The 57,671-nt window shown below is 59.3% G+C and carries 47 protein-coding genes, 1 tRNA gene and 1 pseudogene (1 of these 49 running past the window's edge); 31 read left to right on the plus strand and 18 right to left on the minus strand.

Going from position 1 to position 57,671, the window contains the following annotated elements:
* Window positions 1-314: 314 nt before the first annotated feature.
* Window positions 315-782 carry a Dna2/Cas4 domain-containing protein gene (locus K8U03_17910; protein MCE9606767.1) on the minus strand — a complete coding sequence of 156 codons (468 nt, stop codon included), beginning with the start codon at window positions 780-782 and terminating at the stop codon, window positions 315-317.
* Window positions 783-1,591: 809 nt separating this feature from the next.
* Window positions 1,592-1,665, minus strand: a tRNA-Met gene (locus K8U03_17915).
* 313 nt (window positions 1,666-1,978) lie between these two features.
* Here K8U03_17915 and K8U03_17920 point away from each other — a divergent pair.
* The 3 genes from K8U03_17920 to K8U03_17930 all read left to right on the plus strand — a co-directional run bounded on the left by K8U03_17920 (window position 1,979) and on the right by K8U03_17930 (window position 6,408).
* Window positions 1,979-3,277 carry a homoserine dehydrogenase gene (locus tag K8U03_17920; GenBank protein ID MCE9606768.1) on the plus strand — a complete coding sequence of 433 codons (1,299 nt, stop codon included), beginning with the start codon at window positions 1,979-1,981 and terminating at the stop codon, window positions 3,275-3,277.
* An 88-nt stretch (window positions 3,278-3,365) separates the two neighbouring features.
* On the plus strand, window positions 3,366-4,568 hold the full coding sequence (locus K8U03_17925; protein ID MCE9606769.1) for a cofactor-independent phosphoglycerate mutase: 1,203 nt from the start codon (window positions 3,366-3,368) through the stop codon (window positions 4,566-4,568).
* A gap of 52 nt (window positions 4,569-4,620) precedes the next feature.
* Complete coding sequence (locus K8U03_17930) at window positions 4,621-6,408, plus strand: aspartate kinase (GenBank protein ID MCE9606770.1); 1,788 nt, start codon at window positions 4,621-4,623, stop codon at window positions 6,406-6,408.
* Window positions 6,409-6,411: 3 nt separating this feature from the next.
* On the opposite strand, the gene K8U03_17935 is transcribed toward K8U03_17930, so the two are convergent.
* Window positions 6,412-7,545 (minus strand): cobalamin biosynthesis protein P47K, encoded by a 1,134-nt coding sequence (locus K8U03_17935; protein ID MCE9606771.1) that lies wholly within the window; start codon window positions 7,543-7,545, stop codon window positions 6,412-6,414.
* Window positions 7,546-7,741: 196 nt separating this feature from the next.
* On the opposite strand from K8U03_17935, the gene K8U03_17940 reads away from it, so the two are divergent.
* Both K8U03_17940 and surE read left to right on the plus strand, forming a co-directional pair.
* Window positions 7,742-8,962 (plus strand): DegT/DnrJ/EryC1/StrS family aminotransferase, encoded by a 1,221-nt coding sequence (locus K8U03_17940; GenBank protein MCE9606772.1) that lies wholly within the window; start codon window positions 7,742-7,744, stop codon window positions 8,960-8,962.
* The gene (gene surE, locus K8U03_17945; protein MCE9606773.1) at window positions 8,959-9,681 is read left to right on the plus strand and encodes a 5'/3'-nucleotidase SurE; all 723 of its coding nucleotides are present in this window, start codon (window positions 8,959-8,961) and stop codon (window positions 9,679-9,681) included. The genes K8U03_17940 and surE overlap by 4 nt, the downstream gene beginning before the upstream one ends.
* A gap of 62 nt (window positions 9,682-9,743) precedes the next feature.
* Here surE and K8U03_17950 read toward each other — a convergent pair whose 3' ends face one another.
* On the minus strand, window positions 9,744-10,037 hold the full coding sequence (locus K8U03_17950; GenBank protein ID MCE9606774.1) for a carbon storage regulator: 294 nt from the start codon (window positions 10,035-10,037) through the stop codon (window positions 9,744-9,746).
* Window positions 10,038-10,737: 700 nt separating this feature from the next.
* On the opposite strand from K8U03_17950, the gene K8U03_17955 reads away from it, so the two are divergent.
* On the plus strand, window positions 10,738-11,172 hold the full coding sequence (locus K8U03_17955) for an NUDIX hydrolase (GenBank protein MCE9606775.1): 435 nt from the start codon (window positions 10,738-10,740) through the stop codon (window positions 11,170-11,172).
* 64 nt (window positions 11,173-11,236) lie between these two features.
* Here the strand turns inward: K8U03_17955 and K8U03_17960 are convergent, their stop codons facing one another.
* A complete protein-coding gene (locus tag K8U03_17960) occupies window positions 11,237-12,286 on the minus strand; it encodes a Gfo/Idh/MocA family oxidoreductase (GenBank protein ID MCE9606776.1) in 1,050 nt (349 codons plus the stop codon).
* A 219-nt stretch (window positions 12,287-12,505) separates the two neighbouring features.
* Between K8U03_17960 and K8U03_17965 the strand changes: the two genes are divergently transcribed.
* The 6 genes from K8U03_17965 (at window position 12,506) to K8U03_17990 (ending at window position 18,659) form a co-directional block, all read left to right on the plus strand.
* On the plus strand, window positions 12,506-13,168 hold the full coding sequence (locus K8U03_17965; protein MCE9606777.1) for a tetratricopeptide repeat protein: 663 nt from the start codon (window positions 12,506-12,508) through the stop codon (window positions 13,166-13,168).
* Window positions 13,169-13,331: 163 nt separating this feature from the next.
* The gene (locus K8U03_17970) at window positions 13,332-13,958 is read left to right on the plus strand and encodes a hypothetical protein (GenBank protein MCE9606778.1); all 627 of its coding nucleotides are present in this window, start codon (window positions 13,332-13,334) and stop codon (window positions 13,956-13,958) included.
* Between the two features lie 178 nt (window positions 13,959-14,136).
* Window positions 14,137-15,711, plus strand: a complete 1,575-nt coding sequence (locus tag K8U03_17975; GenBank protein MCE9606779.1) for an alkaline phosphatase D family protein — start codon at window positions 14,137-14,139, stop codon at window positions 15,709-15,711.
* A gap of 32 nt (window positions 15,712-15,743) precedes the next feature.
* A complete protein-coding gene (locus K8U03_17980; GenBank protein ID MCE9606780.1) occupies window positions 15,744-17,036 on the plus strand; it encodes a hypothetical protein in 1,293 nt (430 codons plus the stop codon).
* Window positions 17,037-17,241: 205 nt separating this feature from the next.
* The gene (locus tag K8U03_17985) at window positions 17,242-18,027 is read left to right on the plus strand and encodes an MBL fold metallo-hydrolase (GenBank protein ID MCE9606781.1); all 786 of its coding nucleotides are present in this window, start codon (window positions 17,242-17,244) and stop codon (window positions 18,025-18,027) included.
* A gap of 311 nt (window positions 18,028-18,338) precedes the next feature.
* A complete protein-coding gene (locus tag K8U03_17990) occupies window positions 18,339-18,659 on the plus strand; it encodes a calmodulin-binding protein (protein ID MCE9606782.1) in 321 nt (106 codons plus the stop codon).
* A gap of 54 nt (window positions 18,660-18,713) precedes the next feature.
* On the opposite strand, the gene K8U03_17995 is transcribed toward K8U03_17990, so the two are convergent.
* Window positions 18,714-19,925: a M20 family metallopeptidase gene (locus tag K8U03_17995; protein MCE9606783.1), complete on the minus strand. Its 1,212-nt coding sequence runs from the start codon at window positions 19,923-19,925 to the stop codon at window positions 18,714-18,716.
* 534 nt (window positions 19,926-20,459) lie between these two features.
* Here K8U03_17995 and K8U03_18000 point away from each other — a divergent pair.
* The 17 genes and pseudogenes from K8U03_18000 to K8U03_18080 all read left to right on the plus strand — a co-directional run bounded on the left by K8U03_18000 (window position 20,460) and on the right by K8U03_18080 (window position 39,149).
* Complete coding sequence (locus K8U03_18000) at window positions 20,460-20,882, plus strand: NADH-quinone oxidoreductase subunit A (GenBank protein MCE9606784.1); 423 nt, start codon at window positions 20,460-20,462, stop codon at window positions 20,880-20,882.
* Window positions 20,873-21,346 (plus strand): annotated as a pseudogene (gene nuoB / locus K8U03_18005) (NADH-quinone oxidoreductase subunit NuoB). Before K8U03_18000 ends, nuoB begins: the two are co-directional and overlap by 10 nt.
* 184 nt (window positions 21,347-21,530) lie before the next feature.
* Window positions 21,531-22,034, plus strand: a complete 504-nt coding sequence (locus K8U03_18010) for an NADH-quinone oxidoreductase subunit C (GenBank protein ID MCE9606785.1) — start codon at window positions 21,531-21,533, stop codon at window positions 22,032-22,034.
* 5 nt (window positions 22,035-22,039) lie between these two features.
* A complete protein-coding gene (locus K8U03_18015; GenBank protein ID MCE9606786.1) occupies window positions 22,040-23,269 on the plus strand; it encodes an NADH-quinone oxidoreductase subunit D in 1,230 nt (409 codons plus the stop codon).
* 17 nt (window positions 23,270-23,286) lie between these two features.
* Entirely contained in the window at window positions 23,287-23,784 is a 498-nt protein-coding gene (locus K8U03_18020) for an NAD(P)H-dependent oxidoreductase subunit E (GenBank protein MCE9606787.1), read from the plus strand.
* A 56-nt stretch (window positions 23,785-23,840) separates the two neighbouring features.
* Window positions 23,841-25,196 (plus strand): NADH-quinone oxidoreductase subunit NuoF, encoded by a 1,356-nt coding sequence (nuoF, locus tag K8U03_18025; protein MCE9606788.1) that lies wholly within the window; start codon window positions 23,841-23,843, stop codon window positions 25,194-25,196.
* 25 nt (window positions 25,197-25,221) lie between these two features.
* Complete coding sequence (locus K8U03_18030) at window positions 25,222-25,611, plus strand: four helix bundle protein (GenBank protein ID MCE9606789.1); 390 nt, start codon at window positions 25,222-25,224, stop codon at window positions 25,609-25,611.
* 69 nt (window positions 25,612-25,680) lie between these two features.
* Window positions 25,681-27,321 (plus strand): (2Fe-2S)-binding protein, encoded by a 1,641-nt coding sequence (locus K8U03_18035; GenBank protein ID MCE9606790.1) that lies wholly within the window; start codon window positions 25,681-25,683, stop codon window positions 27,319-27,321.
* Window positions 27,322-27,410: 89 nt separating this feature from the next.
* Entirely contained in the window at window positions 27,411-28,652 is a 1,242-nt protein-coding gene (gene nuoH, locus K8U03_18040) for an NADH-quinone oxidoreductase subunit NuoH (protein ID MCE9606791.1), read from the plus strand.
* Between the two features lie 14 nt (window positions 28,653-28,666).
* On the plus strand, window positions 28,667-29,200 hold the full coding sequence (locus K8U03_18045) for an NADH-quinone oxidoreductase subunit I (protein MCE9606792.1): 534 nt from the start codon (window positions 28,667-28,669) through the stop codon (window positions 29,198-29,200).
* Complete coding sequence (locus tag K8U03_18050) at window positions 29,197-29,943, plus strand: NADH-quinone oxidoreductase subunit J (GenBank protein MCE9606793.1); 747 nt, start codon at window positions 29,197-29,199, stop codon at window positions 29,941-29,943. Before K8U03_18045 ends, K8U03_18050 begins: the two co-directional genes overlap by 4 nt.
* Window positions 29,936-30,397: an NADH-quinone oxidoreductase subunit NuoK gene (gene nuoK, locus K8U03_18055; GenBank protein MCE9606794.1), complete on the plus strand. Its 462-nt coding sequence runs from the start codon at window positions 29,936-29,938 to the stop codon at window positions 30,395-30,397. Before K8U03_18050 ends, nuoK begins: the two co-directional genes overlap by 8 nt.
* On the plus strand, window positions 30,390-32,486 hold the full coding sequence (gene nuoL, locus K8U03_18060; protein ID MCE9606795.1) for an NADH-quinone oxidoreductase subunit L: 2,097 nt from the start codon (window positions 30,390-30,392) through the stop codon (window positions 32,484-32,486). Before nuoK ends, nuoL begins: the two co-directional genes overlap by 8 nt.
* A 75-nt stretch (window positions 32,487-32,561) precedes the next feature.
* Window positions 32,562-34,367, plus strand: a complete 1,806-nt coding sequence (locus K8U03_18065) for an NADH-quinone oxidoreductase subunit M (GenBank protein ID MCE9606796.1) — start codon at window positions 32,562-32,564, stop codon at window positions 34,365-34,367.
* On the plus strand, window positions 34,357-35,940 hold the full coding sequence (locus tag K8U03_18070; GenBank protein ID MCE9606797.1) for an NADH-quinone oxidoreductase subunit N: 1,584 nt from the start codon (window positions 34,357-34,359) through the stop codon (window positions 35,938-35,940). The genes K8U03_18065 and K8U03_18070 overlap by 11 nt, the downstream gene beginning before the upstream one ends.
* Window positions 35,941-35,992: 52 nt before the next feature.
* Complete coding sequence (locus K8U03_18075) at window positions 35,993-37,438, plus strand: PAS domain-containing protein (protein MCE9606798.1); 1,446 nt, start codon at window positions 35,993-35,995, stop codon at window positions 37,436-37,438.
* A gap of 634 nt (window positions 37,439-38,072) precedes the next feature.
* The gene (locus K8U03_18080) at window positions 38,073-39,149 is read left to right on the plus strand and encodes an Mrp/NBP35 family ATP-binding protein (protein ID MCE9606799.1); all 1,077 of its coding nucleotides are present in this window, start codon (window positions 38,073-38,075) and stop codon (window positions 39,147-39,149) included.
* Window positions 39,150-39,159: 10 nt separating this feature from the next.
* Here the strand turns inward: K8U03_18080 and K8U03_18085 are convergent, their stop codons facing one another.
* From K8U03_18085 to K8U03_18100, 4 genes are all read right to left on the minus strand, one after another.
* Window positions 39,160-39,672, minus strand: a complete 513-nt coding sequence (locus K8U03_18085; protein ID MCE9606800.1) for a hypothetical protein — start codon at window positions 39,670-39,672, stop codon at window positions 39,160-39,162.
* A gap of 183 nt (window positions 39,673-39,855) precedes the next feature.
* The gene (gene trmB, locus K8U03_18090) at window positions 39,856-40,497 is read right to left on the minus strand and encodes a tRNA (guanosine(46)-N7)-methyltransferase TrmB (protein ID MCE9606801.1); all 642 of its coding nucleotides are present in this window, start codon (window positions 40,495-40,497) and stop codon (window positions 39,856-39,858) included.
* A 79-nt stretch (window positions 40,498-40,576) separates the two neighbouring features.
* Window positions 40,577-41,107: a beta-hydroxyacyl-ACP dehydratase gene (locus K8U03_18095; GenBank protein MCE9606802.1), complete on the minus strand. Its 531-nt coding sequence runs from the start codon at window positions 41,105-41,107 to the stop codon at window positions 40,577-40,579.
* Window positions 41,108-41,569: 462 nt separating this feature from the next.
* A complete protein-coding gene (locus tag K8U03_18100) occupies window positions 41,570-45,559 on the minus strand; it encodes a tetratricopeptide repeat protein (protein MCE9606803.1) in 3,990 nt (1,329 codons plus the stop codon).
* 401 nt (window positions 45,560-45,960) lie between these two features.
* Here K8U03_18100 and K8U03_18105 point away from each other — a divergent pair, with 401 nt between their 5' ends.
* Both K8U03_18105 and K8U03_18110 read left to right on the plus strand, forming a co-directional pair.
* Window positions 45,961-46,890 carry a hypothetical protein gene (locus tag K8U03_18105; GenBank protein MCE9606804.1) on the plus strand — a complete coding sequence of 310 codons (930 nt, stop codon included), beginning with the start codon at window positions 45,961-45,963 and terminating at the stop codon, window positions 46,888-46,890.
* Between the two features lie 144 nt (window positions 46,891-47,034).
* Window positions 47,035-48,330, plus strand: a complete 1,296-nt coding sequence (locus tag K8U03_18110) for a polysaccharide biosynthesis/export family protein (protein ID MCE9606805.1) — start codon at window positions 47,035-47,037, stop codon at window positions 48,328-48,330.
* Window positions 48,331-48,351: 21 nt separating this feature from the next.
* Here the strand turns inward: K8U03_18110 and K8U03_18115 are convergent, their stop codons facing one another.
* The 8 genes from K8U03_18115 to K8U03_18150 all read right to left on the minus strand — a co-directional run.
* Window positions 48,352-49,080, minus strand: a complete 729-nt coding sequence (locus K8U03_18115; GenBank protein MCE9606806.1) for a tetratricopeptide repeat protein — start codon at window positions 49,078-49,080, stop codon at window positions 48,352-48,354.
* A 481-nt stretch (window positions 49,081-49,561) separates the two neighbouring features.
* A complete protein-coding gene (locus K8U03_18120; protein MCE9606807.1) occupies window positions 49,562-49,759 on the minus strand; it encodes a cold shock domain-containing protein in 198 nt (65 codons plus the stop codon).
* A 240-nt stretch (window positions 49,760-49,999) separates the two neighbouring features.
* Window positions 50,000-50,284 carry an antibiotic biosynthesis monooxygenase gene (locus K8U03_18125; protein MCE9606808.1) on the minus strand — a complete coding sequence of 95 codons (285 nt, stop codon included), beginning with the start codon at window positions 50,282-50,284 and terminating at the stop codon, window positions 50,000-50,002.
* Window positions 50,285-50,431: 147 nt separating this feature from the next.
* Window positions 50,432-50,791: an RNA-binding protein gene (locus K8U03_18130; protein MCE9606809.1), complete on the minus strand. Its 360-nt coding sequence runs from the start codon at window positions 50,789-50,791 to the stop codon at window positions 50,432-50,434.
* 360 nt (window positions 50,792-51,151) lie between these two features.
* Window positions 51,152-51,937 carry a zinc-dependent peptidase gene (locus K8U03_18135; protein ID MCE9606810.1) on the minus strand — a complete coding sequence of 262 codons (786 nt, stop codon included), beginning with the start codon at window positions 51,935-51,937 and terminating at the stop codon, window positions 51,152-51,154.
* Window positions 51,938-52,015: 78 nt separating this feature from the next.
* Window positions 52,016-55,054: a hypothetical protein gene (locus tag K8U03_18140; GenBank protein ID MCE9606811.1), complete on the minus strand. Its 3,039-nt coding sequence runs from the start codon at window positions 55,052-55,054 to the stop codon at window positions 52,016-52,018.
* Between the two features lie 221 nt (window positions 55,055-55,275).
* Window positions 55,276-56,180, minus strand: a protein-coding gene (locus tag K8U03_18145) for an IS630 family transposase (GenBank protein ID MCE9606812.1) whose coding sequence is annotated in 2 segments (ribosomal slippage) — window positions 55,276-55,851 and window positions 55,854-56,180 — 903 coding nt in all. Because the reading frame shifts where the segments join, the coding sequence is not laid out codon by codon here.
* A 73-nt stretch (window positions 56,181-56,253) separates the two neighbouring features.
* Window positions 56,254-57,671, minus strand: the 3' portion of a protein-coding gene (locus K8U03_18150) for a phage terminase large subunit family protein (GenBank protein MCE9606813.1). The gene runs 106 nt beyond the window's last position; 1,418 of the gene's 1,524 nt are visible here — the last part of the coding sequence; its start codon lies beyond the right edge, outside the window — the gene reads right to left on this strand; it ends in the stop codon at window positions 56,254-56,256.

Below are 57,671 nucleotides of genomic sequence, written 5' to 3' on the forward strand. Positions count from 1 at the left end.
GAAACATCACGGCCGCCGGACCCTGCTTTACGAACGGCGCAAAGATCGATGACAACATCGCTTAACTCCGAGACGATGCCCCGAAGAAAAGTCTCGCAACCCCTCGTGAAAAAGCAACCCCGCTAGCTTCACAACCCTGGGGCTTACCCCCCCGTCAGACTCATTGCCTTCCGGTGCCGTATGCCTAATCGGATTCTTCGACGGTCTGCGCTTCGTTGGTTTGCGGCGTTCTTGATCCTCGCTCAGGGGGTGGTTCCCGCTCGGCTCTTGGCCGACCCGTCGGGGGGCGTCGTGGCGGCCGGTAGCGCGGCGATTCACGTCGCGCCCAACCACGTCGAAGTGACGCAGCAAAGCGATCGCGCGGTCATCAACTGGAACAGCTTCTCCGTCGGCGCCGGGCAAGCGGTGAACTTCCACTTGCCGGGGGCCAACTCGCGCGGGGAGCCGCGCTTGTAATCGACGGGCACAACCACGCCGTCGTCGGCTTCGATCAGATCCATCTTCGCGATCAGCCCATGGCGCTCGCTCGACAGCGTCACGCTTCGGGCATGGATCGCATCTTCGGGCGAAAGCTCTTCGGCCGGCGCGAGCTCACCCTTGCCGCTATCGACCTTCGTATGCCGGAGCGCACCTTCGACCGTTTCGCGATTGTGTTTGAAGACCCCTTCGACATGTTCGTAGAAGTAAAGCCGCGGACAATAGACGAACTCGTTGAGCATGCGGGCCGGAAGGTAGTCCCGAGCGTCCTCGTCGGGCATCGAGATCGGCAAAGCGGTCGACATGGGGATACCCATGGAATGTCGATCCCCTCGGAAGAGTGTGATGCCAGAACATAACGGTTGCCGGGCCGAACGCAAGTTTTGCGGCAGCAATCGCTGGGAAAGCGGCTCATCTCCGCCGCCGTATCGAGTGCGGAAGTAACCTAGCGGCAGGCTTGGACAGATCGAGTCACACGTGCCATTTGTTCAGTGATGTAAACACACGTGGCTATTCGCCTTTAATGCATGGCGAGGTGCGCAAGCTCCACGAGGAACGCATCAAGCGACCCGTGATTCTCGACGACGTCAAACCAACAACGAAAATGCGATACGAAGACGTTGCTGAACGAGCTGACCACGTTCAAGCGATGATCGATGGTTCGTCGAGGTCGAGCACTTGAGAGACTGTGAGCCGATCAAGCTCAAGCTTTGCCGTCATGAAGGCCAACGAGCTTATTGCTAGCGCCCGGCGGAAGTGGCCGCCATGGCTGAACTCAGCCGCGTGCGAGATGAACGGTCGGTCGGAGAGTGTCGTCATGAAATGGGTCGGCCACGCGGATAGCGCTAGGGTCCGCCAATATTTTCACCTACACGACGAGAAGTTCCACCGCCTTATGCAAGGCTTGGATCTTCTCGGCAAGTCCGTCGGATGTTCCGACGGAACAGTATTCAAAGGCGAGAGAAGAAGCAGGCCCACCGCCGAATCAGCTAGGTTCGCAATCGACACGATGGCCTGATTGCCCCACTGATTGACTCAGTTGCGTCCGCGCCTAGACTCGATCGATTGAAATGCCCAAATGTGCAGCATTTCAAACGATCGAGGTAAAATCTAATAGCGGGGACGGGACTCGAACCCGTGACAGCCGGATTATGAATCCGGTACTCTAACCAACTGAGCTACCCCGCCCGAAAGCAAACCACCAGTTTAACGCCGCGACGGGTCGGGTCAAGACGCTCGGCATCGCCGGCAAGCGATCTCAAATCGCGATCTGAGCAAGCATTCGCGGGCTTCGACGTCGCAATCGGCCTGCATCCTTGCGACACCGATCATCGCGGACTGGTTCACGCCACCAAATATCGGTTGTGCGCAAGAACTCCGTGGGTCGCTGCGCTCCTTGACGAAGTCGACGCGAGGCATTTACGATTGACGGATTATTCACGCTTAACCGCCTCCATCTAGATCGCTCGCTCCGCGCACCGAAGATCGCTATCGAATCGTTATGGAAAAGACCAAGATCGGCATCGTCGGACTCGGAACCGTCGGCTCGGGCGTCGCCAAGTTGCTGCTCGACCACGGCGACCGCACCGCGCGACATGCCGGCCGAACGCTCTGGGTCGAAGAAGTCGTCGTGCGCGACCTGAAGAAGCCGCGCGATTGCGAACTTCCGAGCGGCATCGTTTCCGACGACTTGTCCCGCATTACCGGCAATCCGGAAATCAAAGCTGTCGCACACTTGGTCGGCGGTTTGGAGCCGGCCCGCTCGATCATGCTCAAGCTCTTGGAAAGCGGCAAAGACGTCGTCACCGCGAACAAAGCGCTGCTCGCCGAACATGGCCCGGAGTTGTTCGACAGAGCCCGCGAACTGGGGCGCTCGATCGCGTTCGAGGCTTCGGTGGCCGGCGGCATTCCGATCATTTGCAACATCAGCCAATGCCTTTCGGCCAACCAGCTCGAATCGCTTACAGGCATTCTGAACGGCACGTGTAACTACATCCTCACGCAAATGAGCGAGCAGGGGGCCGACTATGCGACGGCCTTGGCGGAAGCTCAGCGGCTAGGCTTCGCCGAAGCCGACCCGACGCTCGACGTCGACGGTAGCGACACGGCTCAGAAACTCGCGATCCTCGCGCATCTGGCGTTCGGTAGCCGCGTCCGCTGGAGCGATATACCGCGCACCGGCATCGACAAGCTCGAAGCGGAAGACATCGAATACGCTAGCGAGCTTGGCTACCGCATCAAGTTGCTGGCCGTGGCGAAGCTCGTCGGCGACGGCCTGCAGATGCACGTCGCGCCGACGCTCGTAAAGTCGGGCACTCCGCTAGCCGAAGTGCGCGGCGCGTTCAACGCCGTCAGCGTCGTCGGCGATGCCGTCGGGCCGTTGTTCTTCCACGGCCTCGGGGCAGGGCAGATGCCGACCGCTTCGGCCGTCGTCGCCGACTTGATCGACACGGTCGTCGGCCGCACCGCGATTACGTTCCGCACGCTCGAACTGTGGTCGAAGCGCGAGGCGCGGGTCGCTTCGTGCGACTTCTCCGACGCAACCGGCCGGTACTATATGCGGTTTCACGTCGCCGATCGGCCGGGCGTGATGGCCGAGATTACCGGCGTTCTCGGACGGCTCGGCATTTCGATCGCTTCGGTTATTCAGCATGAGCACAAAGGGGGCGACGCGGGCGTCGTCCCACTCGTCATCATCACGCACGAGACGACCGAAGGGGCCACGCAAAAAGCGATGGCGGAAATGGATCGCCTAAAGTGCATCCGGCCCGGAAGCGTGCGGATGGGTATTCGAGGTTAAGGCGAAGACGCTCGCCGGCGAGCGTTGGCGAGGGATTCGATTCGGATCCGATGAGCGATTCTTTTGCGACGAAACGAGTACGGTATTTATGAAGTATGCGATTGTGATTCCCGACGGCTGTGCCGACGAACCGCAAGCCTCGCTCGGCGGCAAGACTCCGCTCCAAGCGGCGAACGTGCCGAATATGGACGCCATCGTGCAAGCCGGAATCGTCGGCCGAGCGAATAATGTTCCTCCTTCGTTGCCGGCCGGGTCCGACGTCGCCAACCTAAGCTTGCTCGGCTACAACCCGCTCGAACACTTCACCGGCCGCGCACCGCTCGAAGCTGCAGCACAGGGGATTCCGTTGGCCGCCGCCGATTGGGCGATTCGCTGCAACATCGTGACGGTCGAAGACCAGACGATGAAGAGCTTCACGGCTGGGCACATCTCGACCGAAGAAGCGACGCGCCTGCTTGTGACCGCGCAAGAGCACCTCGGCAACTCGGAGCTGACGTTCTATCCCGGCGTCAGCTACCGCAACCTTCTGCTCTATCGACCCGGCAGTGGCGCGGCTCCTTTCTCGAACGACACGCGCACAACGCCACCGCACGACCTGACCGACAAATCGGTGCTCGACGACTATCCGCGCGGCCCCGGCGGGGGCTTGCTCGTCGAACTGATGAGTTCGAGCGTCGGGCTTTTCGCCGACCATCCGGTCAACGCCGAACGGAAAGCGGCCGGCAAGCCCGTCGCCACGAACATTTGGCTCTGGGGGCAAGGACGTGCGCCGGCGCTGAAGTCGTTTCAAGAACTTTACGGCAAGAGCGGCGCGATGATCACCGCGGTCGACTTGCTGCGCGGGCTTGCGGCGCTCGTCGGCTGGAAGCGGATCGAAGTTCCCGGTGCAACCGGCTATCTCGACACCGACTATGCGGCGAAGGGGCGTTACGCGATCGAAGCGTTGAACGACGTCGACGTCGTCTGCGTGCATGTCGAAGCGACGGATGAAGCGTCGCACGAAGGGCGCGGCGATGCGAAGATCCAAGCGCTCGAAGAGATCGACGCGAAGATCGTCGGCCCGTTGCATGCCGCGCTCAAGAAATACGGCGACTATCGCATTCTCGTTTCACCCGACCACCCGACGCCGATTCGGACGAAGACCCACAGTCATGGGCTCGTGCCGCTGGCGATCTGTGGAACCGGAATTAAGCCCGACACTGCACAAACCTACGACGAAGTGGCGGCCGCCGCATCGCTGATCGCTTTCGACGAAGGCTACAAGATGATGTCATACTTCCTCGGCAAATAAGCTCCTTTCAAAAAGCTCGTTCGTCTCGACTATCGTTTACGGATTATTCGCAATGCCTCTCATCGTTCAGAAGTTCGGCGGTTCCAGCGTGGCCGACACGCAGAAGATACTCGCCGCGGCGCGCAAAGCCATTCGCGCTCAGCAAGAAGGAAACCAAGTCGTGACGGTCGTCAGCGCGATGGGCGACAGCACCGACGATTTGATCGAACTGGCGAACCAAATTTCGGATAGTCCGCCGGCCCGCGAAATGGACATGCTCCTCTCAACCGGCGAGCAGGTGAGTGTGGCGCTGATGGCGATGGCCGTCCACGCGCTCGGGCATCAGGCCGTGAGCATGACCGGTGCGCAGATGGGAATCGAGACGAGCAGCGTCCACGGCAAGGCTCGGATCAACACGATCAAGTCCGACCGCTTGCGCAAAGCGCTCGACGCCGGCAACATCGTGATCGCCGCGGGCTTTCAAGGGATCGACGAAAACCTGAACATCACGACCTTGGGGCGCGGCGGCAGCGACACGACGGCCGTGGCTTTGGCGGCGGTGCTCGGAGCCGACGCGTGCGAGATCTATACCGATGTCGACGGGGTCTGCACCACCGATCCGCGATTGCTGCCGGAAGCGCGGCGAGTTAAGCAGATCAGCTACGACGAGATGCTCGAACTGGCGAGCCTCGGAGCAGGGGTGATGCATAGCCGGTCGATCGAGTTCGGCAAGAAATTCGGCGTGCCGATCCATGTGCGCAGCAGCTTTACCGACATTCCCGGCACGATGATCATGGCGCTCGGCGAAGCGCCTAATCAAGCGGTTTGCGGAGCGACGCTCGTAAAGAACGAGGCCCGCGTAACGATCCTCGGCGTGCCCGACGTGCCGGGCTCCAGCCATACGATCTTCTCGAAGATCGCGGCGAAGAACGTGACGGTCGACATGATCGTGCAAAACGTCGCCGCCGACGGCCGCGCCGACATTTCGTTTACCGTCGTGCGCGAAGAACTTCCTGCCACGCTTAGAGCGGTAGAGGAAGCGGTTCACGAGCTCGGGGCCGAAGGATTCACGAGCGACGAGAACGTATCGAAGGCTTCGGTCGTAGGGCAGGGAATGGCCGAGCAAACCGGCGTGGCTCAAAGAATGTTCCGTAGCTTGGCCGACGCAGGCATCAACATCCAAATGATTACGACCAGCGAGATCAAGATCTCGGTGCTGGTGTCGCGCGAGCAGGGGGCCGCCGCGCTGCGCACGGTGCATCAAGCGTTCGAGCTGCATAAAGTTCCGGAGAAGCTCAACCCATCCGCTTCCGAGGCACACGCCGCGATGAAGCCCGGCAATGCCGCGGCGGTCGTGGAGCGTTTGCAAGGGGTGCAAGGGATGGAAGATCTCACGATCGACGAAGTTCGGATCGACGACACGCAAGCGCGCGTGACGATTTCCGGTGTGCCCGACACGCCGGGCATCGCTGCGAAGGTGTTCGAACGGATCGCGGCCGACGGCATCTTCGTCGACATGATCGTGCAAAGCTTCGGACGCAACGGCAAAGCCAACTTGAGCCTCACGATTCCTCGCGGAGACCTGGCGAAGGCGCTGAAAACCGCCGAGGATCTCGTCAAGCAATTCTCCTGCGGGCCGGTTTCGAGCGCGCCGAAAGTAGTGAAGCTTTCGGTTTCCGGAATCGGCATGCGCAGCCATACCGGCGTCGCGATTCGGATGTTCCGAGCGCTGTCGGAAGCGGGCATCAACGTCGACATGATCAACACGAGCGAGATGCGCGTGAACGTCGTCGTCGACGGGGCGGCCGGCGAGCGCGGCCTAGCGGCATTGCAACAAGCCTTCGCCGATACGATGCGGTAGCTCTTACGCAGTCGGCTCGGCACCGCGACCTAGCGGCATCCGATGCGTCGGCATCGGACGGCCGGGGCGAAAGCTTTGCATCTCGGTTACGTCCGCTACGAGCGACCACGCCTTCGCCGTTTCCGCGGAGACCTTGCGCACGAGTTCGGCCAGCAACTCGGGATCGAGCGCGACTCGGGCATTGACCGTGAGATCGATCTCGTCGACCTCGGCATTCGAGGCGACGGAGATTTCAGGGGGCACATCCGAACAGACCCAATTCACGATCGCGGTCGAGTCGCCCGCCGTGGCGAGCACTTTGAGATGAGCCGGCTCGGCGTCGACTGCAAGGCAAGCCGTGGCGAGCCGTTCGAGGAAGTCGACGAGGAAACGATCGACGTTAATCCGCGAATCCTTCGGCGACGGGGAACGAAATCCGACGGTGCAGTTGAGCCAACCGAGCTCGGCCTCTCCTGCGGCGTAGATGTCGTAATCCATCGCCGGCGTATCGGTTCGTGGATCGATCGTGCGCCCGACTTCCGCCAAGAACGCAGCGAAACCAGCACCGGACCGGGCACTGAGCGGGATGACCTTCTTGCCGGGAAATCGTTGCTCGATCAATTGCGTGATCCGCAACAGTTCGTCGGACGTGAGCTTATCGACCTTGTTGACGACGACGAGATCGGCCTCTTCCAATTGCTTGAGAAAGATGTATGCCGCTTTGGGCGAGAACCCCATATCGCTTCGATCGCCGAGAATCTTGAGACCATGCTCCGGCTTCAACAGCACCGTGAGCGGGGCGGCTTCGATTTCGGCAGCGTAAAACTTTCGTAACGGCTCCAGCACTGTCGCGGCAAGGTCGGTGCAGCTACCGACCGGTTCGGCCAGAATCACGTCCGGCCGCTGTTCGGCGGAGAGTTGAGCGACCACATCCGTCAGATCGTTGAACTTGCAGCAGAAGCAAGCGCCGGTCACTTCGCCGACATCGAACCCTTGCGCTCGAAGCGACATCGTATCGACGAGGCCATGAGCTTGATCGTTCGTAACGATCCCCACCTTGAGCCCTTGGTCCGTATAATGGCGGGCCATGCGGGCAATGGTCGTCGTCTTACCGGCCCCGAGAAAGCCCCCGATCATGATGTATCGCAGTCTGTTCATCGGAGAAATTCCGCACTCTAAGGCTAATACCGGGCGAGAACGAATCGCGAAGCTTCAAAAAGCACGAGCGGCGGGGCATCGCGACGCATTGCAGTCGAAGAGCGATTAGAATATGCCGGGCGACGATGCGATGCCAGTAGGGCGTGCGGCGGAAGCAGTTCGCTAAGACGGCCAACAAACTATCGAGACTGATCACGTGACTGATTACGAGTCTTGGACTCCAGCGATCATGGGGGGCGAGCGTGCGTTTCCCGAGGGCCCGCCGGCTTGGCCGCCGCCGGACGAAGACGTTCTTGCGGCCTTGCAGAAAGCCTATCGCGACGGTTCTTGGGGACGCTACGAAGGGCCGAACCTTGAGGCGCTGATCACGGCGTTGCAAGAGTTGTTGAAGGTCCCGCATATCTTGCCTTGTAGCTCGGGAACGATTGCCGTTGAAATTGCGCTACGCGGTTTGGGGGTCGAGCCCCGCGATGAAGTGATTCTGGGAGCTTATGATTTTCCGGGCAATTTTCGTGCGATCGAAGCGATCGGCGCGACGCCGGTGTTGATCGACTTAGATCCGCAGACTCGCTGTATCGACGTCGACCAAGCCGCCGCCGCATGCGGCCCGCTCACGAAAGCGATGATCGCGACCCATCTGCATGGGGCGGTCGTCGACATGCGGCGTTTGCGCGAGCTTGCCGACGACCGTAAGTTCCGGATCGTCGAGGATGCATGCCAGTGCTCGGGAGCCGTGGTTCAAGGGATGCCAGCGGGCACATGGGGAGATGCGGGGGTCTTTAGCTTCGGCGGCAGCAAGCTCCTCACGGCCGGCCGTGGCGGTGCCGTATTTACGGCTCGGGCGGACGTTTATCAACGCATGAAGATTTTCAACGAACGGGGCAACGCGGCATTTCCACTAAGCGAGTTGCAAGCGGCCGTACTAATGCCGCAACTGGAGAAACTGCCGGCGCGAGGCATTGCCCGGCGTTCCGCCGCGCGGCGCTTGGCCGCCGCTTTAGCCGAAGCACCGGGACTGATCCCCGTGCCGACGGAACCGAGCGATTGCCGGCCCGAGTTCTACAAACTGGGACTGATGTTCGATCTTCGCCCCCAGGAAAGCGGCGAAGATATTTCTTTAAGCCGCGATGCATTCGGCAACGCCGCACGAGCCGAGGGAATTGCGCTCGACCCGGGGTTTCGCGGCTTCCTGCGGCGCACTCGGCGGCGATGCCGGCAGATCGGCGATTGCCCGATCGCGCGGTGTGCGGCCGAACGGACTCTCGTGCTGCATCACCCGATCTTGATGGAATCGGAAGATGCCATCGATCGCGTTGCAACGACGCTGCGGCATCTTCTAACGGCATTTCGCGACGGTGCCGGCACGTGCTCCGATCCAAAAACTTCTTCCACGCCCCGGGATAAAGCTCGACCATGAGCCTGCGATTCTTAGTTTCCAACGACGATGGATACGACGCGCCGGGAATCGAAGCACTCGTTGCCGTGCTGCGGAAGTTCGGCACGACGACCGTCGTAGCCCCGCTAGCCGAGCAGTCGGGCTGCGGACATCGCGTGACGACGCATCAACCGCTGACGCTCAAGCAAATCGGCGACGATTGGTACAGCCTCGACTGTACGCCGGCCGATTGCGTGCGGGTCGCGATCTCGCACCTCAAGCTGGAGGTCGACTTCGTCGTCGCGGGAATCAATGCCGGCGGCAATCTCGGTTGCGACGTGTTTATGTCGGGAACCGTCGCTGCGGCCCGCGAAGCCGCGTTATTAGGCGTGCCGAGCATCGCCGTTTCTCAATATCGTCGCACGCGCGAGCCCGTGGATTGGGAGCGTGCCCAGCGCTGGATCACGCCGGCCATTCAGAAATGCCTAGAGGAGCCTCGACAGCTTGGCGTCTACTGGAATCTCAATCTGCCTGACCCTGCCATCACGCCCGACGCCGGCAACGGCACGGCGTATGTGCCGCCGATCATCCGTTGCCCTCTCGACACGAATCCGCTCGCATTCCGGTACGAACGCCAAGACGACCACCTCGTTTACCGAGGCACTTATCAAGAACGTGGTCGGACTCCGGAGTACGACGTCGCCGTTTGCTTCGACGGGTCGATTAGCATGACCCGCCTGCAACTCAGCCTGCATGCATAGAGCAGGCTTGGACCGGGAATGGATTGCCTCGGAATATGGACACGCTTGGGAAACTCGCAGCGTTACTTCGACGGGCGAAGCGTTTGCTGAATGATTTCCCGAATGCGGTTCTGTCCGACGTGCTTCGCACGCATCGTGGCGACCGCTATGCCACGGCTCTGCGGAGCATCGTGGGATACGGACGGGGCAGCGCCCACGGATTCGAGAATCGCTTCAAGCTCGCCCCGCATGATTTTGCAATCCGAGGGAGCTTCGATTCCCAGGCTGACACGGTTGCCGGAAAGGCGTTGGACCGTGATGACGATGTTGTCGCCGATTCGAATTTGTTCGCCTTGCTTACGGCTGAGTACGAGCATGGATCCATCCTCCGTGAAATTTTCAGTGAAACACGACGGGAGCGTTTTTGCTCCTGCCGCACAATCCTTTGATCACGCTTCAACCACGGCGTCTGATCCTGCCTAAAAGACGTCGGCGTTTGCCGGTGAACGGCTAAATTCAGTCGCAAACCGGATACCGCTTAGAGCAAAATTCTTGGGGCCGACAGCGATCGCTCTCCAACTTATTTGCCACAAACAACTTATAGAAAACACAAATCACCACACACATGCTCGTCGGTCGACATGTCGCAACTTTCGTGTCTCACATTGAGAAACTTGTCTCAAAATCAGAAGAATCTGGTTATTTTTCGCTCTCCAGACTGATTCGCCATCGACCAGTTTTACCGAGTATTTTGCCCCCTGATTCGCAACCGACTGCGACAGAACGTCGCTCTATGCAATTATGAAAACGAGCCTTAAGGCAGAGATTTTGATTGCATGTCGGAAGCAAGCTTCGCTTTTGTGTCACAGTCGTTGGCGATCGCTAAGCGAGTGAACACCAGATTCAAAGACCTTGCTTGGCCCGAACACATCTCGAACGTTGCCCGACGATCACTAAGGAAACGGGCGAAAAGATCTTTGCGCCGAAACTCGTAAACGTCTAACCGGAGCCTAACCCTCCGTCGATAAATTCATACTGCTATGGAACTTTTTCGCTCACGTAACCTATATTGAATACATGAAGCAAAGTTCGAACCCGAATTCGCATGCTTGTGCAATTCCCTACCGCATCGCCGGGGGCCGGGTCGAGGTTTGCATCGTCACCACGGTGCGCAAACAGCGCTGGGTGTTTCCCAAGGGTTACGTCGAAGACGGCGAAACCGAAGCGGAAGCGGCCTTAAAAGAGGCTTTCGAGGAAGCAGGCCTGATCGGCCGCATCGCCGGCAACTCGGTCGGCAGTTACGAACGCCGCAAGCTAGGTCTTATTTGCCGAGTGGCTTGCTACTTGATGCAAGTCGAAGAGTGCCAACGCGCTTGGGATGAATCCAGCGTGCGCCGACGACGCTGGGTGCCGGCCTCCGAGGCACTCGCCGAACTCGGCCAAAAAGAGCAACGAAGCATTTACGCTTCGATCTTGCGCCGCCTCGAACGACGCCGTCCGAAGGCGGGCTAACCGCTTAGCGACGTCGGTCCCTTGATGAGTCCGGCCGCTCGTTTCATTTGGCGATTTAACGCGACTATTTCGACGTGGCCGAACTAGGCTTCTTCGCACGCTCTAAGATATCGGCGATCAGCACGCTCTTACCGCCGAGGCGCTTGCTCTCGTCGGCCGCTTCCATAAATGCCACGAGATTGATCGTCGTTTCTTTTGCGACCGGCGGTTTCCCCGTCTTAAAGAATCCGGCGATCTCGACCAAAAGGGGTCCATACCCGCCCCCCTTGCGCTCTTCGGCCGGTCCTGCTCCCGTGCTACCGAAGACGAACGCTCCGTACCCGGATTTGCCGGATCGAATGCCGCGGAAGGTTCCTACGCGGCCTTCCTTCCATACGCCCGACACGACATGCGTGTCCGGAGTCGCGACACACGCCACGCTCTCGCAACCGTCGCCCATGATGGTGAACAGAATTTCAACACCATGAATGCCGTACCAGAACAGGTCGGGATGATGTTCTTCGAGCGAACAAGGGCCGTACGACAAGCAGCCGAGAACATCGCCGAACGGCTTCTCGGCGTTAACCGCCGCAATGCCGGGATAGTAGCGGAGCGACGAGCTGGAAAAAATCGGAGTGCCGGATTCTTCCGCGAGCCGGTAGATTTCCAATGTGTCCGCGAGCGATGCGGCGATCGGTTTGTCGATGAACATCGGCTTCTTTTTGGCGGCGTTCTTATTCGCCTCGAACACCGGGCGAGCTTGGGCCAAGTGCGGCCGGCCATCGACGCTTTCCAGCAGAATGGCATCGACTTTCGGCAACAACGCTTCGACCGAGTCGACGATCTCGACCCCTTGCTTACTCAATTGCTCGGTAAAGCCGGCAACGCGAGAATGGCTCGAATGCACATCGCTCGACCCGCCGGGAAACGCCGCCACGACTTTCATCCCAGCCAAAGGGCTATCGGCCTTCGCGTTGTTGATAGCCCCCGTGAATGCCGGCGCATGCGAAGTGTCGAGTCCGATGATCCCGATCTTGATGAGTTCGCTTTTCGCAGCATCCTCGGCTTGAGCCGGCAACGCTCCCGAGACGAAAACGGTCAGCGCGATGAAGACGCGATGAAGACGGAAGCGCATGGCAGATTCTCCAAGGGGGCGGCAGGCAGGGGAGTGCGGTCGGGGAACTCTTCGCAACCAAGAAATCGAAACCAGGAAATCGCGGCCGAAAAAATTCGACCTTTCATAACGAGTTTCATTGCTCGGCGAAGTGAACTCAGTTAGTCTACTCGCCGCCCCTACCCACGGAAAGCACCGATGAAAAAAAGCTGCCGCCTTCTTCCATTCGCGCTCATAGTTATGGCCGCCGCTTGCTATTTCGAGCAACCGGCGACGTTCGTCGAGGGTGCCGAACCCGTCGTGCCGAAAGCAACCGCCGAAACTCCCGACATGCTCGAGCAGCGTGGCAGCGACCATTTCCGTGCAAGTCGATTCACCGCTTCGGTCGCCGATTTCGATCAAGAGATCAAGCTCGATCCACGGCGAGCCCCTTGGCACTGGAAACGTGGCATCTCGCTCTACTATGCCGGCCGCTATGCCGATGGCGCCAAGCAATTCGAGGGGTATCAAACCGTCGACGGCAACGACGTCGAGAATGCGGTGTGGCGATTTCTCTGCCAAGCTCGCGATCCGAATGTCGGCCTCGAAAAGGCGCGGCGCGAGATGCTGACGATCAAAGACGATCGCCGAGTTCCCATGACGCAAATCTATGCGCTGTACCACGGCGACCTCAAGCCCGACGATGTGGTTGCGGCGGCGAAATTAGGAAATCCTCCCGAATCGGTCCTAGCTCAACGCCTGTTCTACGCACACCTCTATCTCGGCCTCTATTTCGAGGTGTTGGGGGATCTGCCGGCGGCCAAGCTTCAAATGAAGGAAGCAGTGGCGCGAAAGATCGACCACTACATGGGGGACGTCGCCGTAGTGCACGAGAAGTTGCTCGCCGCGAAAACCGCGAAATAGCCCCCCGCTTGCCGGCATCGCCGGAATATGAAAGGGTTACCGAGCCAATCCCCAGGTCGATCTAGGGAATACGCGCGCCCGGTTGTTAGAATTTGCGCCGATTCGGTTTTCTAAGATTGTCGGTTCCGTTCATCTCGGATTATCCCGCTAAGGTATTTCAACGATGCCGCTCGCACTCAAAACGAAAAGCCAATGGTGCACCGAGGTCGTCAACATGGCGTTTTCGGACATCCAACGGGATCAACAGTTGCTCAACGCCTTGAGCAAAGCGCTGAAGGCAGCGAAGAGCGACGAACAGTTTATGTATCTCAACGATAAAAAACGCGACCCGACGTATCTCTACGAGACATACGTGAAGAACACGAATCTTCCCCGATTCGTCAACGTTTCGGCTTCGATGATGCGCGCTTGCGCTGCGGTGGCCGCGGATCCGAAGAAGCTCTCGGCCGAAATTGCGAAGGTCACCTCCGAGGTCCAGCAACTCTTCTCGCAAAACCTACGACCGACGTTCATGGCTTCGACGTCGTGCGACACTTGGTGCGACCTTCAAAACGAAGAACTCGCCAAGGCCGACTGCGTGAAGCGAGGCAAGAAGCTCGCCAAGATCCTCGGCATCGATGCCAGAATGATCGCCCAAGCGCTCACGGCGATTGCGATCGCGCGCTTCAAGAAGGACAAGAAGGGGATCGCAGACGCAATGGCCGAAATCCAAGCTGAAGGGGATAAGGCCAAGGCTAAGGAAATCGAAAAACTCATTCTGAGCGAGCTCGAAAACATGGGATTGCGATAAAGATCCCTACCGCCGAACCGACGGCGCTTCGATAGCGACGGAAAACGCCTGCGCTCGTTGCGGCATCTGGCTTCATGGCACCGAGCGGCTAGACTGACGAATCGATCCGGATCCCGCACGACCTGCGCGCCGCGATCCGTTTTCGTTTTTCCCGCCCACTCCCTTAGGCTTCACTCCTATGTGTGCTTTGCGGATCGATGTGCCGGGCCGTGCATGGAGTCGTCGAGCCGTGTTGAAGGCCGGTGCTGCCGTGAGCTTCTGGCCGCTGCTCGGCGTGCCGGCTTCCGCGCTTGCGAAGAAGTTCGTCGCGACCGGCGACTATCCGTTCACGCTCGGCGTGGCGTCCGGAGATCCGCTCCCCGACGGCTTCGTGATCTGGACTCGACTGGCACCGAAGCCGCTCGCAGGGGGCGGCATGCCGGAGGAGAACGTCGAAGTTCGCTATCAGGTCGCCACGGATGAAAAGATGACGCAAGTCGTCGCGAAGGGAACCGCGATCGCCACACCCGACCTCGCTCACTCGGTACATGTCGAGGTGGTGGGCTTAGAGCCCGCGCGGTGGTACTTCTATCAATTCTCGGCCTCGGGCGAAACGAGCCCGGTCGGCCGAAGCCGAACGGCACCGAAGCTCGACTCGATTCCCGATCGCCTTCGTTTCGCTTTCGCATCGTGCCAACACTTCGAGCAAGGGCTATTCACCGCCTACAAGCACATGGCGGCGGAAGACCTCGACTTCATCGCGCATCTCGGCGATTACATCTACGAATACGCGGGCAAAGAAAAGCAAGTGCGAAAGCATGTCGGGCCGGTGCTCGACTTGCTCGTCGACTATCGCAACCGCCACGCACAATACAAGACCGACGAACATCTCCAAGCGGCGCATGCGAAGTGTCCGTGGCTCGTCACTTGGGACGATCATGAATTCGCGAACAACTGCGCAGGCCTGATCTCCGAGAAGTTCGACGAAACGCCCGAGGTCTACACGCGGCGTCGCGTGAACGCTTATCGCGCCTACTACGAACACATGCCGCTTCGCGTCGCGCAAGTGCCGCAAGGGCCGTCGATGCGGCTCTACCGAGAAGTCCCGTTCGGCGGCTTGGCCGACTTCCAGATTCTCGACACCCGTCAGTATCGCACCGACCAGCCGTGCGGCGACGGCAACAAGCTCCCGTGTCCCGAGGTTTACTCGAAACGGGGCACGATGCTCGGCGAGCGCCAAGAGGCTTGGCTTTATAAAGCGTTGAAGAAGTCGCTGGCGAAATGGAATGTGCTGACCCAGCAAGTGATGATGGCCCGCGTCGACCGGATGCCGGGCATGCTCGAAGCGTACAGCATGGATCAATGGCCCGGCTACGAAGCCAATCGCCAACGGGTACTGAAATTCTTCGCTGAAAACCCCGCGTTGAATCCGATCGTCGTTGCCGGCGACATTCACTCGAACTGGGCCAACGACCTACAAGTCGATTCGGCCGATCCGAAGTCGCCGATCGTCGCGACGGAGTTCGTCGGCACTTCGCTCAGCTCCGGCGGCGACGGGCAAGAAGCCAACAAAAACAGTTCCACGACGCTTTCGGAGAACCCGTTCGTCAAATTCTACAATGCCGAGCGGGGCTACGTGTCGTGCGACGTTTCGGCGAAAGAATGGAAGACGCATTACCGCACGCTGCCGTTCGTGACGAAGCCCGATGCGCCGCTCGTGACTCGAAAGACGTTCGTCGTCGAACATGGCAAGCCGGGGGCGAAGGAAGCGTAAGATCGTCACCTTGATTTCAAACAATCGACCGAATGAGGAAGGGCGATGGCCATTTCAACAAGCGTAGTAAAGGTTGCAGGGACAACGAAAGAATTGATCAAAAGCGCGTCTCGTGTTTTAAATTCGTTTCTTCAAAAGCCAATGAAGGAAGCAGGGGGCGCGTTGAGCGACTCAGGTTTATTCTCGCGTCCTTTGCCATGGAAACATTTCTAATGACGATAAAATTTCTTCGGCATTTCCTTTCGGCATTCGCGTTCTGCGTGGCGCTCGTGACGCTGCGTACCGCATGGTCCGCCGAGATCCCGACGAAAGTCGATGAGACTGCGCGTTGGGAAAACATCTCCGACGAGTTCTTCAAACGAATCGGAGTGCAGGACAAAACGCCGAACCACCTGCGGCGGTGCTTGGGCATGGCCGTGGCCCCGACCGGCCAGATCTTCATCGTCACCGGAGACGGCAACGGAATTTGTACGAGCAAGGACCAGGGCGCCACATGGACCGTGGGTTCCAAGAGCGATGCCGGCGGAAGCGGTATCACCGGTCGGTGCGAGACCGGCTTCAGTTTCTCGATGGCCTATCCCTACGACGGCAGGCTGGCGTTTTTTTGTATCGATGGAACCGGCGGTATCACACTCGACGGCGGCGCCGCTTGGCGCCCCTTCGGCAAACTGCTTCGGATGCTCGAATATGCCGACATGGATTGGAGCGAGCGCGATCCGCAAACGATATTCGGTTTACTGCATGAGCCCTACTATACCGTGCTGAGTATCGATGGCGGAAAGAGTTGGCGACAGATCTACAAAGAGAGCGAAAACGCCCAAGACAACCGCCACGCGCTCGGCCTCTACTACGGGCTCGCCGACTCCGAAACCCTACTTCGCTCCCACATCGATCAAGGAGGGATCGCCATGAGCAAGGACGCGGGTCGAACTTGGACCGGCGTTGCGAAATTTCACATCGTTGGACGGCGACCCGTGCACTTCGGAAAGAAAACGTATTGGCTCGCCAACGAAGGAGTCGTCGTTTCCGAAAACGGTACCGACTGGACGCTGACGGGGAAGGGCCCGGAAATGCCCCTCTTCGGCCCTTACTTCGGCGAGGACGACCGGCAGATGCTGGTCGTTTCGGAGCGGGCCTTTTCCATCTCTCGCGATGGCGGCAAGACATGGCGAGAGGTCGCGCCGACATTTTCCCCGCCCGACGGCATGAGAAAAAAGATCACCGCCAATGGATCGTTTAATTACTTCGGTTGGGACGCCAAGCACGACTACCTCTACGCTTCAGGGCTCGGCGCATCGATTTACCGGTTGAAGTTGGCCCCCTGACCGGAATGGAGCCCGTTCTCGAGCTCTACGGCGACCGCGAGTCACCGCGCGACGCGCTTCCGCGGGCCCCTAGCCGTTTTGCCGGCGTGGTTTTACAATTTGCCGTTTAGCCGAAGCGGCCGGGGACGAGCTTGCGACGAGATCGTCGACCGTCGCTCCCGTTCGTCGGCAGCCACGAATCTCTCCTGCGGTGTATATCATGGGCTTGCGCGAACGGAAGCCGATCTTTCCCGGCGTCATCGAGATCAACTATCAAGCCGGCGAGCGCTTCGGCTGCAACGTCTATTTGATTTACGATGGCAACGAATGGCTCCTCATCGATATCGGTTTCGATGAGTCGGTCGACGAAATCGTCGACCTGATTCGCGGCCTCGACTTCCCGCTGTCGGCCTGCAAGACGATCGTCGCGACGCATGCCGACGTCGACCACGTACAAGGGCTTGCGCGTCTGAAACAAGCCCTGCGCACGACGGTGACCGCCCATCCGTTGGCCGTCGAAACGCTCGTGCAAGGGGATCCGATCAAGACTTTTTCGGAGATCTCGGCGCAGAAGATCCATATTCCGATGCCGGTCATTCCGAAGGTCGAGCATACGGTCGTCGAAGGAGATCGGATCAAGGTCGGCGCACTCGAACTGGAGGTCTGGCACACCCCCGGCCATACCGACAGCCAACTCTCGTTTCGACTCGGCAACCTGCTCCTCTGCGGCGACAACATCTACCGCGACGGCTGCGTCGGCGTGATCGATGCCCATCACGGCAGCGATATCAAAGCGTTCGTCCAGTCGCTCCGCCGGATTAGAGCCTCGAACGTCGAATGGATGTTGCCGAGCCACGGCCCGATCTTCCGTAAAGACGATACCCAGCTCGATCGGACGATCGCCCGCCTCGAAGGGTATCTCCACATGGCCGACTTCGGTACTTGTGCTATCGATTGGCCGCTGATGGACGAATTCGATCGGGAACTGGCTGAAGGCAAGATGCCGAGCTAGTTCGCGACGGCGAACTCGTACGACCGCGAAACCGCAAGCGGCGTTGCTACACTGCTTGCGGGTTCGCGGCCGCATAAGCTACCGGGTCGTTAAAGTCGCATGATTTTCCAGCCGGCAAGCGTTCGGTTGTGCCGCCTCTAGCGAACATTCGCTCATTACCGGCAATAACGGTTGCCGATCCTCTACGGTAGACCCAGCGCTGCAGACCGCGCGGGCTCCGAATGCTATCGCCCCGAATGCTTGCGATCGGCCCGAAGAGCTTCCGTCGCGAAAACGTGCCCGCGCGTTATCGATAACACAGGGGAAACCAGATGATTCGCCGTACGCTTTTGCTCGCCGTGGTTGCGCTCGGATTGGTCGGCTCGCTGACCAGCTCGGCGGACGCCGGCGCCTACGGTCGCCAGTGGGGCCACAGCACTCCATCGACCGACTGGAACAAGTTCTACCACTACCCGTACGTGTACTATCCGCAGAACTATTGGTCGAGCGATTACTACAAGAGTAGCGAGAGCTTGTACTATCGGTATCCGGCGGAAATGCGCATCCCGGTCTACAACAAAGCTTGGCAGAACGAATACCCGCAAGCGCGCCGCTACCACCAAGGCCACCACTTCCAACTGGACGTGTTCTAAGCTCTTGTCGGTGGTCCGGAAGCGTTGCCCGTCGGGTTAAAAACAGGAGCCGCCTTAGGCGCTCCACGTGCGAGCGAAATCGTAGAGGATTTCGCTCGCCGGCGCTAGTTCGTCGAGCGGCAGCCACTCGTCGCACGTATGCGCCTGATCGATGCTGCCGGGCCCGAATACGACCGACGGCACGTCGGCCGCGGCGATGCGCGAGCCATCGGTGCCGAAGGCAACGCCGATCTTCGCACCTCTGCCCGAACGAGCCCGCGAAACTTCGGACAACCGCTCGGCCAGCGCGGCGTTCTTATCGTCCGGCATCGGCAGACTCGCATTGAACGGGGTCTCGTGTTCGATCGACGAGCCGAGCGCTACGATCTCGGGACGCTTGGCGAGCCAGTCGAGAATGTGCTTCTGCGCAGCGGCGGGGGTTTCGCCGGGAATCACGCGGCGACAAAGCTCGATCGTCGCTTTGTCGGGCACCGTGTTGCAACTGATGCCGCCGCGAATGATACCGACGCTCAACGTCGGCTGCCCGCAGAGAGGATGTCGCCCGAGCGTCGGGCAAACTTCCTTGGCGTATTCTTCGAGAGCAAGCAACACGCGGGCCATTTTATAAACCGCATTGTCGCCCATGTGCGGCTGCGAACTATGCGCCGCGCGGCCATGCGTGTGGATCCGCCAGCGCATCGTGCCTTTGTGCGCCACCACGACATCGAGGCTCGTCGGCTCGGCAACGACGCACACATCCGGACGCTTCGGGACGAATTCGTCGTGCTTCGACTCGGTCCAAAGTTTGGTGAGTGCCGTGGCACCGGTAAAACCGAATTCCTCGTTCACGACGCAAGCCAATACGACCGTCGGCCGCCCTTTGGGCCGTTCAATATTTAGGCGCTCCATCGCGCCGATCATCGCCGTCATCCCGCCTTTGATATCGCAGGAGCCGCGGCCGTAGATCCGGCCATCCTTGATCTCCGGCTTCCAAGGGTCGATCGTCATGCCTTGGACCGGCACGGTGTCTTGGTGCGCTTCGAGCAACACCAACGGCCCCCCTTTCTCAGGCGGCGGGAGGTCGCCGTCGACACGGATCAGGATATTCTCACGCTTCTCCGAGACGAAATACCGCTTGTAGCGCAGGTTCAATCGCTGGAACAGCTTTTCGAGATACTCGGTTACGCGGTATTCGAGATACTCAGGCCCTTCGAGCGGAAGCCCCATCGGGTTGACGCTAGGAATCGCGATGAGATCTGCCAGAGTCGCCGTGAGATCAATCGGCATGCGGAAGTCCTTCGTAACGATCGGGAGCGGGGGCGTAGAAGGCCGACACAGAGCATCGGCGACAAAGCATAGCGGCGTTGTGGCGAAGATTCTAACCGATTCGTAACTGGATCCGTAATGTGCTTCCAAGCGATAAGAATTCGTCGTGCAAAACGGCTAGCGAGCCCCCGTTTGCAACCATCATTGAGCAAGCCGAATCCACGAAGATCGAAAGCGGTAGACACGCTTTGAGCCCCTTCGTTTGAGGGCGTGAATCATGCCGCACCTTGTTGATACTTCGTCACAAGATGCCATTTCGCGAACTCCTGAATTTCAAGCTACTTCCGTCGCGTCGAAAGACTTACTAATAGTTCGCGATTGACTCCGTCGATTGTCTTGACCACTTACGACGCTAGCCTTACCATTGCGACTTACTCGACCGGATGGCTCGGGTTTATTTTTCGCCGGCGTTCGTGAAACGATTCACAAAGTCGCTTGCTGCGGTCGGAGTCGTCGTGTTGAGTATCGCCATAAGCTGTTAATCGGGTTGCCGTTATGCAAACGATCGGACTCACGATCCCGATTTTCCTGTTCCTCATTATCGCTACCGCGCAAGCGACGGCGATGCTGTTGATGGGGCGCATCTTCGGCCCCTCGCGCAATACCGCCGTGAAAGAGATGCCGTATGAGAGCGGCATGGATCCGATTCACGACACGCGTCGTCGATTCGATATCCGCTTCCATTTGGTTGCGATCGCCTTCCTCGTTTTCGACGTCGAAGTGCTGTTCATGTATCCTTGGGCCGTGGCCGCGAGGCGCGCCGCCGAAGGCCAGCCGGCGCGAGGCATCGATGCGGCCGTCGCGCAAGGAATGGTTGCCGATCGCGGAATCGTTTTCGGTGTGATGATGTTCTTCATCGCGCTGTTCGCCGTGGGATTTGTGTACGCGTTGCGCAAAGGGGTGTTTCGATGGCGATAGAGTTGCCTGAAAACGTCGTCATCAGCAAGCTCGACGAGTTGGCAAGTTGGTGCCGCAAGAACAGCCTCTGGCCGATGCCGTTTGCGACCGCTTGCTGCGGCATCGAGCTCATGGCTACCGGTGCGAGCAAGCACGATATCGCGCGCTTCGGCGCCGAAGTGTTTCGCTTCAGCCCACGCCAGTGCGATCTCATGATCGTCGCGGGGCGCGTGGTCATGAAGATGCTCCCGGTCTTGCAGCGCATCTGGCAGCAAATGAACGAACCCAAGTGGTGCATTTCGATGGGGGCTTGCGCCAGCACCGGCGGAGTGTTCGACACCTACTCCGTCGTGCAGGGGATCGATCGCTTTATCCCCGTCGATATGTACGTTCCCGGCTGTCCGCCTCGTCCGGAACAACTCATTCAGGCCATCATCGACCTGCAAGACAAGATCCAGCGCGAAGGAACGATGTCGGGCAAGGAATTCAACACCGACGCCCGCCAACAACGGAAGCGAGCCTTGATCGAATTGCCGATTATCTCACGCGGCGAGAGCCCCAACCTCGGCCCTCCGGGCGAAGGGCTTCCGGGCATCGTGGCCGGCTTGATGCGTTAGGGCCTGAACCGTCGCTGAAGAAGTTGCGAAGTCGAATCGAGGAGGTTGATTCATGTCCGTTGCCGGCGCAGAAACTTTGAAAGCCTTGGAAACCGCACTCGGCGCCGTCCAGCAAAGCGAGTTTCGCGGGCAGACGCGCGTAGTCGTTCCCAAAGAGAAACTCGCCGACGTATTTACGACCTTGCGCAACGGTCGCGGCTTCGACCAACTGGTCGATGTGACGTGCGTCGATTACCTCGCCTACCGCGATGCCACCGATCGCTTCGGACTCGTGTACCTGCTCACTTCGACGACCACGAACGAGCGGATCACGCTCCGTGTGTTCGTGAACGAGCCGGACCCGACCGTCGTCTCCGCGACCGGCTGGTGGGAAGGGGCCAACTGGCTCGAGCGCGAAGTGTGGGACATGTTCGGCATCACGTTCGATGGTCATCCCGATCATCGCCGCATCCTTTGCCCCGACGAGTTCACCGCGTTTCCGTTGCGAAAAGATTACCCGCTGCAAGGTCGCGGCGAACGTCACAACTTTCCCGTGCTCACGCGAAATCAGGCTTAATGGTTATGGGCTCGGCACCCGCTTCGACACGCAAGCTCGACATCGCACACGACGAGCAGCAGGATTATCTGTGGACGCTGAATTTCGGCCCACAGCATCCGGCTACGCATACGACGCTGCGCATCGTGATGAAGCTCGACGGCGAACGCGTAGTCGATGCGATGCCCGACATCGGCTATCTGCATTCCGGGTTCGAGAAGCTCGGCGAAAGCCTCGACTATAATCAGTATGTCACCGTCACCGACCGGATGAACTACATTTCGCCGATGGCGAACAATGTGGCCTGGCATGGCGCAGTCGAAAAGCTGCTCGGCATCGAGCTCACTCCGCGCTGCAAATACATTCGGACGATCATCTCCGAACTGGCCCGCATCAGCGACCACTTGCTCTGCAACGGCGCGGTCGGCCTCGATGCCGGAGCGTTCACGTTCTTCCTCTACGCTTTCAATAAGCGGGAAGACATCTACGACATCTTCGAGACGCTCTGCGGCGCCCGTTTCACGAACAGCTACACGCGCACCGGCGGCCTTTCGCAAGACATCACGCCGCTCGTGATCGAGAAGATTCGCCGCTTCATCAAGACTTTCCCCAAAGTGCTCGACGACATGGAGCGGCTGCTGAATCGCAACCGAATCTTCATCGATCGCACGAAAGGGGTCGGTGTTCTTTCGAAGGAAGAAGCGCTCAGCCGCAGCGTGACCGGTCCGCTTGCCCGAGCCTCGGGCGTGTCGCGCGATTTGCGCAAAGACGAGCCTTATCTAGCGTATTCCGATTTCGATTTCATCGTGCCGTGCTCGAAGACCGGCGACTGCTTCGCGCGCTACTTGGTTCGCCAAGAAGAGATGAAGCAAAGCCTCGCGATCATTACGCAAGCGGTCGAAAACATTCCGGCCGGACCGATCAACGTCGGCATCGATCAGCGCACCACGATCCCGAACAAGCGAATGGTCTACTCGACCATCGAAGGGACGATTTCGCACTTCGAACTCGCCATGGCGAACCGCGGCTTCGAGACGCCGTTCGAAGAGTCGTATTCCGCGATTGAAAGCCCTAACGGCGAGCTCGGTTTCTATCTCGTCGGCAACGGTAACGACGTCGCCTATCGAGCCCGCTGCCGGCCGCCGTCGTACATCCACTTCGCCTTGTTCCCGTATCTGATTCGCGGACATACGCTGTCGGATGTGGTCGCCGTGTTGGGAAGCTTGAATATCATCGCCGCGGAACTGGATCGATAACGTCGAAAGCAAGTGTCATGATCGCAACACCACGCATCCTTACCGACGAAATGGTCGCCGAGATCAAGGCGTTCATTCCGCGCTATCCGTCGAAGCAAGCGGTCACGCTCCCGGCGTTGCACATCGTCAACGATCGGTTGCGCTACGTCCCGTTTCAAGCGGTAATCGAAGTCGCCGAAATCCTCGGGCTCGCGCCGGCGCAAGTGCAAGACACGCTCAGCTTCTACGGCTACTTCAAACAAGACAAGCCGCACGGTGAAACGCGGGCCTGGGTCTGCCGCTCGATCGCTTGTGCGCTCCGGGGTGCCGACGATCTGATCGAACACATGTGCCACAAGGCCGGCGTCGCCCCCGGCGGCACGACGCCCGACGGCAAGCTCACCATCGAGTTCGCCGAATGCCTCGGCGCATGCGAGTATGCCCCTTGCATGCTTGCCGGCGAAGAACTGGTGAAAGATTTAACGAACGAAAAGGCCGATGCTTTTATCGCCTCGCAAACATCGAGTGCGAAATAGTTGCTCCCGACTCGGATGCAACGAGAGAGACATAAAACTTCGCGGCCCGGAACATCATGGCAAAATTCGAACCCGTCCTCCTCGCCAATATCAACAAGCCCGACTCGCACACGCTTAAAGTGTACGAGGCGAACGGCGGCTATCGCGCGCTTCGCAAAGCGCTCAAGGAGATGACGACCGACCAAGTGATCGACGTCGTCAAGACGAGCGGCTTGCGGGGTCGTGGCGGAGCGGGTTTCCCGACGGGCTTGAAATGGACGTTCTTGCCGAAGAACCATCCCGGCCCGATCTATATGTGCATCAACGCCGACGAAAGCGAGCCGGGCACATTCAATAATCGCTACTTGATGGAGCTTGATCCGCATCAGGTGATCGAAGGGATCATCTTGAGTTGCTATGCGACGAAAGCGACTACGGCGTACCTCTATATTCGAGTCGAGTATCCGTTGTCGCGACGCCGGCTACAGTCGGCAATCGACGAATGCTACGCCTCGGGCTTGCTCGGAAAAAACATTCTCGGCTCGGCCTTCTCGCTCGATATCTTCATTCATGTCGGCGCTGCTGCTTATATCTGCGGTGAAGAAACCGGCCTGATCGAGAGCCTGGAAGGAAAGCGGGCTTGGCCGCGCATCAAGCCGCCGTTCCCTGCGATTGAAGGAGTGTTCCGCAAGCCGACCGTCGTGAACAACATCGAGACCGCGGCCTGCGTGACGCAGATCGTCGATCGGGGTGCCGATTGGTTTAAATCGATCGGCGTACCTGCCGACCCTAAGAACCCGCGCGATCCGGGCAGCTACGGCCCGAAGCTTTATTGCCTCAGCGGCCACGTCAACAAGCCGGGCTGTTACGAAGCTCCGCTCGGGATCACGCTTCGGCAACTCATCGATGAGTACGGCGAAGGGATTTGGAAAGGGCGCAAAGCTAAGGCGGCGATCCCCGGCGGCATCAGCATGGGCTTGTTCACCGAAGCGGAGTTCGACACGCCGCTCGATTTTGCAGGGCCGGGCAAGGTCGGGTGCTTGGGGCTCGGCACGGCAGCCGTCGTCGTGATGGACGAGACGGTGAGCATGGTCGACTTCCTGCACAACAGTTGTCGCTTCTTCGCACACGAAAGCTGCGGGCAATGCACTCCCTGTCGTGAAGGAACTCACTGGTCGCTCACGATGCTCGACCGCATCAAGGCCGGCAAAGGTCGCCTCCGCGATCTCGACCTGCTGCTCGAGATCGGCGACTCGATCGGCATCATTCCCGGCACGACGATCTGCGGCCTTTCGGACGGCGCAGCCTGGCCGATCAAGAACGCGATCCGCAAGTTCCGCAGCGAATTCGAGGACTACATCAAACGCACGAACCCGACGGGTTACATGGTCAAGGATCCGGTGATGGCGTTGCCGATCTTGGCGCACCACTGAGAGAAGTCAGAAGTGAAAATGCAAAATGCAAAACGGCGGAGACGTTGAATCAAACAAGAAACGAGACCTTGCCGAGAGAACAAAGCAATTTGCGATCCGAGTCATTCGACTGTATTCATCGCTCCCCAAAAACGACGGCGCGGCCCAGATACTCGGAAAACAAATATTACGAAGTGGAACTTCCGTAGGTGCTCAGTATCGCGAAGCGATGCGAGCGCGATCGACAGTGGAGTTCATCAGTAAGATTCAATCGAGTTTGCAGGAGTTGGAAGAAACTCGATATTGGCTGGAGTTATTGATCGAAGCGGAGTTGGTACCCATCAAAAGGCTCGCGCCGCTTTTGGAAGAATCTATGGAATTGATCGCGATTTTGGTCGCATCGACGAAAACAGCAAAGCGAAGGTCGAAAGAATAAACGAACGACTATGTAGGCATTCTTCTTCCGAACTTTTGCATTTTGCATTCTGACTTTTGAGTTTGATTTATGGGCATCGTCTTAGTTGACGGAATTGAAGTAACGGTCGGTGACAACGAACGCCTCAACGGCATTCAAGCCGCCGAGCGCGCCGGCATCGAAGTGCCGCACTACTGCTGGCATCCGGGCCTGTCGGTCGTTGCGAGTTGCCGCATGTGCTTGGTCGAGCAGGGGACGAAGAACCCGCAAACGGGCAAGATCGACATGCTGCCGAAGGTCGTTCCGGCTTGCCAAACGCCGGCGAAAGACGGAACCGTCTTCATCACGAACAGCGCCAAGGTGGAACAATGCCGCGCTCAAGTCGAAGAAGCTTTGCTGATCGACCATCCGATCGACTGCCCGATCTGCGATAAGGCGGGCGAATGTCGGTTGCAAGACTACCACTTCGCACACGGCCAAGACGAGCGCCGCGCCGACATCCGTCCGTTTCACAGCAAGAAACGGGACATGGGAGACACGGTCTCCTTGTTCGTCGATCGCTGCGTGATGTGTACTCGCTGCGTCCGATTCACGCGCGAGATCACCGGCACCAGCGAGTTGATGGTCATCAATCGTGGCAGCCACGAAGAAATCGATGTGTTTCCCGGCTATCCGCTCGACAATAAAATGTCGGGCAACGTCGTCGACCTTTGCCCGGTCGGAGCGCTCGGCGACAAGGACTTCATGTACCAACAGCGTGTTTGGTTCATGAAGTCGCACGACGGCATCTGCACGAACTGCTCGGGCGGCTGCAACTTGCACATCGACGAAAACCAAGATCACATCTACCGGCTTCGCCCGCGCGAGAACATGGAAGTGAACAAATGGTGGCTCTGCGACGAAGGTCGCTACGGCTATCACCACGTTCACGCCGAAGACCGTCTCGTCGGCCCGAAACGGAAAGAGGGGCCCAAGCACGTCATCATCGAGTGGAGCACCGTCACCACGGAGTTGAAGGCGAAGCTGAAATCGGTGGGCCCGTTGGCCGCCGTCATTTCGCCGCACCTGACGCTCGAAGAAGCGTACCTGCTGATTAAGTTCATCCGTGGGCTCGATCCCAATGCGATCCTGGCGCTCGGGCCGGTGCAGGTCGTCGGGTCGGATGAAACGTACCCCGGCGGCTTCACGATCCATGCCGAAAAGGCTCCGAATCGGCGCGGCATCAAGATGCTGCTCTCGCACTTCGGCGGCCGAACGATGAACTTCGACGACCTGACGGCCGAGATCGCCAAAGGCGCCGTCCGCGGGGCGTGGGTCTCCGGCGGTTATCGCCTGAAGGGTTGGAACGACGCTGACGTCGCCGCCAAGTTCGCGAAGCTCGACCTCCTCGTCGTGCAAGACATGTTCGCCTCGCCGCTGTGGGACCTCGCCACGTACCAGTTACCGGGCGGGGCTTTCGCCGAACGGGACGGCTCCTACGTCAACTTCGCGGGTCGTTTGCAATCGGCCAAGTGGGCCATTCGCCCGCCGGTCGGCGCGTGGGTCGAAGGGCAATTGCTTCATCGTCTGCTCGACCGTCCGGGCCTGTTCAACGGTCGCAAGGTACTCACCGAGTTGGCCCAAGAGATTCCGGCGTTCCATCTGGCGCTCAACGAGGTGCCGTCGACGGGCCTCGATCTGACCGTGAACATGATCGCCGCAAACGGCGAGGTGGCGGCGCAACCCGTTTAGCAAGTCGCGGGGCATGCCCCGTCCTAGAAGCAAGAAATTCCGCGGGGCATGAAGTCCTGCGGCTAACCTTAGAACACCGAACTGATAACATGCTCGCCATTTCCATCGAAGCTCTCATCAAGATCGCGCTGCTCATGGGCGGGCTCATGACCGCCGCGGCGTACTTCGTCTTGCTCGAGCGCTGGATCGCCGCGTGGGTGCAAGACCGCAAGGGGCCGAATCGCGTCGGCATCCCGTTTACGAAGATCAAGCTTTTCGGACTCGGGCAGCCATTGGCCGACGGCTTGAAGTTCATCTTCAAGGAAGAACACACGCCGCGCCACGTCGACAAGATCCTCTTCACGCTCGCGCCGATCTCGATTCTCAGCGCGGCGCTAGCCGTGTATGCCTGCATCCCGTTCGGCAGCGTGTTGCCGAAGGGAGCGATTCCGGGGGTCGATCATCAGATCGAGCTCATCGCCGCACCGGGTATCGATGTCGGCATGATCTACATCTTCGCGCTGTCGAGCATCGCCGTATACGGCGTGATCCTCGGTGGCTGGGCCAGCAACAGCAAATACAGTCTCCTCGGCGGCTTGCGATCCAGCGCGCAGCTCATCGCCTATGAGCTTCCGATGGGGCTCTCGATCATCGGCGTCGTGCTGCTCTCCGGTTCGCTGCGGCTCGAAGACGTCATCGGCTCGCAAGCTTCGAGCGGCATGTGGAACGCGTTCGCACAGCCGCTGGGCTTCGTGATCTTCGTCGTCGCTTCGTTCGCCGAAGCGGCCCGATTGCCGTTCGATTTGCCGGAAGCCGAGCAAGAACTCGTCGGCGGCTACCATACCGAGTATTCCGGCATGCGGCTGATCGTGTACCTGATCGCCGAATTCCTGCACATGATCACCGCTTCGTTCTTGATCGTGATCTTGTTTCTCGGCGGCTGGCATCTCTGGGGCATCACAGGCAGCACGAACGAAGTCACTTGGTTCCAAGCGATCGCACGGATCGTCGTGTTGAACGTGAAGATCTTCGGCGTCATCGTGTTCTTCATGATGATCCGCTGGAGCTGGCCTCGCTTTCGCTTCGATCAGCTCATGTCGCTCGCCTGGAAGGTGATGCTGCCGCTTGGGCTCGTGAACTTGGTCGCCGTAGCTTGCTTCGTCGAATATGAAGCTCCGTTGAAAGCAAAGCTCGGCGTCTTAGGGCTTACCGCAGCCATGTGGGGCTTATCGCTCCTGGCATGGATCGCCGCCGGCATTCTCGCGCCGTTGCACACCGACAACTCCGCTCGCAAAGATGAATTCGTGTTGGCCGCCGAAGACCGTAATCTCGGTCTCCGCTCACACGTTTAAGGGATACACGTTTCATGAAGCCGGATGATCCGAAAGTCAAATGGGTCGAAGAACCCAAGCTCGGCCTCGCAGGCAAGATGTACTTGCCTGCGCTGATCCAAGGCTTGGCCGTAACGACGAAACATTTGTTCGCTCCGAAGATGACGGTCAGCTTTCCCGAGCAACGCCCGGAGATCGGCAACCCGTTGATCTATCGGGGCGTGCATCGACTCAACAAAGACGAACAAGGCCGCGTCAAATGCGTCGCGTGCTTCCTCTGTGCTACGGCCTGCCCGGCACACTGCATCGACATCATCGCGGCCCCGAGCCCGTGGCCGGATCGGGATAAATACTGCGAAAGCTTCACGATCGACGAACTCCGCTGCATCTTCTGCGGCATGTGCGAAGAAGCCTGCCCGGTCGATGCCGTCGAGTTGACGAGCCTGTTCGATCTCACCGGCCGTAGCCGTGAAGAGATGATTTTCGACAAGGAAAAACTTTTGAGCGTATACGACATGACCAAAGACGCCGAGCCGATGAAGTCGGCTTCGCTCGGAGGTGCGCCATGACGTCGAAAGAAATCGCTCTGCTCGTCGCACCGTCGCTGCTGCTTGCCGTTGGTCTGTGGATGCTTCTGCCGCGCGGCACGTCGCGAGGCAAAGCCGTCGGGCTGCTCTTCACGACGATTTCGCTCGGTTTATTCGCCGGCCGGCTTTGGCCGCTCGAAGACTTGGTGAGCGATGCCGTGTTCTATTCGATGGCGGCGGTCACGCTCGCCTCGGCGATCGGCGCCGTCACGATGCGCAGCCCCGTCTATTGTGCGATTTGGTTCGCGTTGACGTTGCTCGGCACCGCGGGCCTGTTTTTCTTTCAAGGCGCGCAGTTTCTCGGCGTCGCGACGATCGTCGTCTACGCCGGTGCGATCCTCGTCACGTTCTTGTTCGTGCTCATGCTGAGCAGCCCGGAAGGGAACGCACTGTACGATCGCTTGAGTTGGGAAGCGTTCATCTCGGCGGCGACGGGAGCCGTGCTGGTTTGCCTGCTGACATGGACCGCGGCGTCGAACAACTTTCGCCCGGCGAACGGCAAGCGGATCGAAGGCCCGGCGCAGATCGTCTTCTCGTCGTCGAACGAAGAGCAGGGCAAAAAGATCCTCTCGCAGAATCACGTCGAGAAGCTTGGGGCCGAGCTTTTTTCGCGACACCTAGCGGCGGTCGAAGTCGGCGGCACGTTGCTGCTCGTCGCGCTCGTCGGAGCCATCGCCGTCGCCTCGCACGGCCAAAGCGCCATGGAGGAAAGTCGCGATGCCTAACGCTCATGCCGTAGCCGAAATTCATCTCCTGGAAAACTATCTCCTCGTCGGCGGACTGTTGTTCGCCATCGGGCTCGTCGGCTTTCTCAGCCGGCGCAATATGATCGTGATGTTCCTCGCCGCCGAAATGATGTTGCAAGGGGTGTCGGTCAGCCTCGTCGGGTGGGGCCGGTTCCACAACGACTGGGGCGGTCAGATGCTCGTTATTTTCATTCTCACTGTCGCCGCTTGCGAAGCTGCGATTGCGCTCGCTCTGGTGCAAATGTTGTTCTATCGCGGCGGCAATCTCGATATCGCGCTCTGGCAGAACCTCCGCGAGTCGAATCAGCCCCGCTATGTGGATCGCGAAATTCCGCCGAGCGACGACGACAAGATGACGTTCCCGAAGCTCACCCCTTCCGGCATTGATCCGCACATCCAAGTAGAAGAAACGATTCACCGTACCCATGTTTAACTTTAGCTTGAACGAGATCGAGAAATTGGTCGTCTTGATACCGACGTTGCCGCTCGCGGCGACGTTGGTCACGGCGATTCTCGGCAAACGTTGGTTGAAAGAGCGGAGCCACTGGCCGGTCCTCTTTGCGTTCGCCGCCGCCTTCTTGGTCAGCCTGCAATTACTGTCCGTCGTCAACGGAAAAGTTCACGAAGCTCATGCCCAAGGCTATGCCGACGGCGGCTTCTCGCAAACCGTGACGCTCTGGCAATGGGTGGTCGTCGAAGATGCCGCCAAGGTCGACGGCAAGCTGCGCGACTTCGTCGTCGACATCACGCTGCGCGCCGATCCGCTCACGTCGATCATGCTCTGCATGGTCACGTTCGTCGCCACGCTCGTCGTCATCTACGCGTCGGGCTACATGCATGGCGATCCCGGCTACTGGCGATTCTTCTCCTATGTCGGGCTCTTCGTCTTCTCGATGACCATGCTCGTCTCCGTCAGCAACTTCTTGCTGCTCTATGTGTTCTGGGAGTCGGTCGGCGTTTGCAGCTACTTGCTGATCGGATTTTGGTTTGAAAAGCCCGAGGCTGCGGCGGCCGGTAAAAAGGCGTTTCTAGTCAATCGGATCGGCGACTTCGGTTTCGCACTTGGCGTGTTCCTGATCTTCCTCACCTACGGCACGCTCAATTTCCACGACACGGAGGGAGTCGCCGGCGTCACGGGCGTTCTCAGTGCGACATCAGTGACGAACCCGAACTTCTACGTCGGCGGCAGCATCGGCACGGCGATCGCGCTGCTGTTGTTCGTTGGTGCTTGCGGCAAGAGCGCTCAGTTTCCTCTGCATGTGTGGCTCCCCGACGCGATGGAAGGCCCGACCCCGGTCAGCGCGCTCATCCACGCCGCAACGATGGTCACCGCCGGCGTCTATATGGTGACGCGCTGCACGCCGCTCTATGCCGTTTCGGAAACGGCGCAGGTGGTCGTTGCTTCGGTCGGCATGTTTACTGCCCTACTCGCCGGCCTTATCGCCCTCACGCAAAATGATCTCAAACGGGTGATGGCCTACTCGACCGTGAGCCAGCTCGGCTACATGTTCCTCGGGCTCGGCACAGGCAGCCTCGCGGGCATCACCGGCGGCATGTTCCACTTGTTCACGCATGCCTTCTTCAAGGCGCTATTGTTCCTCGGGGCCGGAAGCGTGATGCACGCGATGCATCATGTGATCGACATGCGCCGCTTCAGCGGCTTGCGGCATATCATGCCGTGGACGCATAAGACCTTTTGGTTCGGCTGCTTGGCGCTGTCGGGTGTGTTCCCGTTCGCCGGTTTCTTCAGCAAAGACATGATTATCGCCGCCGTGCATGATCGGGCACACGACCCGAACCTCGGCCATCACGGCTTGTACACGATCCTCTATTGGGCGGCGTTGTTCACGGCCTTTCTCACGGCGTTCTACACGTTCCGCGCGTTGTTTCTCACGTTCTTCGGCCCGCTCAAGACGCCGGCGGAAGCCCATCACCCGCATGAGTCGCCTCGGAGCATGACCGTTCCGCTGGTCGTTCTCGCGATCTGTGCCGTGTCGGTCGGTGCGTTGCTCGAGCACTCGTTCGCACATTTGCTGTGGCATACTCCTTCGCTCGCTTACGACAAGTTCGCTGCGGCAGCCGCGAAAGGGGTTGAGTTTCACTTCGATGTCGCCGCTCTGAGCACGGTCGCGGCGGCAGTCGGCATCGGCCTCGCCGCGTTCATGTATCTCGGCAAGCGCAGCGAAGCGGAACAAGTGGCCGAGTTCGCCAGCACCCGTCGCGGACTCTGGCTCTATCAACTCTCGCAACATAAGTTCTATTTCGACGAACTGTACCAAGTGTTCTTCGTTTGGCCGCTTCGCGGACTGGCTTGGGTCAGCTATGCGATCGATCGATTCGTCATCGATGGCTTGGTGAATCTCACCGGTCGCGTGCCGCAAGTCGCCGGGGCGCTGTTGCGTTCGCTACAGACCGGCATGGTTCAGTTCTACGCGTTGGCGATGGTGCTCGGGATGTTGGTGTTGTTCGGATCGTTGAGGTTTACGGCGTTGCTCAAGCCGTTGATGGAAACGAAGTTGTAAGTCTAGGTTGGGCGCGTCTACGTTAGGCCCTGTTACGAGTGCCGCTGCGGCACGACAAAGCGAAGGACGTTTTCGGTGAATCTGCTTGCCACGACTATCTTGATACCGCTCGTCGGAGTCGGCCTGATCTGGGCCTTATCCGACGGCAGCCGACATGTGGCTCGCTGGATCGCGCTGGCGACCTCGCTCGTTACGCTCTATTGGGCGGCGAAGTGCCTCTTCGCTACGCCTCTGCCCGCTTGCGACGTCCCTTGGTTTACTTCCGCCAACGTCGACATCCGTTTCAACCTGGGCCTCGACGGGCTGAGCTTGTGGATGTTCGGCCTCAGCGCGCTGCTTTCGGTTACGGCTGTGTTGGTGAGTTGGGAAGCGATAGAAGAGCGAGGGCCGCTCTTCTATTCGTTGCTGCTGATCTTAGAAACCGGCATGCTCGGCGTCTTCGCCGCGCGCGATGTCTTATTGTTCTACGTGTTTTTCGAGTTCACGCTGATCCCGCTCTTCTTCTTGATCGGCATCTGGGGAAGCGAACAGCGACGCTATGCGGCCGTGAAGTTCTTCTTGTTCACCTTGGCCGGAAGCATGCTGACGTTCCTCGGCATGTTGGCGATCGTCGCGTTGCACTACCAAAACAATCCGGCGGGCGGACTGACGTTCAGCATCCCGACAATCACACAAGGCCTAGCCGTGCATCCGCTCACGGCAGCGCAACAATTTTGGATCTTCCTAGCCCTGTTCGCAGGCTTCGCGATCAAGGTCCCGCTGTTCCCGTTGCATACCTGGCTGCCGCTCGCGCACGTGCAAGCTCCCACGGCCGGCTCCGTCTTGCTTGCCGGCATCTTATTGAAGATCGGCACCTACGGCTTCCTCCGCTTCAACATGGCGATGCTTCCCGACGCCACGGTCGCATGCATGCCGTGGGTCTTATGGCTCGCCGCCGGGGGGATTATCTACGGCGCACTCGTCGCGCTCGCGCAAGGCGACGTCAAACGCCTGATCGCTTATTCGTCCGTGAGCCATCTCGGCTACTGCATGCTCGGCCTCTTCGCCTTGAACCCGCTCGGCATGCAGGGAGGCGTGTTGCAAATGATTAACCACGGCATTTCCACCGGCGGCTTGTTCGCCGTGTTCGGCATGATCTACGAGCGTTACCATTCGCGCGAGATCAATAAGTTCGGCGGACTAGCGAAGCGAATTCCGATCCTTTCGCTCTTTATGTTGATCTTTACGTTCTCCAGCATCGGCTTGCCCGGCATGAACGGCTTCACCGGCGAGTTCATGATCTTGCTCGGCATTTTTCAGCGCGGCTATTTGAATCCTGCGCCTGGTTTGCAAGTGCAATGGATGACGATCTCCGTGCTCGCCGTGTTCGGTGTCGTCCTCGGGGCATGGTATATGCTTTGGCTCTACCAGCGCGTCTTCTTCGGGCCGCTTCGCGAGCCGGGCCATGAACCGGCACCGGCGGCAAGTGCGGCGCACGCTTCCCACGCACACGATGCGCATAGCCACGATGCCCACGGTCAGGGCGCCGCACACGGCCACGATGCACACGGCCATGCCGAAGATCACGGCGCGTCGTCGATCCGCGACATGAGTTGGCGCGAGTTCTGGGCCGTTGCCCCGCTCGTGGTCTTCGTCTTTTGGATCGGCCTCAAGCCGCAAACGTTTCTCGCTCCGATGCAGGCCGATATCGGTGCCGTAACGACGAAAGTCGAAATCGCGTTCGCCGCGCATCAGTGGCCGGTAGCCGATCATACTCAGGTTGCGACGCAGCCGATGGTAGAAAATCCCGCGGTCGATCACACTGCCGCTAATCAACGTAAAGCCGTGTCCGAAAAGTCGGCGTCGTCCGACAAGGTGGAGGATTTCGCTCGTGTCGAATGATACCGTTTCGATTCTAATTCCTGAGCTGATCCTCGTTCTCACGGCGACGTTAATCTACACGGCCGGCGCATTTCTGCCCGGCAAGAAGTTCTGGGGCGCGATCGCGCTGCTCGGCATCGTCGCAGCGGCGTTCGTATTGCGCGGCCAGTATCATCATTGGTTCCTCCCCACCGGCGCGCATGTGCCGATGTTGACGGCGCCGGTCGGCGGTCCGCTCGCGGTCGATCTCTTCGGCCAATACATCCGCTTCTTGGCGCTCTTGGTCGGCGGGATTTTCATTCTCACGGCATCGCGCCCGCAGAACGAGAAACTGGTGCCCGAGTACATCGGCACGGTCCTCATGTCGATTGCCGGGTTGATGTTGGTCGGCGGTGCAGGGGAGTTGACGCTTCTTTTCCTCGGTTTGGAACTGATTTCCATTCCGACCTACGTGTTGTTGTTCCTGGGTCGCAAAGATATCGCCGGCGCAGAGTCGGCAGCCAAGTATTTCTTCCTTAGTATTCTTTCGTCCGCCATCACTCTCTACGGCTTCAGCTTTCTCTACGGCGTCGGCGGATCGACGCGGCTCGACGACATCCAAGCGGCGCTCTCCGCCTCGCTTGCGAGCGTTCCCGGCGCAACGGCCTCGTCCTACGCACAACTCGCTCTGGTGCTCGTCATCGCAGGGCTTGGGTTTAAGATCGCCGCCGTGCCGTTTCATTTCTACGCGCCGGATGTTTACCAAGGCACTACGCACGCCAACGCCGGTTTGCTGGCCGTATTGCCGAAAATCGCCGGCATCGCCGCGCTGATTCGCATCGTCTCGATCGCGATGCCCGGTACGGAAGAGACGGGCATACGCGTCACGATGATTCTTGCCATCATCACGATGACGCTCGGGAATGTCGTCGCGCTTTGGCAAACCGATATTCGCCGAATGCTCGCCTACTCATCGATCGCGCACGCCGGCTATATGCTCGTCGGTCTCGCAGTCGATCTTGCCGCTCGTCGATCGGGCATCGACACGGTCGATGGCGTCGGTGCGGCTCTCTTCTACGTCGCGGTTTATTCACTCGCCACAGCCGGCACATTCGCCGGCCTCACCTACCTCAGCGGCCGCAAGAAGCAAATCGATACGCTGGAAGACCTAGCCGGTATCGGTCGGGCCTATCCGGCCACGGCTTTAGCGATCGCCGTGTTCATGTTCAGCCTTACCGGCCTGCCGCCGCTCGCCGGCTTCTGGGGTAAATTCGAACTGTTCTCCGGCGCGGTAAAGATCGGCTTAGCGGGAGATACCGCACCGAAACTTTCCGGTTGGTTTCTAGTGTTGTCGGTCGTCGGGGTGTTGAATGCCGCGGTTTCGGCTGCGTACTATCTGCGAATCATCGGCGTGATGTACTTTCGCGAGCCGACGACATCGACGAAGGCCGAAGGCGGCCTCGGCCCGAAGCTCGCCATGTTCGCTTGCGCGGCTCTAACGATCTTCATCGGCCTAAGCCCGGGCATGCTCTCGCAAGGCTCGAATGCCGCTGCCGAGTCGGCTCGTGTGTCCGGTGAGAGTGCCCCGGCTCCTTCGCAGCACGCTTCGCGCTGATTGGCGAGGAAGCCGGTTAGTCTCTTTGCATTTCGCAGCATACAATAGGCGCATGCCTCCACGCGGCGCACTCAAAGAGCTAGGGCGTCTGTTCGACGCGATGCCGGATCCGATCTACGTGATCGACGATCGACGTCGGATCGTGTATCTCAATGCTGCTTGCGCCGAATGGGCCAGCGCATCCGTCGAGGAACTGATCGGCCGCGAGTGCCGCTATCGTTCCGATGCCGAGCCCAACGTCGATCGACTTACCGCCATCGCCGACGCACTCTGTCCATCGCCCGAGGCAATGTTAGGGCGTTACACGATCACGGAAATCGTCCTACCCCAATCCGCCGGCGACGCGCCGAGCTCGCGGCTCGCGCACTTTCTTCCGTTGGGTTCCGCAACGTCCGGCATCGCGACCGTCGTCGCATGGTTTCCCTCTGCGGAAGCGGTCGCTGAAGAACAAGCGGAACGACTACGCAAGGAGTCGGAATCGCAACGGCTTCATGTGCTCACGGCAAAAGTTCGTCGCGACGCCGCCTTGCGCTACGCGTTGGGCAGGCTGCTCGGCGATAGTCCGGCGATGCGTCGTGTTCGCAGCCAGGTCGTCGTGGCAGCCGGCGTCGGAGCGTCGCTCTCGATCGTGGGTCCGGCAGGAAGCGGCCGCGCGCATGCGGCTCGCACCGTGCATTATCATCGCGCCGCATCGAACGATGCCGGTATGCCGCCGGCCGCATTGACTCCGTTGGCCGCAGAGAATTTAAGGCCGGGGTTGCTGCAAGAAACGATTTGTGGTCTCTCGCGCGAGGCGCAGACCTCGGGCCGAGCGAGCACTTTATTGCTTACCGACGTCGACCGCTTGCCGCTCGACTCGCAAGCGGAATTAACGGGCTACTTTCGACTCGGCGACTTACCGCTGCGGATTATTTCGACGTCTCAAACCGCCTTGGAATCCGTTGCACGCAACAATAACTTCCGAGCCGATCTGGCCGCGTATTTAAGTACGCTGACGATCGAGATTCAGCCCCTCGCGTCACGCCCGGAAGATATCGGCCTGCTCGCGCAATCGTTTTTGGAAGAGCTCAACCTGGAAGAACATCGGCAACTCGCCGGCTTCACTCCGGAAGCGCTCGATCGCTTGCTCCGTCATCCGTGGCCGGGCGAAGCTCGTGAACTGTGTGACCTCGTTGCACAAGCTTGTGCCGCCGCGGAAGGACCGTTGGTCGGCGTCGACGACTTGCCTCGTCGCTTGGCGCTTGCAGCAGACGCGGCACGCTTCGCTCCGCCGCAAGACGAAGCGATCGTGTTGGATGATTTTCTTGCGGACATCGAGAAACAACTCATCGAACGGGCCATGCATCGAGCCCGCGGTAACAAAACCTTGGCAGCCAAGCTGCTCGGCTTGCCGCGGCCTCGGTTGTACCGTCGCATGGTACAGCTCGGGCTGGAAGTCGGCCCGGTCGTCTTCGAAGAAATGAACGAGTCGAGCGAAGATTCTCCCCCGAAGAAATAGCTGCCGATTTCAACGCAGATGCGGCCGCGCTTGGCCGGTTGTCAACTCTCGGAGCGGCATCTAAACTATCTCGGCACGGACTTATCTCACGGATTAAAACTCACGGAGATGCGCAGTGCATCCGATTCCGCTGGTGATTTGCGAACGAACCGGCGACTGGGCCGAAGCGTTTCGCCGAGCCGCGGAAAGTTTCGGCGGGCATGCGACTTTGCGAACGATCGAAACTCGCTCGTCGGCAGAGTGCCGCCGGCGACTTTCCGAACGACGATCCACATCGGCCGGACTACCGCTCTTGATCGAGTTGTCGATCGGCGGGGGGAGCGAAGTCTGCGAATTGTTGGCTTGGCATGCGCGCCGCTTCGGAAACGCACCGAGGATGGTCGTTGCATCCCGGGGGTTTGTCGATTACGAAGTCGTGATGCGCGAGGCGGGAGCCACGCTCTTCGTCGCGAGTTCGCGTGATCTGCGATCGTGCGTCGCAGAGTACTTACGATTCCGCGACGATCCAGCACACGTACCGCTTGAAGATGAAAGAACGATCCCCGCACGGCTTCGCGATTCACTCCCCTGGGAACCGCGAAACGAAGCCGTTTGACTCCTCCCTTACATACATTTTTAGATTGCGATTTCGATTATGGGTGCCGCTCCTACCGCTGCCGAAGTGCTTGCGACCTTGTCGGGAATTCAAGATCCTGAGACGGGGCGCAATGCCGTACAACAAGGGCAGCTTCGCGACGTGTCGATCTCGCCGGAAAGCATCGGGGTTACCTTTGCGCTGACGACCCATTCGGCTCCGCTCCGTCGACCTGCGCGGGAAGAAGTCGAACTGGTTCTGCGCTCGAAGTATCCGAGCTATAAGGTCGAGGTTCGTGATGCCGTTCACGATCGAGCCCCCGTGGCGCTCGGCGAGATCGGCCTGACGGCGAAGACCGTGATTGCCGTCGGAAGCGGCAAGGGAGGGGTCGGCAAGAGCACGATGGCCGCGGGAATCGCCTTCGGATTGCATCGCGCGGGCTGCAAGGTCGGGCTACTCGATGCCGATGTTTACGGCCCCAGCGTGCCGCACCTGCTCGGCTTGAAAGGCCGGCCGGAGATCGTCGACAAAAAGATCCAAGCGCACGAGCTCGAAGGGATGAAAGTCATGTCGATCGGCTTCCTCGTCGAAGCGGGCGAACCGATCGTATGGCGCGGACCGATGCTGCACGGCGCCATCTCGCAGATGCTCCGTGACACGAACTGGGGCGCGCTCGACTATCTCATCATCGACATGCCGCCGGGCACGGGGGACATCGCCCTGACGCTTTCCCAAATCCTACCGCTGTCGGGCTCCGTGATCGTCTGCACGCCGCAAGATGTGGCTCTGATCGACGCCGTGAGAGCGATCGCGATGTTTCGCAAGGTCAACATCCCGGTCCTCGGCCTGGTCGAGAACATGAGCTACTTCTTGTGCCCTGATAACGGCAAGCGCTACGACATCTTCGGCAACGGCGGCGCGAAGCGCAAGGCCGAAGAACTCAACGTGCCGTTTCTCGGCGAGGTGCCGATCAACATTCAGATTCGGATCAACGGCGACGAAGGAAAGCTCGCGGGTAACTTCTCGAACGTCGATACCGAGCCGTTCTTTCAAGCGGTCGTCGAGAAGCTCGTGCGACAGTTGAGCAATGCCGTGAAGGTTGCGAAGCCGTTACCGTCGCTTTCGGTTCTGAAGTAGGCCGCGCCGGCTAAGCGCCTGTGTCGATACCGACGGCACCCGACGCTTGGACGAGTGCGAACTTGCGGATCCATTCGAGTTGTCGATTCTTTTCGGCGACTTCTTTGTCTGCGGCCATGAGATCGGAAGCCGAGACGCTCGGCTTCTGTGCCCGAAGCGCATCGCGCGCGGCGGTGCTTTGAGCCAGCTTTTTCTCCAGCATGCTCGTCAGATCGACAGGCTGATCGGAATCGATGCCGTCTTGCTCTAAATCCGCACGGACTTTGTTGAGATCACGGAGATCGATATCCGTGATTTCGCCGGCACCATGCAGTTCTTGCGCAAGATCACCCAACTCGCGAGGCGTAATCGCCGAAACGTCGTAGCGCGATAGGATCTCGTGAAACTCAGCGCCGCCGGTAGTGCCTCCCGTAGCCTTGGGCCGGTCCAAGGCGGCGATCGGCGAGCTGCTTCCTGAAGATGGATTCGACTGCCCGAGCGAGAGCGGATTGAGCAATTGCTTGGCGATACCGTTGATCTGCATCGGAGCACCGTCGCGTGAGGAAGTTGTATTCCTCACATGTAATGCAACGGACGTGCCGAATGTCGCCGTGCGGCGCGCAAGCAGCTACTTCTCGGGAAAGACGAACGTTTCGCGATCACAGTTCGACGAAAAGGCTTCTGCCGGCGGCAAAAGCAGCGCGTCCGACGAGCTAATTCGGCGCGTCTATTCCGCTTTGCGAAACTCGCTGCGGTACACCGGCAATTCGTTGCGCCGCGTACGTCGTTCGAAGTGTGTTCTATAATCGAGCTCATGCTCGGCAAGCTTTTCTTGAACGGGAAGGGGCCCGATCAGGGCCGTTTGTGCGATCAACTCCAGCGACGAGAGATAGTATTCCTCGACGTCGGTCCAGAAATGCAGCGAGCCGCCGGGAACCAGCACCCGTTGAACATCGACGAGAAACGCTTCGTTGACGACGCGCCTTTTCTTATGGCGGGCCTTCCACCATGGGTCGGGAAAGTAGACGTGGACGGCAGCGATGCCCGCGGTCGGCAAGAACTCCCGAAAGAGCCGCAAGCCGTCGCCTGAAATCATAGCGGCGTTCGCCGCGCCGGCCTTCACAAGCTGCGCTGCGCAATGCGCGGCGTATTTCTTCGCGACTTCCACGCCGAGAAAATTTCGTTCGGGTGCCGAAGTCGCCGCATGGCTAATGAATAATCCTTTGCCGCTTCCCATCTCGACTTCCCACGGGGCATCGCGCCCGAACAAAGCGGCACCGCTCAAAGGCGGCGTGAGTTGCTCAAGCGTATAAAGATGCTTCGAAAGATCGAGTTGCGGGTTCAGCTTTCGCAAGGCGCGACGAGCCATCGGATATCGACTCTCTTGTGGGATCTGGGAAAGCGATCGATAGGAGCTCGGCAAAAGCGCATCGGCGCAAGGAGCGAATTTACGGTTGCTGCTTCGAGGTCGCGGCAATGAGGTCGTCGGCCGGAAGGGCGATTCCCAAGATTTCGCCTTCGCCTACGAGGTTCTGATTCACAAAGGCTTGAAACCGGCTCGTCACTAACGAGCCTTTGCGAACCTTCGTCAATTGCGTAACGACCACCAGCCGCTGCCCGGGCTGCACGACTCCGCGGAATCGCACATCGTTCATCCCGCCGAAGCCTAAGGTCGCATTGCTGCCGAGCAAATTGTTGCGCTGCGAAAAGAAGCTACAGAGCTGCGCCGCAATCTCGCACATGATCACACCCGGCAAGAGCGGCATGCCCGGCATGTGGCCCCGAATCCAGAACTCGTCGGGTCCGAGATCCTTATAACCGACGGCGATCAGCTTGACTGGATCTTCGTGACAGACGCAGGTGAGCTGCTCCATCTCGAACCGCTGCCGATTGTATCGACGTATGGCTTCCAGATCGGCGACCACGCGATTGACGTCGAATTCCGAAAAATCAATGATCAGTTCTTTTGATTTCGCCATCTTAGAATTCTCCGACATCGCACGACCGCGGCGCGCCGCTATCGTGCATGCATCCGATCTGATTTCCGACGTAGCCGCCGTCGGCTCGTAGGCGACCGTGTGAAAACGGCCGAGGAAAGCGCATACCTTCGCAGCGAAAGCCGCCTACCGCTCAGGTCGTTCAGTCGAGCCGGCGGCAACTCCAACAATCGCGGAGACCTTACTTAGGTCTTCACGACACGGCGCTTCGCGCGACGGGCCTTAGCGTTGGCAGGGCGAGCGCCGTGGTTCGCTTTTTTCAACTTGTGGTGCGGTTTCGTCATGTCACATTCCCTTACTTTGCAGCTCTAAAAAATCGACAAGCACATAGGTTAGCATGGGTGCCGATTGTCGCAAAGGTGTCCGACCCCCGTTTTACCGCAGACCCACGAAAAAACCCGACGATTCGCCGCCAAAACAGGGGCGACGTCGGGTTTCGTCGGCTCAGCGAACGATCGTCGGATCGAGCTCCAAGGCTCGGCGACGATCGGCTTGAGCGTTCTCAAACGCCCCTCGTTCGGCGTAGAGCCGGCTCCGTTCGAAATAGGCCTCGGCCGATTGCGGGTTGAGCTTAATGGCGATGCTCAACTCGGCCACCGCTTCGCGTGCGTTGCCGAGTTCCGAGTGTGCTTTGGCGCGACAAAGCCGAATCTCGGAATCTTGCGGTGCCAGGGCCACCGCCGCATCGAAATCGGCGAGCGAGCTGTCGCGATTGCGCAACAAAGCGTAAGCCATTCCGCGACGGCAGAGCGTAGCGACATCCCCAGGGTTCTTCGCCAGAGCGGTGGTGAAGTCGGAGATCGCTTCATTGGTCATGCCGGACGCTAAGCGAACATAACCTCGTTCGCTCAGCGTTCCTTCGTCGGTGGCATTCACGCGAATCGCCTCGTCCAGGTCGGCGAGAGCCTCGGGAAGTTTTCCCGACTGCATATGGATGGCAGCCCGCAATCGGAAGGCCTCGACATGGCTTGGATTGAGCCGCAAACCTACGCCGAGGTCTTCCAACGCGGCAGACGAATCACCGAGCTCCAGCGACGTCTTCGCGCGCTCGTAGTATCGCAGACTATCGCCGGGATTAACCGATAGCTCCTCGGTGAGTCGCTTGAGGTCCGTTTCCAACGTGGCGCGATCGCGAGCGGGTGCGCTCGGCAACTTCGCCGGCTCGGCTTTCGGAGCCTCGGCCTGGTCGCTGACCATCGCGGCATCCGTCATATCCACAGGTGCCGCAGGAATGGCAACCGGCGGCATGATCTCAGGCAAAGTCGGTTTCTCCGCCACCGGCTCCGTCGTTACAACCGGCGTTACCTTAGGGGAATCCATCGCCCGATCATCGCTCACGATCGCCGTGGCCTTATCGTCACTAACGATTGCCGTAGCCTTGTCGTCGCTTGCAATCGCGGCTCCGAGCGTCGAGAGCTTGCCGAGGTTCGTCGGTTCGGCCGGCGTCGGACGAGGCTCGCTGAACATGCCTTGAAAAGCCGAACGATCCGACGGCGTGGCAGGAAGGTCGGCGGTTGCCGAGCCTGACGGCTGCGGAACCGCAGGAGCTTCCGTAGCCGGCGGAGTAGCTTCGGGGGCCGCGTTCGGCGACTCCGATAACTTCGGCGACTCCGGCAGCTCCGGTTTCGGCTGCTCCGGCTTCGACTGCACGATGGAATCATCTCCGGCGAATGCCGTTGCGCCAGATAAGACCGGCTCCGGGACGGCCGCTAGTTCGGCATTTCCCATCGCATACTTCGGACCGGTCTTTGCCAAACTTGGATCCAACGCCAGCGCCGCTTCGCGGTCGGCTTTCGCTTCCGACATTCTGTTGAGCATCGACAAGCAGTGGCCGCGCTCGATGAGCGCGTGGGCATGCTGATCATCAAGGCGAATGGCGACCGTATAGTCGTCGCAAGCTTCCGTAAACTGTTGCGTAACGTATCGCACATGGGCCCGACCGTAGTAGCCGTTCGACAGGCCGGGAGCGAGCTTCACCGCTTGATTGAAGTCGGCGAGCGCTTCCGCGGTTCGATCGCTTTCCATCAGCAAATGCCCACGGCGGCAGAAGACCAGAGGATCGGTCGGGTTCATTTCGATGGCTTGCCGATAGGCCGCGAGTGCGCCGTTCGCATTCCCTTCGTTTTCCAGTTTCAAGCCGCGACGGTATTCCGTTTCGGCAATCAACATCACATCGGGAGCAACGACTACGGGGGCCGGCTGAGGGGCGACATTAGCCGGCGATTCCGGTTCGTCACCGACGATCACGGTCGCTCCGCCGTCAGGCAACGACTTCCGTGCGTCTTCGATCGCAGAAGCGATCCGCTGCTCGCTCTGAGAATCCGAAATTCTCGAAGGAAGTACGAAGCCTTGAGCTTGCCGACGCTTGAAGATTTCACTCGCCGACAATTCGATCGGCGATTCCATTTCACGCGTGGCGATGCGATCCGTCGCTTGGCTCATCGGCAGCTCGGCGGAAGGAACTGCTCCCACCGATGCGGGAGTTTGCTCGACCTCGACGGGAGTCGTGTTGGTGAGTAGGGGCGAAGTCGAAACGACGGCTTTCGGCATCGCGGCGATTGCCGCAGGAACGAGCGTCGCGGTTTCCGTCGGCAGTGCCGCAGCGATCGGGGCCGTAGGCAACGGCGTGCTTTCGCTCGCAGCACCTTGAGGTGGTTCGGTCGGAGCGGCAGCGGGTGTTGCTGCGACTTGCGCCGGTGCTGCTACGCTCGGCTCAACGGCAGGGGATACCGGAGTCGCTGCGGAGGCTTCCGTCGGCAACTCCATCGGCACGATCGGCGGCAACGCGACGATTTGAGCAGGCATCAAAACGCCAGGCTCGACCACAGGGGGTGCCGGTGTGAAAACGGGAGCAGGTGCCACGGTCGGTATTTCCATCGGCACGATCGGCGGTAATCCCGCCGCGGGCGCCGGCACCGCGACGAGAGGTTCAACTACTGGAGGCGCTGAAGGAACGGCGGCAACAGGAGCTTCCGCCGGCTTTTCCATAGGAGCGATGGGGGGCAATTCCGCAACTTGCGCCGGCATCGCGACGACAGGCATGGCCGCAGGTGGAGTAGGCGTAACTGACGGAACTTCGGCCGGCAGTTCCATCGGAACGATCGGCGGCAACGTTGCAACCGGCGTTGAGGCTGGCTGTGGCGGAGTTGTTCCGAGCGGCGCGGCCGACGGAGGAAGCGGAATCAATGCCGCGTCGGCGGCCGGCGACTCCGCCGGAGTCTTCGCAACAATCGTTGGAGGATTCGCCGCAGGAGCCGCTATCGAAGCTTCTACGGGAGTTGCACCGGGAACTAATTTCGCCGGCTCGGTTGTCGGCATAACTTCCGCAGCCATCGGCTCCACGTTCGGGTTCGTAGCAACCTCGGTCGCTTGAGGTGCAACTACCGGCGAGGCGGCGATCGCTCCCGAAGCGATATTCGGTTGTTTGTCGGTAGGTTGCTTATCGGTCGTCGAAGCTTCCGGCGCATTCCCGGGAACGGCAGACGGGGTCAAGCTCTTCGTCGTGTTGGCATCGGCGGGAGTTCGGCCTGGAGTGCCGACGGAGTTGTTTAACGGCGGTGTTGTTAAGTCTGGAATTTTCCCCGTCGACGGCATCGGGGAACTTTCGGTGACGCTCGTGCGCCGGTCCTTCGGAATCCCGCTACTCATGCCCGAGCCTTGCGGCAACGTAGTGGAGCCGGACGGCGACACGGTGCCGTCCTTAAGCCGGGAAGAGGAAGGAGGGGCGACGTCGGCGAGGATCGGATGTTTTTCGAAGGGAATCAATCGACCTTGCATTCTTCGATCGGCAGTCGTGTTCGCCGGCGACTCCTGCATGAGGTCGGTTGTGATCGGCGTCCGTTGAGGCGAGGCTCCGCCGTTCAATGAAACGACATTGCCGCTGAGCGAGCCGGCGGTGCTCGCCGTCACGACTTGCGAAACCTCGAGCGTCGGATCAAGACGTTTCGCCATCGCGATGCTCGAAGCCGCGGCCCGATCGTCGCCGATCAACTTCAAGGCTTGGCCGCGTAGGAAATGGACCCGCGCATAAGAAGGATCGATGCGCAAAGCCATCTCGAGATCGGGCATCGCTTCCTTGAGCTTGCCCAGCGACAAATTTGCGAAGCCGCGATAAGCGAACGCCTCGGCATGCGTCGGTTGCAAACGAAGCGCGAAATTGAGATCGACCAGGGCGCTTTCATACTGACCCAGTTCCGCGTAAAGCTTGCCTCGGGCGACATACGCTTGCACGAACTGCGGATTCAGGCGAAGAGCGTCGTTGAAGGCATCGAGAGCTTTGTTGCGGTCGCCGTTGGCTAAGTGGTAACGCCCGATGTGAAACGAATCGAGAGCTGCAAGACCGGCGTAGGCAGGCCGCGGTGCGCCGGACATAAGTCCCAATAGGCCGAGTATCACACCGGTCCATAGGAATCGTTTTCTGGCTTTACCGGTCACGGCAAATCTCCCGCTAGCACGAACTCAAGACGAATGCGCAGCCGATCCCGTAAGAATCGGATTAATGCTTATCTTCGGTAGAAGCCCTCCAGTCGATTCAGTTTCTTCAAGGGAAGTCAGGGAAATTTTAGCGACTAGCACCCTTCGTCCGTGCGTAACGATCGTAGCAGCGACTGCCGGCTCGACTCTGCAAGCATCGAACATAGGACCACCGACTAACCCGGTTGACCGTCGCAGCTTCTCCCCTCGTTACCGACCAACGAATTTGCAACTTCCTCATAAACGGAATAATCGAAGTCATCGGTGCAGTCCGAAGAAAGAAATAAGACCGACTTCGTTCGGCTCGCGCAGAGCGTGTATGCCGGCGACGCCCAACGACCAGATGTTCGGATGGAGTACCTATGCTACGGACCGTCATCGGATTCACGATCGGACTCGTCTTACTGACGACCGGATGCGCTGATTTCCAAGAGCTCTCGATCGAGCAACGCAATCGCAATGCGGCTTATTGCGCATGGAAACGTGTTCGTTGGGAATATCAGCAGCAAGGCGTTCCGTATCGAATTCGCGAGCATGTCGGGCGAGGCTTTCAACAGGGCTACTATGACGTATCGATGGGCAGTAGCGGACAAATCCCGCTGTTTCCTCCGAACGACTATTGGGGCGTGAAGTATCAAAGCGCAGAAGGAAGCGCTTATATCGGAGCTTGGTTCCGAGGTTATCAAGACGGCGCAATCGCCGCGGAGAAGGATGGCTTAGCGTCGTTTAATCAAATTCCATCCTCGTGGGCTCCTCCTGCAACACCTAGCGATCCGACGGGCGCTCTCACGCGAGGCGAGTTCGACGGAGATGAAATAGTACCGGCCGTTCCTACGATACCTCCGACGAACGGCCCTCCGCTGACGGTGCCGATGCAACCGGGACCGAACGAGCTCCCGCCGCTGCTTCAACCGGAGATGCCGGCCACGCCGCCGTCGCTGCCGCTACCGGTGCTTCCGCTGCCGACCGCTCCTAGCCCAACCGTTCCGGGTCCGGTAGTACCGAACCCCACAACGCCAGCGCCGACGGGCACGCCTGGGACGATGAAGCTTCCGCCGCCGCCCGGTGCGACCACAACTCCTACATTGAACCCTGCTACTCCGGTTCCGTCAGGCACTCGACCAGCGACAACGCCGGCGATTCCGGCGCCGGTTCCGACACCCACGAAACCACGCGACCCTATCGGCGGAAGACAAACATTGTTCTTCCCCGAGGTCTCCGACGTGCCTTCCGCTCAGCTTTCTCTTTTCGGCAGACCTGTTGAACCGAGCGCTCCCGAGGCCGCACGCTAACGCGACATAAAACATCGAACCAATAGACGACAAACCTCGCGACAGCCGGACTTGTCTCGACGTTCCAAAACACATTGCGAGCGATTGCTCGCCGTAGGCAGATACATCATGCAGATAAAAATTGCTCTTGGGGGATGTCACCCAATGTCGCACACACGATCGAAGACCCACGCTTGGGCATTGCTGGCAGCATTCGCCGGTGTCGCACTGAGCGGCTGCTCGAGCGTGGCGTTGAAAGGCGTGCCGGCCAATCGCTTACCGCGCTGGATTCTCGGCGAAGAACGAGCGACTCGGCAGCCCATCAATTTGATACGCTTGCGACAAGACCCGCCCGCCGTTTACCAACTCGGGCCTCGCGACGTTCTCGGCATCTACATTCAAGGTGTGCTCGGAAGCGAAGAAGTTCCGCCGGAAGTCCATTTTCCGACAGACAGCAAGCTTCCTCCCGCGCTTGGTTATCCGATTCCGATTCGCGAAGACGGTACGCTCGCGCTTCCGCTCATCGAGCCGGTCAAGATCACCGGCATGACGTTGTCGCAAGCCGAAAAGGAAATTCGCGACACCTACATCCGAGAAGGGATCTTAGTGCCGGGACGTGATCGAATCTTAGTGACCTTGATGCGAAAGCGAACGTATCAAGTGGTCGTCGTTCGCGAAGACTTAGGGTCGCAACAGTCGGCAGGGCAGGGGATTCTCCTCGCAGGTCCGTCGAAGCGAGGCAATGCCTTCACCGTCGACATGAACGCCTATGAAAACGACGTCATGCACGCGCTCGCCGCGACCGGTGGTTTGCCGGGTCTCGATGCGAAAAACGAGATCCTCATTCTGCGCGGAACGTTTGCCGACGCTCAATCGCGAACCGGCCTCATTCAAGACATGGTGAACTGCGGCCCGTATAACGGCGCAAGCGACTTGGTTCGCAGAAACCCCAACATCATTCGTATCCCGTTGCGTGCCGAGCCGGGACGCGAACTCGCACGACTTACGGAAGACGATATCATCCTGAACACGGGCGACATCATCTTCATCGAGACGCGTGAACGAGAGGTCTACTACACCGGAGGCGTGCTGCCCGGCCGCGAAATACCGCTGCCTCGCGATTACGATCTCGATGTTCTTTCCGCGATTTCGGTCGCCGGCGGAACCGTCGCGTCGGGAGCCGGCCAAGGGAGCTTCGGTCGAGGCGGCGGCGTAGGGGGCGGCAACGGATCGAGCAGCGGTGTGCTCCCTCCGACGCAGATCATCGTCATCCGCAAGCTGCCGAACGGCTCGAACATTCCAATCAAGATCAACCTCAATCGGGCACTTACCGACCCGAGCCAACGGATTCTGATTCAACCGGGCGACTACGTGTTATTGCAATACACGCCGTTGGAAATCGCCATCAACCAAGTGGTCGGCAGCATCAGCTTCAGCTACTTCCTGAATCGACTCCAGTAATCGCAAGCGAGACCAAGAAGCTTAAGTTCGACTGCGGAACAGCGGGCTCCACGAATCGATGGCCGATTTGTTGAGACCGGATGCCACGGCGGCGTCGAAGTCGCGTCGAGCGCGTACCGTCTCGCCTTGCATGAGATAGCCCAAAGCTCGCAACAAATGGGCATCGGGGATACCGGCCTTCACTTTGAGGGCCGCCGACGAATCTTCAACGATGTCTTTGGGGCGTCGACGATGGAAATTCGCGACGGCACGATTGAGGAGGGCCGCGAGGTGATCGGGTTGAACCGCCACGACTCGGCTGAAGTCGTCCACGGCGAGTCCATAATCGCGCTGACGGGAATGGAGATTGCCGCGATGCAAGTACAACTCCGTTTCCGACGGAGCTAAGCTAATCGCAATATCGAGCGCTGCCGCAGCTCGCGCGACTTCCTCCAATTGCAATCGTGCGACCGCTTCGAAAAAGAACGGGCGGAAGTCACGCGGATCCGCCTTCTGCGCCGTTTCGAAATGCGACACGGCTGCCGGCATCTTTCCTTGATTCAAGGCTTCCAGTCCGGCGCGCAATTCTCGCTCGAACGGCGACACCTTGCCTTTTTGCGTGCCGAGGTCGGCGAAGGCAAAGCGTAGATCTCCATCACGCGGCGAAAGACCGACGGACGACGAAGCGAAGCTTTCCCAATCGGAGTCTTGCGGCAATCTCGCAACCGTCGCTCCTCCATCAGCCATGGCCGGAAGAGATTCGACGCGCATGGTCGATAGGCTCGGCTGAGAAACTTCTACGTTCGGCAATGTAATCGCCGATCCGCCGGTGATCTCCGGAAGCGGCTGCCCCTCTATATCCGATTTTACGATCCGGGGCTCTTGCCTTCCGCAACCGGCAAGCATCGCGAGGGCCCAAAAAATCGCACGGCCGTTTCGGGTTTTCGCCATACTGCGGCTCGCCGCCATACCAACGAGGTCCTTGCACGAAAGGCAGATGTATACGTCTAGTATAAGCTCTGCTTCGTCGTCGGCAAAAGAATAGCCGGCGAAGAGAAGCTTCTACGCGAGCACTCGCCGATCCCTGCTGATTTCTCCGAGCAGCAAGCCGGCAAAAAACAAAAAAACCGAGCCGAAGAAATCTTTGACAGATTCTTCGGCTCGGTTGAGATCGCTTCGGTTCGAATCAGCTTAACGAAGATCGTTGAGCGCTCGAACTTGAGATACTACATGCACGTTCTAGCGCGAATCACTAGAGGGGCTTCACGTTTTCGGCGCAAGGGCCTTTCGGTCCGCGACCTTCCGTGTACGTGACCTTTTGTCCTTCGCGGAGGTCGTCGAAATTGACGCCCTGTACGCTCGACGAATGGAAAAACAGGTCCTTTTCGCTTCCGGTCTTGATGAACCCGAAGCCTTTGTCCGTCAACTTCTTGATGCTACCTTCGGCCATTGCGTTTCTCTTCTCTTCGTGATTGCTGGTACGGATGCCACCAAACTACAGCGTAGCCGGAGACCATCCAAAGAATGCCGAAGTCTACCCCACTTCTATGCCTTCTTGCAACACCGCAATCGGGACAAATTTGAAAATCGACTCCGAAAACATGTCGAGACGGACCAAAAACACCCTGTTTCACGCACTAAAAGTAAGAAATGCGCCTGAAAGGTCTCACACACCGTAGGGCGATGCCGCTTAATGCTTGTAGATCTTATGTTGCGGACGGCCCGAAAGAATCTGCTCTTTGCCCCAGGTCGTCACGTCTTTGAATGCCTGACTCCGTATGAAATCCAAGAAGGCTTGCTCTTCCGACCATTCGCTGGTGATGAGGTAAGAAGCGTCGTCGACGACATCTTTCCAAAGCGTCGAGCTCGTATGATTCGGAGCGGCTCGTAAGGCCTCGAGCACGGCAGCGAATTTCTCTTCGAAGTCTTTTTGCTTACCCGGAATAACGTGATAGTTCATGCCGACGGTGATCATGAGCGGTCTCTCTGCTTGAATAGGGGACGTCGCGGTGCATTGCGGCGAATAAAAATGTAGCGATAAAAAAACGGGAGGGGCGACCGTAAGGGCACCCCTCCCGCAATGTCTTTTCTTAGGACTGGCTTTCGAGCGACTTAGAATCGCTTAGTAGCGACGTCCGCCGCCACCACCGCCGCCACCACCGTAGCCGCCGCGGCCACCGCCGCCGCCGCCACCGTAGCCGCCACGACCACCACCGCCGCCGCCGCCACCGCTCTCGCGAGGCTTGGCTTCGTTGACGGTCAAAGCACGACCGTCATGTTCCTTTTCGTTCAACGCATTGATGGCTTGTTGAGCCGCGTTGTCGTCCGCCATTTCGACGAATCCGAAGCCTTTGCTCCGACCCGTATCACGATCCTGGATGACCTGAGCGCTGTTCACAGTGCCGAACTCTGCGAACAAGGATTCCAACGCGTCGTTCGTGACGCTGTAACTCAAGTTACCGACGTATAGTCTCTTTCCCACCGTAACACTCCTAATGGCGACCCGTGCACTACTTTCGGGGTCGCGTCGAAAGGGACCAAAATGGCGGCCGACCAGGTGGAAGAACGAGAAAACGGGCGGTCTGGTCACCAAGGATCAGGCAGTGCGATTCGCGTCTACAAACCAACCGCGTGCATTTTACCATATTCCGCCATTAGGACTAGACATCTTTTTGGAAATCCGTAAGCAACGGCCCTCCGAGAGCCTCGGGTCGCAATAGCGAAGCCCCACTTCCAACTCTTCAAAAACCGAAGCCATCGAGGCCGCAGCGACGTAAATGGAAAGATGGGCGGCATATGCCACCGCCCAACACCAACACGATTCAGCCATCGACACGATGCTTTAAGCAGGCATTCGTTCTCTTGCGGCAGGATCTTGTCGATAGAATTCTCGCATCATTCCGTATAAGTCCTCTAGACGGCTTTTCATCACGGCCGGCCTTTCGAAAAACAGTTCGGTGGCGACGGCGAAAAACTCCGCGATGTTCGTCGCTCCATAACAATCCAGCGGCGTCGCTCGTCCTAGTTCGCAGTCGTCGACCAGTTGCCGATAACGGCGCCGAATCACTTCGGTCCAACGTCGATCTTGGTCGACCGATTCAAGCGGCGGCGTGCCGTCGACATCCCGTCCGTTGAGCATATCCAGTTGATGCGCGAACTCGTGCAACACGACATTGTGCCCGCGGCGTTCGCCTCGTCCTTCTTTGAGCACATCGCCCCAAGCTAAAATCACGGGCCCTCGATACCAAGCTTCGCCGAGTCGCGCGGAGTCGCCGACTTCGACGACCCCTCCGACTTTCGCCGTTTCACGTTCCGCAACATACGTGTCGGGATAAACGAGCACCGACAAGACATGATCGAAATACTGGCTCGGAAGGCCTAGCGTCAGAATCGCCACCTGCGCCGCAATGGTCACGCGAATCTCATCGGTCATCGTCAGGCCGTTGCACGCTTCCCAGTTTTTCTCGGCGACGAACACCTGCACGTAACCGTGAACTTGCGATCGCTCGTCTTCGGTAAGAGTGCCGTACAGGTGGACGTTCTTTTCGATCGCCTGCAGCCATTCGAGAGGGAACGGCCGCGTCAGTAATTTCTTGCGCCGATGCACTTTCAACCAATAGAACAACATGCGCGCCACTCGAATTCTTTTCTTGACGGCACCGCGAACGGCATTCGATCTTCGGTTCGACGAAGCAGACGCCGCGATTTATTCCGCGATACCGCTCTCTAAGAACGCCAATAAATCCGCGATTTCTTCCAGCGTTAGCGAATCGAGCAACCCTTCCGGCATCGGCGACGTCCCGAGCGAACGATATTCGGCGATCTCCTGTTTGTCGAGTTCGATCGTTTGGCTCGGGCGCAAGGGATCGGTATTCAGCTTGAGTTTCGCCGAACGAAAATCTCCCTCGGATACGACCCGGCCCGTATGCACGAGGCCGCTTTCGGTAATCACTTGTGCGTTGCGATAATTCTCCGCCACCGAAAGCGAAGGGGCGATGATCGATTCCAAGATGTCGCGCCGGCTAAATCGACGTGCGACGAACGTAAGGTCGGGCCCCACGGCCGGCCCTGCGAGTCCTGAACGATGACAACGGCTACACAAGGCGCCTCGAAACAAACTTGCGCCGCGCGCCGCATCTCCGGAGTGTCCTACGGAGCGATCTGCAGGGTCGGCATACACCACGGCCAAGTCAGCGACTTTCCATTTTTTTACCACCGGCCGCGTCGGCGGAAGCGGCTCTTCAACGTAGGTCGGCGCGTTCAAAACATCCGCTAATTGCCCTTTTTCGGCATCGCTGAGCGTTGCCGTCGCCTCTTTACGAATGAGTTCCACGAACATCGGCATCCCCTGACCACCGATGAATCGCGAAGCTTCTTGCAACGTCTTGAAGTAAAAACGTCGGGAGTCTCGCGTCCAACCATCACGTTGATTCCGCAGCGCGAGCAGCCCGGCAAGGCGATCTTCTTGAATCGAGCTCTTAAGCAACGCTTTCGCAACATACTCGACGACCTGAGTTGCGATGCTCGGCTCATGCATATCGCCAAGTAAGCGCGCCACCCTACGCCGCAACTCGACGTTACTACCGTAAGGGCTGACTCGCAGCGATTCAGTGGATACGGAGTTCTCTCCAGCGAGTAACTGCTTACCGATCTTTGCCCGATGCTGCGCGAAAGCATCAGGAGCGAGCAGCCGACATTGATCGAACAAGTGGACCACGATCAAAGCCGTACCGACGTCGGCCTTTGCTAAATCGACGCTCGTAAGATACTGAAGAATGTCCGGCGCTGCGTCTTTTCGACCGGCTCGTATCAACATCATGGCCGCATCTAGGCGAACATCGTGCAGTGCGGACGTTTCACTCTCGGGAGCCGTCACCAGTTGCCGCATCTGCGGCGACCAACTTTCGATCGCTCGCTGCTCGATCGCAATGCGGGCCGCATGCCGGATCATCGGGTCGGAGCTTGCAAGCTGCGGCAACGACTTTGCGATAGCCTGAGAATCCGCCGTGCCATGCAGCGCTTCCAAACTCCGCCGAAGCGTCCGTTGTTCGCTCGCAAAAGATTCCGATTGCCGACGATGCACTTCGCCGTCGGCAGCCGAGGCGTTTACCGTCGGTTCCGGTTTCGGACCCGTAAACGCAACGCGATACAATGCCGACTGCGTCTTACGCCCACCGGTGATGAGATACATCGCACCGTCGGGCCCCGCGGCAAGATCGGTAACGTTGAGAGGTTGCCCTTGCAGGAATAGCTCGAGCGCCGCGCGATAGCCGAAGCCATTGGGTGCCAAATGAACCGCGAGCACTCTCCCGTAAGACCAATCAAGCACGAACAACGCCTCACGATACGGCGACGGAAACGCCAACTTCTCGCCGAACATCGCCGAGGTCGGCGAACCCCGTCCGACATCGATCAGCGGCAAGCCATTGTCGGGACGATCCGGAACTTCGACGGGCCACAAGTCGCCGTTATCGCGATAGCCGTAATCGGCTCCTGAGACAAGTTGGACGATCCGCGTCGGACGGTACCACGGCGTCGCCATATCGGATTCGTTGTCGGCATCGTACGTGAACACATCGCCGTTGGGATGCACGGCCACGCCGTACGGGTTCCTTAATCCGGTGCAGATCAATTCCCAATGTTTCGCCTCTGCGTCGGTGCGAATCAGATGGCCTTCCCTGCGCGGAGGCTTGCCTTGGGCGATTAGTTGCCGCGATTCTCTGAGCGGAGACGTTCGATCGAGGATCGGCTCTCCCGGCGGGAAAACGCTATCTCCGTGCATCGAATAGATTCGGCCCTCCGGAGCCGACGCGAGATCGTTACGGCCGTGCCCCACCTTACCTTTGAACTCTCGCAGCTTCGTTAGATCCGAAAACTTTCCGTCGCCGGTCGGCCTTGCGCTGAACATCGCTTGCGAATTGTTGGCATTGAGATAAAGCCGATCATAGGCGTAAAGCAAACCACGACATTCGTCGACCGGAAGTTTGACGTGCTCGACATGCGTCACCGACTTTCGAGCTTCGTCGAGCGTCAATTGGAGCAAGCCGCGATCTTCACGCGAAACCGTCAGCCGGCCCTGAGGCTCGAAGGCCATGCTGATCCAAGAACCTTCGTCGGGCAGGGCGGTTCGGAGGAGCGTGAGCTCGAATCCGGGCGCCGTCCAAAATCGAGGCGAGCGCTCTTTCTTCGTCGACGATAACGTCTGCTTCCACTGCTCGTAGTTTTCGAACGGCGAAATGATCGCGGGCCTGCGATCGATTCCCCACAATTCCGGCCGGACCTGCCCAAGCGATTTCGCCGGACGACTTTCGGCGGCTGCCTCATCGACCTCCGATCGCAACGCATTCCACGTCGCATCGGATACGATCCCGGATCGCTCGCCGTTTTTCGTGAGGACCGTGAGAGAAAGTGCCACGGCCGGAGGCCCTTCGGCCGGGATCGCCGTGACCACCAGTTCGTTCTTGCCGCGCTGCATCCAACGGGTAACATCGAACTCCTGCGTCGGGCAATACGGCTCCAGCGTCAACGCCGTCCGACCGTTGATCACGACCGAAGCTCGACAGCCGTCAGCGGCAAGCTTCAGCCCCGCCGCTTGAATCGCGTCGACGAGTTCTATATTTTTCGTGAACCTACCGGTGGGACCTACAGCGCTGTCGTTCCAAATCCACTCTGGATTCGCAGAGGAGCTCTCGGCGGCGACGACATTCGCGCCGTAGAGGATCGTCGCGAAGAAAAGCAGGGACATCCGAATGAAACGCGCAACATCACCGAAGATTCTCGGCATTACCGACTCTCCGCGCTGAGACCCACGCTAGTTTCGAAACATCGCCCAGCATAACACGACGCGACGAGGTTATCACACCCTTGAAACGCGTCGGCTCTGCGTCTACCGGCCGCGATTCATGGCGCGCTACTTAACTTGGCGCGAATCATTGCTTCTTTCCGGGCGACTAGTCGGGTCCGGAGTTAGAGCATTTTTCCCGAGGTCGTAGCGTAGCCGGAGTTGCGGAAGTAGTTGCGGCATTCGGTCGGAGCGAAGCGGTCGAGAAGTTTGCCGAGGAGCGACCAGAGACCGTCGACGGTGCGCTCTTTCGCGCTGCGGACGAGCCATTTGAGCTTGGCGAACGCTTGCCGCGCACCGACCGCTTCGATCGCCGCGCGGACGCCTGCGACTTTGTGGACCGAGAGGTTGTCCATCACGACGACATCGCCGGCGTGTAACGTCGGCGCGAGTTGCTGCTTGACGTAAGCCAAGAACGTCGGACCGTCGAGCGCGCCATCCACGACCATCGGCGCCGTGAGGCCGCTCGAGCGGAGCGCGGCGACGAACGTCGTCGACTTCCAATGTCCGTGCGGCGTCTTGTCGACCAAGCGTTCGCTCCGCGGCGCTCGGCCGCGCAAACGCGTCATGTTCGTCGCGGTCGAGGTCTCGTCGAGGAACACGTACCGCTCGACGGCGAGGCTCGTCATTTCGGCTTGCCACCGCGCACGTTCTTCGCGGACGTCGGGCCGGTCTTGCTCCGCGGCATGGACGACTTTTTTTTGAACGACAGCCGGAGGTCGTCGAGCGCGCGCCAGAGTGTCGTTACGCTGACGGCGACCGGCAACTCGGTCCGAAGTTCTTCCAGCGTCGCATCGGGTTGCTTGCGAACCAACGACCGCAGGAGTTCGGAGTGCTCCGCCAAGACCTTCTTCGCCGACTTCGGCCGCGACGAGCGGGGCGTCGTCTCGCCCGTCTCCCGACGCCGCTGCTTCAGGCGTCGAAGCCACGATTCACTGACGCGACACTTCGTCGCCGCCACCCGCGTCGACATTCCGCCGTCGCAATCTTCCAAGATCCGCGAACGCAGATCCCGAGAATAAGCATCCATGACAAGTCCTCCCGTGACTCGCCCCGTCTTACCTCATTCGCCGCAATCGCGCTAGACCCTCCGGAAAAATGCTCTAGCCGCCGTACTGGAAATGGGAATGCCACATCCGCAGCGCCAACACTTGCACGTAATTCAAGGAATGGAGAGCATCGTCGTGTTGGTGTTCAGGACAAACGTAACGGACCGTTCGCAGGTAGGGATCGAACTCGGCCGTTTCGCAGGTGAATTGTTGGAGAAATTTTCCACAGTCGCCCACTTTCGGAAAAAGCGTCATCCGCTTCTTGATCCGCGTGAATAAACCGCCGATCGTGCCGCTGCGATCGACGATCCATTTATATAGCACCCCATCTTGCTTCGGTTCTTGTTCGGTCGAGGAATACAGGATCGCGTAAATGGGAATTCGCGACTCGACTTTAGAGAAGAGCACGCGGTTGTAAACGCCGCCGTTCCCGCCGCCGTCGGCCGCGATGAACCGTACACGAAATTCGCGGCAGAGTTTGGCGACGGCGTCGGACACGACCTCCGAATCCTCTTGGGCGCGCAATTGCTCGAAGCGCACGACGACGAAGTTCTTATCTTCCCGGATATAACCGATCGTCACGACGGTCGCGGAATGGACGCCTCCGCTCCAATCGATGCCGGCCAGCAAGCGGTCGCGATATTCGCGCGGGACATCCGCGAGTTTCGTCGCCATCGCTTGCTTCGTGCAGCAGGCCTCGATCTCTTCGCGCGTGATGAGATGATCGCCGAGCTGCGTCGGCAGACCGAGACATTCGTTCTTGAAGCGGGCCGCATCGTAGGTCGCCTGCCGCAATAGAATGTCATCGAACTTCAGCCACGGGACCATCAGGTGATTGATCCAAAATCCCTCACCCCAGCGTGATGCGGGATTTCGGGCCACCCAGCGTCCGTCGCGGGCCTGGATCGGTCCCCGGCAGTTGGGACAAACGAGTCCCGCAGGACCGATCAATTTATCGTCCGGAATGAAACTTAACTTGCAGGTATGGCAGGGAATGTGCCATTCGTTGCCGGTCGATTGCTGAAAAATCGACTCCACATGGTTGTCTTCCCCCTTAGGGGTCGCCGTAAGGATGACGCGCGGCCGAGTGGAGTGCGATAAGGTCTCCTGGAGAACAGGCAGCGTTTGGTCGGCGATATCCTGGAACTCGTCGATGAACAACAGGTCCGCGCTTAATCCCCGGACGGGGTCGGCTGAATGGAACGCGGCGCGAATATACACCTCGGATCCGTTTCGAAAGCGCATGTGCTTGACCTGCGGGCGACGCCCTCGATTCCCTAATAAGAGGCGACTGACGACGGGACTTCCCTCGATCGCCGGAATGAGTCGCGACTTACTGAAGACGGCGGCCTGCTCCTGGCGGGGACAAACGAAAATCATGCTCGTTCCCGGGTTCGCAATCGCTTCGTAAATGATCCGATTACAAAGTAGCGTTGATTTTTCGACCTGTCGGCTACACCGCAGGATGAGAT

The organism is Planctomycetia bacterium, from assembly GCA_021413845.1.
In the GTDB taxonomy this organism is placed as follows: domain Bacteria; phylum Planctomycetota; class Planctomycetia; order Pirellulales; family PNKZ01; genus PNKZ01.

Coding starts and splice junctions, on each gene's coding strand:
- K8U03_18075 (MCE9606798.1), top strand. CDS start 35,993: ATGCCTCCACGCGGCGCACTCAAAGAGCTAGGGCGTCTGTTCGACGCG.
- K8U03_18135 (MCE9606810.1), bottom strand. CDS start 51,937: ATGTTGTTCTATTGGTTGAAAGTGCATCGGCGCAAGAAATTACTGACG.
- K8U03_18105 (MCE9606804.1), top strand. CDS start 45,961: ATGCTACGGACCGTCATCGGATTCACGATCGGACTCGTCTTACTGACG.
- K8U03_17995 (MCE9606783.1), bottom strand. CDS start 19,925: ATGCCGATTGATCTCACGGCGACTCTGGCAGATCTCATCGCGATTCCT.
- K8U03_17935 (MCE9606771.1), bottom strand. CDS start 7,545: ATGAACAGACTGCGATACATCATGATCGGGGGCTTTCTCGGGGCCGGT.
- K8U03_18010 (MCE9606785.1), top strand. CDS start 21,531: ATGTCCGTTGCCGGCGCAGAAACTTTGAAAGCCTTGGAAACCGCACTC.
- K8U03_18120 (MCE9606807.1), bottom strand. CDS start 49,759: ATGGCCGAAGGTAGCATCAAGAAGTTGACGGACAAAGGCTTCGGGTTC.
- K8U03_18035 (MCE9606790.1), top strand. CDS start 25,681: ATGGGCATCGTCTTAGTTGACGGAATTGAAGTAACGGTCGGTGACAAC.
- nuoL (MCE9606795.1), top strand. CDS start 30,390: ATGTTTAACTTTAGCTTGAACGAGATCGAGAAATTGGTCGTCTTGATA.
- K8U03_17920 (MCE9606768.1), top strand. CDS start 1,979: ATGGAAAAGACCAAGATCGGCATCGTCGGACTCGGAACCGTCGGCTCG.
- K8U03_17960 (MCE9606776.1), bottom strand. CDS start 12,286: ATGCGCTTCCGTCTTCATCGCGTCTTCATCGCGCTGACCGTTTTCGTC.
- K8U03_18030 (MCE9606789.1), top strand. CDS start 25,222: ATGCAAAACGGCGGAGACGTTGAATCAAACAAGAAACGAGACCTTGCC.
- K8U03_18080 (MCE9606799.1), top strand. CDS start 38,073: ATGGGTGCCGCTCCTACCGCTGCCGAAGTGCTTGCGACCTTGTCGGGA.
- nuoH (MCE9606791.1), top strand. CDS start 27,411: ATGCTCGCCATTTCCATCGAAGCTCTCATCAAGATCGCGCTGCTCATG.
- K8U03_18125 (MCE9606808.1), bottom strand. CDS start 50,284: ATGATCACCGTCGGCATGAACTATCACGTTATTCCGGGTAAGCAAAAA.
- K8U03_17955 (MCE9606775.1), top strand. CDS start 10,738: ATGAAGCAAAGTTCGAACCCGAATTCGCATGCTTGTGCAATTCCCTAC.
- K8U03_18110 (MCE9606805.1), top strand. CDS start 47,035: ATGTCGCACACACGATCGAAGACCCACGCTTGGGCATTGCTGGCAGCA.
- K8U03_17910 (MCE9606767.1), bottom strand. CDS start 782: ATGTCGACCGCTTTGCCGATCTCGATGCCCGACGAGGACGCTCGGGAC.
- K8U03_17925 (MCE9606769.1), top strand. CDS start 3,366: ATGAAGTATGCGATTGTGATTCCCGACGGCTGTGCCGACGAACCGCAA.
- K8U03_18000 (MCE9606784.1), top strand. CDS start 20,460: ATGCAAACGATCGGACTCACGATCCCGATTTTCCTGTTCCTCATTATC.
- K8U03_17975 (MCE9606779.1), top strand. CDS start 14,137: ATGTGTGCTTTGCGGATCGATGTGCCGGGCCGTGCATGGAGTCGTCGA.
- K8U03_17965 (MCE9606777.1), top strand. CDS start 12,506: ATGGCCGCCGCTTGCTATTTCGAGCAACCGGCGACGTTCGTCGAGGGT.
- K8U03_18095 (MCE9606802.1), bottom strand. CDS start 41,107: ATGGCGAAATCAAAAGAACTGATCATTGATTTTTCGGAATTCGACGTC.
- K8U03_18140 (MCE9606811.1), bottom strand. CDS start 55,054: ATGTCCCTGCTTTTCTTCGCGACGATCCTCTACGGCGCGAATGTCGTC.
- K8U03_18045 (MCE9606792.1), top strand. CDS start 28,667: ATGAAGCCGGATGATCCGAAAGTCAAATGGGTCGAAGAACCCAAGCTC.
- K8U03_17980 (MCE9606780.1), top strand. CDS start 15,744: ATGAGGAAGGGCGATGGCCATTTCAACAAGCGTAGTAAAGGTTGCAGG.
- K8U03_18115 (MCE9606806.1), bottom strand. CDS start 49,080: ATGCGCGTCGAATCTCTTCCGGCCATGGCTGATGGAGGAGCGACGGTT.
- K8U03_17930 (MCE9606770.1), top strand. CDS start 4,621: ATGCCTCTCATCGTTCAGAAGTTCGGCGGTTCCAGCGTGGCCGACACG.
- K8U03_17950 (MCE9606774.1), bottom strand. CDS start 10,037: ATGCTCGTACTCAGCCGTAAGCAAGGCGAACAAATTCGAATCGGCGAC.
- trmB (MCE9606801.1), bottom strand. CDS start 40,497: ATGGCTCGTCGCGCCTTGCGAAAGCTGAACCCGCAACTCGATCTTTCG.
- K8U03_18015 (MCE9606786.1), top strand. CDS start 22,040: ATGGGCTCGGCACCCGCTTCGACACGCAAGCTCGACATCGCACACGAC.
- K8U03_17970 (MCE9606778.1), top strand. CDS start 13,332: ATGCCGCTCGCACTCAAAACGAAAAGCCAATGGTGCACCGAGGTCGTC.
- K8U03_18085 (MCE9606800.1), bottom strand. CDS start 39,672: ATGCAGATCAACGGTATCGCCAAGCAATTGCTCAATCCGCTCTCGCTC.
- surE (MCE9606773.1), top strand. CDS start 8,959: ATGAGCCTGCGATTCTTAGTTTCCAACGACGATGGATACGACGCGCCG.
- K8U03_17990 (MCE9606782.1), top strand. CDS start 18,339: ATGATTCGCCGTACGCTTTTGCTCGCCGTGGTTGCGCTCGGATTGGTC.
- K8U03_18020 (MCE9606787.1), top strand. CDS start 23,287: ATGATCGCAACACCACGCATCCTTACCGACGAAATGGTCGCCGAGATC.
- nuoF (MCE9606788.1), top strand. CDS start 23,841: ATGGCAAAATTCGAACCCGTCCTCCTCGCCAATATCAACAAGCCCGAC.
- nuoK (MCE9606794.1), top strand. CDS start 29,936: ATGCCTAACGCTCATGCCGTAGCCGAAATTCATCTCCTGGAAAACTAT.
- K8U03_18050 (MCE9606793.1), top strand. CDS start 29,197: ATGACGTCGAAAGAAATCGCTCTGCTCGTCGCACCGTCGCTGCTGCTT.